The sequence below is a fragment of the Allobrachymonas sp. genome (assembly GCF_041912815.1).
In the GTDB taxonomy this organism is placed as follows: Bacteria; Pseudomonadota; Gammaproteobacteria; order Burkholderiales; family Burkholderiaceae_C; genus Brachymonas.
Genome location: NZ_JAYRLV010000005.1, coordinates 113,391 through 157,166 on the forward strand (window position 1 = coordinate 113,391; position 43,776 = coordinate 157,166).

The window sequence follows — 43,776 nt, forward strand, 5'->3', positions numbered from 1 at the left end:
CGACATCCGGGATAGGCGGAAAGCGCCTGGTCGATGCGTGCTGCTCCGGCTTCGGTCGTGGCAGTGCCGACGACCTGATAGCCAGCCTGTGCCAGCTCCAGCGCAATGGCGGCACCAATGCCACGGGAGGCGCCCGTGACGAGCGCCACCTGACGCGGCTTGTCGGAAGAAGAGAGATCAGAGGTCATAGAGAAAATCCTGTTCAGGCCAATGCAGCCATCGTCTCGGACAGAGTGGCCGGATCGAAGACCATGCCACTCACGATGGAGGCATCGATGCGCTTGTGGAGTCCGGCCAGGACCTTGCCGGGGCCACACTCTACCACGTGGGTCACGCCACGTGCCTGAATGGCCTGTACGCATTCGACCCAGCGCACCGGCCCGAATGCCTGGCGATAGAGGGCATCCCGGATACGCGCGGGATCGCTCTCGACCATCACATCGATGTTGTTGATCACGGGAATGCGAGGAGCTGCCAGCTCCACAGTCGCCAGCTTTTCACGCAGCTTTTCAGCTGCAGGCTTCATGAGGCTGGAATGGAACGGGGCAGAGACCGGCAGGGGCAAGGCTCGCTTGGCTCCCCTCGCCTTGAGGAGTGCACAGGCCTGCTCGACACCTGCCTTGGTGCCAGCGATGACAGTCTGGGCCTTGTCGTTGAAATTCACGGCTTCTGCGATCTCGCCTGGAGCTGCCTGCTCGGCTTCGGCACACCCGTCGATGACGGCCTGCGCATCCAGACCGAGGATGGCCGCCATGGCACCAGCGCCCACCGGCACGGCATCCTGCATCGCTTGGGCACGGAAGCGCACCAGCGGTGCCGCCTGCGCCAGCGTGAGCACTCCTGCCGCAACAAGTGCCGAATACTCTCCCAGCGAATGGCCCGCGACGATCTCGGGCTCGGCTCCGCCTTCTGCGCGCCATGCACGATAGGCTGCCACACCCGCAACGAGCATCACGGGCTGGGTGTTGGTGGTCAGTGCCAGGGCCTCCTTGGGACCTTCGTGTACCAGTCGGGCAACATCTTCACCCAGTGCATCAGAAGCTTCCTGGAGTGTGGCGCGCACGGCAGGATGATCGCCCCAGGCATCGAGCATGCCCACCGACTGGGAGCCCTGACCGGGGAAGACAAAAGCGAATTTTTTCATGGTATGCAGAAATCGAACACGAACACAGATGGATGCAGAGGAGAGGCCCTCTCGCAGAACAACAACGAAGGCGCTGCCGCCTCAGAAGCGGATGAGCGCGGAGCCCCATGTGAAGCCGCCGCCGACGCCTTCGAGCAGCAGATGCTGTCCGCGCTGGATCTTGCCGCTGCGCACCCCGGAATCCAGCGCCAGCGGAATGGAGGCTGCCGACGTGTTGCCCTGATCCTGCAGGGTGACAATGACCTTTTCTGGCGGCAGGCCGAGCTTGTGTGCAGTGCTCATCATGATGCGCAGGTTGGCCTGATGGGGAATGAGCCAGTCCAGGCGTTCCTGCGGAAAGTCGGCCTTGGCCAGCGTGGTGCGGGCAGTTTTTTCGAGGACATTGACGGCCAGCTTGAACACGGCTCGCCCATCCATGACCAGCAGGGGGCTGCCCTGCACCTGACCATGGCTCACATGACCGGGCACGCACAGGATGTCGCGGTACTTGCCATCCGCATGGATATCGGTGGCCAGAATACCGGGCTCGCTGCCGGACTCCAGCACCACAGCACCGGCGCCGTCACCGAACAGGACGCAGGTGGTGCGATCGTCGTAGTTCAGGATGCGCGAGAACACCTCGGACCCGATGACGAGCGCTCTGGTCGCAGTTCCACTGCGCAGCATGGCATCGGCCACCGTGAGCGCATAGATGAACCCGGAGCACACAGCCTGCACGTCGAAGGCAGGACAGCCCGCCACTCCGAGCTTGTGCTGAACCATGGAGGCCGTGGAAGGAAAGACCATGTCGGGCGTGGAGGTGGCCACGATGATCAGATCGATGTCCTCCGCCTGCCGGCCGGCACTCTGCAGCGCCTGCTGGGCAGCCCAAGTGGCCATGTCGCTGCTGTTCATGCCCTCGTCGGCAAAATGGCGTGCCTCGATGCCGGTGCGCTCCACGATCCAGTCGTGAGAGGTTTCGATGCCTCGTTCCGCCAGTTCGGCAGCCAGCTGCTCGTTGGTCACGCGACGGGGCGGCAGGAAACTGCCTGTGCCAGTGATGCGGGAGTGGAGGGTCATAGGATCGATCTCGTACAGTGCGTGAGCCGGAAGAAGAGGAGACGCCATGAGGCTTTCCTCGAAGGGGGAAAAATTCCGCCCGAAAAGCGCCGGACATTGTAGCTTTATGCTACATGGCGCCCCAGAAGGTGAGAAGCGGAGTGGAGCCGGAAGCGCACAGCTCGTCGAGAGGGAGTCGGTGCATCAGGACACGACCTCGGGAAGACGCGCAGGCACTGCTTCCTGCTCACGCTGATGCAGTGCAGCCGCGTGCCCGCTGCTCAGCAGAGGCGCCGCATGGCGGATACGCTCTTCGACCCGCTGCAGCAGCTGATGACGAGCGGCATCGCATGCACTGTCGAGCGCATAGCCAAAGGCAAGCGCATCGGCAGAACCGTGGCTCTTGAACACCAGCCCCCGCAATCCGAGCAGCGCTGCTCCATTGTAGCGACGGTGGTCCACGCGTTTCTTGAAGGCAGAAAGCACCGGCAGCGCGACGATCGCAGCCATGCGGGTGAGCAGATTGCGGGAAAACTCCTGCTTCAGGAAGCTGGCGACCATGGAAGCCAGCCCTTCGCTGGCCTTGAGTGCCACATTGCCCACGAACCCGTCACAGACCACGATGTCTGTGGTGCCCTTGAAGATATCGTTGCCCTCGACATTCCCCTGGAAGTTCAGGTCTCCACTGCGGCCTGCCATGGCCAGCAGCTCCCCTGCCTTCTTGATCATGTCGCTGCCCTTGATGGCCTCTTCCCCGATGTTGAGCAGCCCCACGGTAGGACGTGCGCTGTGCTGCCGGACCGACACCAGCGCAGATCCCATGACGGCAAACTGCAGCAGGTGCTCGGGCGTGCAGTCGACATTGGCCCCCAGATCGAGCACGGTGGTGGCGTCCCCTTTGGCATTGGGCAACTGGGTCGCAATGGCCGGACGGTCGATGCCTTCCATGGTCTTGAGCACATAGCGCGCAATAGCCATCAGGGCGCCGGTGTTGCCAGCGGAAATGGCAGCCTGAGCCCGTCCGGCCTTGACCTGCTCGATGGCCACGCGCATGGAGGAATCCTTCTTTTTGCGCAAGGCAATCTCGATGGGATCGTCCATGGTGACCACTTCGGAGGCAGCCACGAATGCGACACGCTCCGGCGCAATGTCGGAGGCTCCCTTGAGCTGTTGCCATGCCGATTGCAGCAGGTCGGTGGGCCCCACCAGCAGCAGCCCGACCTCTGCGGGCTGGCGCTGCAGAAACCGGAGACAGGCGGGCAAGGTGACCGTCGGCCCGTGATCGCCGCCCATGCAATCGACGGCCAGCGTCACCAATGCAGAAGAATCATCGCTCATGGAAGTGCCGCAAGAGGAAGGCGCAGCCTTGGAAGGCCACCCGTTTCCTGGGTGTATCGAGGATCAAAAGAAAAGGCCCGAGGCTTGTGGAAAGCATCGGGCCAGTCATGTCTGGCAGGCGCCTCGGTCATGGATGCCGGGCAGCCATGCCGACCCTGATCAGGCTTCGGACTTGTTCTTCAGAACCTGACGGCCACGGTAGAAGCCGTTGGGGCTGATGTGGTGGCGCAGATGGTTTTCACCCGTGGTGGCTTCGACGACCACGTTGGGGGCGGTCAGTGCGTTGTGCGAACGGTGCATGCCGCGCTTGGAAGGGGACTTTTTGTTTTGCTGAACGGCCATGATCCGCTCCTATGTCAGTAAGGGGTTGAAAAATGTCTTTACGGCAGCCCGACCTGCCAAAGAGCCGGACATGGCGCCAACCGCACCCATGTAAGGCACAGTCGAGAAGCTTGGGAGTATAACCCAACGCCTTGAGAAAACACAAGTTTTTTGATCGTCCAGCAGCCAGCACACGTCTGCAGGACGATCAATGCCGGCGCCGGAGCGACTCCAGGGCGGCAAAGGGATGCGCCTTGTCCTCGGATGCGGCGTCAAAGTCGGCCGTGCGTACTTCCATGGTCGGCGGCTGGGGGCAGACGTCGTGACGAGGAGACACCGGGAGCGCCATGAGGAGCTCGTCCTCGATGAGTTCGTCGAGATTGAAGTCCTTGCCGAGCACCAGCACATCGTCTTCGATTTCGTCATCGAGACGGGCGGCCTGGGCTTCGTCGGCCACGAAGCAGAAGTGCCGGTCGACCTCCAGCGGCAGTTCCATGGACTCCATGCAGCGCTGGCACTCGACCCTGATGTGCGCACGCGCCTTGAGGTGCACCCATGCCTGCAGCCCCGGAACGCTGGGCTGTCGTGCCATGCGCCCCGTAGCCTCCCACACGACTTCGGCCGCATGGGCCCCTGACGGGTCCAGGTCTTCTGCGGCCAATCGCGGGTAGTGCGACAATGGTTCTTTGCCTGCCAGCGAGGCACCCTCCTCGGCAAACGCCTGAATGTCCAGATGGCGAGCCACAAAGGCGCGCGGCATCTTGCGCGGGCTGGGTGTGTTGCGTGATTCCATGGCTGGCAGTGTAAGAGATTCCTGCGCAGACACTCTCTCCATGCCCGACCTTTCCCCCTCTCTTTCCCGCCCTCTCATCCTGGCCTCCACCTCACGCTATCGGCGTGAACTGCTCGAACGCCTGCGACTGCCCTTCACCGCCGTATCTCCCGAAGTGGACGAAACCCCTCACGCTGGCGAAGCTCCGCGCGATCTGGCGCTGCGCCTGGCGCGAGCCAAGGCCCAGGCCGTGGCCGCACGGCACCCCGAGGCCGTGGTGATCGGCTCCGACCAGGTGGCCGACCTGCACGGGGTCCCGCTCGGCAAGCCTCTGACCCATGACCGTGCCGTGCTCCAGCTCAGACAGATGCGGGGGGAGACGGTGGTGTTCCACACCGCTGTGGCAGTCGTCTGTCAGGGTCGCCAGTGGGCACAGTCCGATGTGGCCGAAATCCGCGTGCGGTTCCGGAATGAAGCCGGCGGCATGAGCGATGCCGAAATCGAGGCTTACCTGCAGGCAGAACGTCCCTATGACTGCGCAGGCAGTGCCAAGAGCGAAGGGCTGGGCATCTGCCTGCTCGAAGAAATCGTCAACGACGATCCGACTGCACTCATTGGGCTGCCGCTGATCCGTACATGCCGTCTCCTGCGCGCGGCAGGCGTTCATCTGCTGGGGACCCAGGCATGAAGGGGCGGCTCTTTCTGGCCCCTTCCCCGCTGGACTTCGGCTGTGCGCCCCCTCTGCCCGCCCTGACCGACGTGCTGCCGCTGGGCGCCATCGAGCAGATGGCACACATCCGCCACTGGATCTGCGAGAACGCCAAAACCACCCGCGCCCTGCTCAAGCGGATAGATGCCGTGCATTCGCTGTGTGCCCCCTTGCAGGAACTGCATCTGACCGAGCTTCCCCGCGTCCTGCACAAGAAGGGTGACCATGCGCTCTCTCCCCACGATCCGGTGATGGCAGAACTGCGCGAGCTGCTGGCCCCAGCCCTGGTGCATGGTGAGGACATGGCTCTCAACAGCGAGGCTGGCATGCCGGCCATTGCCGATCCGGGAGCGTCCATCGTGTCTGCGGCACACTCGGCCGGAATGGTCGTGATTCCGCTCACCGGCCCCTCGTCGCTGCTGCTGACGCTGGCCGCGAGTGGACTGAATGGGCAGAATTTTGCGTTTGTCGGATATTTGCCACAGGATGTGGCAGCCAAGACCCGCCGACTGCAGGAGCTGGAGCAGCTGGCCTTGAAGACGGGACAGACCCAGCTCTGGATCGAAACGCCCTACCGCAACCAGAGCATGCTGCAGACTGCACTTCAGGTGCTCAAGCCTTCGACCCGGCTGTGCGTGGCCCATGGGCTTACGCTGCCGCAGATGCATGTGATGAGCGCCCCGGTCGGGGAGCTGCGCCGCCAGTCTCCCTGCCTGCCGGATCGCATTCCTGCCGTATTCGCTCTGGGCCGGTAAAAACACGACGCGGCAGCCCCGCCGCGCTCGATATCTGCAGTCCATACCGCGCCGGAAATGTCTTGTTCATGCCGCAGAAATCTCTGGCCTCGGTGCAATGAACGCCCCGGGCCTCACAAGCGCACGTGAATCGACTGCATACCGGGCTGGGCGGACCCCTCCTTCAGAATGGCAAATGGGCACCACGCAAGGGCACTGCCCTGCGGCCACCAGAGGAACTTCCCAATGGGCGAGCGATATAGGTGTTCATTTTCAGGACACTTTGGAGAAAGGTCTTTCTCTGACAGGGCTGCACCCCATTGTATTGCCCCACCCCATATGTAATGAAATGCTTTTTTTGTGAGATGGTGAAGTGCATGACACGAAGCTCCCACTGGCAGGCATGAAAAAGCGCCCACAAGGGGCGCTTTTTGCTGAAACAGGCAATGGAAATGCGACTTACTGGATCAGGAAATCGTCGCGGTTCTTGCCCTGAATCCACTTGGGCGGCTTGCCACGGCCGGTCCAGGTTTCCCCGGTTTCGGGGTTGCTGTATTTGGGGGCCACTTTGCTGCCGGTGTGCACTGCCTTGCGACGGCCACCGAATACGTCGGCTTCGGTCAGCTCGAATTCGGCAATGAGGCCCTTGATCTTGGCGATGGCTTCTGCCGTTTGTTCCTGACGGGCCTGGCGGATCTGTGCATCCAGGGCCTCACGCTGCTGCAGCAGCTCTTGCAACGAGTTCATATTTGCTCCACGAACACCATAGAAAATAAACTATGTGGCCGATTGTATATCAGGATTCGGAAGATTCGTTTTGATCTTTGGGTAACCGGGATGCCAATACCTTGTCGATGCGTTTTCCATCCATGTCGATAATCTCGAAACGCCAGCCCACGCACTCGATTTTCTGCCCCAGCTGAGGCAGATCTCCGAGCACGAACATGAGCAGACCGGCGAGGGTGTTGTAATGGTCCCGGTCCTCGCTGGGCAATTCCTCGATATCGAGCCGCTTTTTCAATTCGTTGATGGGAATCAGGCCATCGAGCAGCCAGCTGCCATCTTCGCGTTCGAGCGCCCAGGCTTCCTGATAGGTTTCCGGCTTGAGTTCGCCGGTAATGGCTTCCAGCAGATCGCGGGGCGTCATGATGCCCTGCACTTCGCCATATTCGTCCACAATGAATATCAGGCGATTGGCCTGCATGCGGAATTGCTCAAGCAACTCCATGCCACTGAGGGTTTCGGGAATGAAGGTGGCTGGCTGTGCAATATCGGCCAGTGTCTCTGTCGAGCTGCTGCCCAGTCCCAGCATGCAGCCCACGCTCACGATGCCCTCGACCCGGTCGAGTGACCCCTTGCATACGGGATACCAGGAATGGATGTGTCCGTCAGGATCCTTCTGGAGCGCGTCGGAAAGGCGCGACAGGGCTTCTGCCACGGTGGAGTGCGCATCGAACCAGACCACATCGGCACGGGGAATCATCATGGACGACAGGATGCGGTCATCGAGCTGGAACACGTTCTGCACCATCTCGTGCTCGTGCTCCTCGATGAGGCCCGCATCGACGCCTTCCTCCAGGCTGGCGGCGATTTCTTCCTCCGTGACCTGGCGGGAGGCTGTGGTGTCGATGCGCAGCAGCCGAAGCACGCCCTGCGTCACGGCTGCCAGCAGGATGACGAAAGGCTTGGCCAGACGCGCCAGCAGGGCCATGGGACGCGCCACCCAGCTGGCCACCGCCTCGGGAAACAGCTGGCCAATGCGCTTGGGCACCAGCTCCCCGAAGATGATGGTGGTGAAGGTAATGATGGTCACCACCAGGGCGGTGGCCGTGACGCCGGCTGCCTTGCCGGCCACTCCCCACTGCTGGAGCCAGGCGGCCACCACGGGACTGAAGGCGGCCTCCCCGAAGATGCCGTTGAGCACGCCGATGGACGTGATGCCCACCTGCACGGTCGAAAGGAAGTGGGTGGGATTGTCCATGAGCTGCATGGCCACCGAGGCTCCCTGGTTGCCCGCATGGGCCATGGCCTCGAGCCGGGCATGGCGGCTGGCCGCAAGAGCCATCTCGGACATGGCGAAAATGGCGTTGAGTATCGTCAGCAGGACGATGATGAGAAGTTCCATGAAGTCATCGGATAATGCGCAGCATGAGGGAAATGTACTGCATTGGGGATATCCAGGGCTGCGCCGAGGCATTCGACGATCTGCTCGACGTCCTGGGATTTTCTCCCAGCCGACATACGCTGTATGTGCTGGGAGATCTGGTCAATCGCGGCCCGGATTCGGCGGGCGTGCTGCGGACCATGATGCGCCATGAGGGCAGCATCCATTGTCTGCTGGGCAACCACGACATTCATCTGCTGGCGGTCTATTGCGGCGTACGGCAAATGGGACGGCGCGACACGCTCACCGATCTGTTGTGCGCACCCGACGCCGACCGGATGATCGAATGGCTACGGCACCAGCCCCTGGCCCGGTGGTCCCGGGACTGCCTGATGGTCCACGCGGGCGTGCAGCCCGACTGGACAGTGCAGGACACCCTGGCGCATGCTGCCGAAATCAGTGGGGCCCTCTCGGGGCCGGACTGGAAGCGCTTTCTGGCCGGTGTCTTCGGAAACAGCCCTTCCCGCTGGAGCCCGGCGCTGACGGGCATGGACCGACTGCGCGTGATTCTCAACACCCTGACCCGCATCCGATTCCTGGAAGTGGATGGCTCCATGGACTTTGCCCACAACCGCGGTCTGGACGAGGCGCCGCCGGAACTGGTGCCGTGGTTTGCACATCCGCTGCGTCGCACGGCCGATGCCCTGGTGGCCTTTGGCCACTGGTCTGCCCTGGGCCTCGTGGTGCGTCACAACCTGCTCGCCCTCGACACGGGCTGTGTCTGGGGAGGACAGCTCACCGCAGCCAGCATCTTGCCCCGAGGTCGGGTCGGAGAGGTGGTGCAGGTGGACAGCCGCTCTCGCGCTGCCCCCTGAAGCGATCCGCATCGGCACCGACACCCTGAGACACCTGCCGCAGGGCTGATGGTGGCAGAGGCGGACGCCCTGCGCCCTGCAGCTCAGGAGGTCGACCGGGAGGAGGCGGGGGAGGTGCTGCCTGCGGCCGGATCGGCCACGGGCGCGGAGGCGGGCTGAGGGGCCTTGAACAGGGCCGCCATGGGACGGCGGGGACGGATGTTGGCACTCAGGCTCGACCGCATGGGCTTGCGGGGCGCAGCGGCTTCCCATGTGGGAGCCTCTTCGCGCTTCTGGGGCTCGTAGGGCCGGTCAAAGAAGGCATCTGTCACCTTGGGAGCGCGGCGATAGCGGTCTCCCTGCGGATCACGGTCACGCCCGCGGTCGTCCTCGGAGCGCGCATGGCTGCTGCTGCGACGCGAGAACTCGCTGCGCCCCTCATGCCCTCGCTCCGGCAGGTGGCGATGCGAGGCCGACCGCGAGGCGAGTGCCAGACTCTCGGGGTGGATGGTCTGGTGGGTGAGCTTGCCGATCTCGGCCACCAGGCGCGCGTCGGCATCTCCCACGAGGCTGATGGCCAGCCCCTCGGCACCGGCACGGCCCGTGCGGCCGATGCGGTGCACATAGTCTTCGGCGTTGAAGGGAATGTCGTAGTTGAAGACGGCGGGGACGTCCTTGATGTCCAGCCCGCGGGCTGCCACGTCGGTGCAGATGAGGTAGTCGACGTCCCCGGCCTTGAACGCATCGAGCGACTTGAGGCGCTCGTCCTGGCTCTTGTCCCCATGCAGGGCAGCCGTTCTGAAGCCGTCGCGCTCGAGTGCACGTGCGAGCCGCGAGCAGCCGAGCTTGCTGTTGGTGAACACAAAGGCCTGCCGCACGGCATTGTCGCGAATCAGCTGTTCGAGCGCCGCGCGCTTGTCGGCATCCTCGACCCGCACGAAGCGCTGGGTGACCGTGGAAGCCGTTTCGTTGGAACGGGCCACCTCGATGGTGATGGGGTTGTGGAGATAGCTGGAGGCCAGTCGCTTGATCTCGGGCGAGAAGGTGGCCGAGAACAGCAGCGTGGTGCGCTGCTTGGGCAGATAGGCGAGGATGCGTTCGAGATCGGGCAGGAAGCCGATGTCGAGCATGCGGTCGGCCTCGTCGAGCACCACGTATTCCACCTGGTTGAGCACACAGTTGCGCGCCTCGATGTGGTCGAGCAGCCGTCCCGGCGTGGCCACCAGCACCTCGATGCCCGCCTTGAGCTCGGCGGTCTGAGGCTTCATGTCCATGCCACCGAACACCACTGCGCTGCGCAGGTGGGTGTACTGGGCGTACTGACGAATCTGCTGGGCCACCTGGTCGGCCAGCTCGCGCGTCGGCAGCAGCACCAGAGCCCGCACAGGATGGCGTGCCGGGGAGGCAGAATGGTTTTCGTGGCGCATGAGGCGCTGCAGCAGGGGCAGCGCGAAGGCGGCCGTCTTGCCGGTGCCGGTCTGCGCGGCGCCCATGACATCCTGCCCGGCAAGCACGACGGGAATGGCCTGCGCCTGGATGGGGGTGGTTTGCGTATAGCCCATTCCGGCCACTGCGCGCTGCAGCGGCTCTGCCAGGGGCAGGTCTGAGAAATCTGTCATATCGACTGCCTGTTGAATATCGGTCGTGGCCGCTGCCTCATGCCGGTAGCCTGCATGCATGCAGGCACGCAAGTCCGAGAGAACGGTCTGTTCGGTGTATGCGCGGGAAAACTGCGCAGAAAATCATCTGTCCGCCCATGCCGGCCTGCAGCGCTGCATGCAGATGGAGAAAATGGCCATGGCGGAATCTGTACGGGGAATTCCGGAAGTTGCCCACTCGGGCGCACCGCCGGTGCTGCATGGAGGCCATGGGCGCTGCCAGATCAGGGGGCGTCATCCGGTGCCATGCACCGGGATTTTCCGGCAGATAGGCCTGCCCGCTTCCTTCGGGAATGACAGGAACGGAAAAACATATCGCGCCGGGCGAGATTTTGCATCTTTTTCAGGGAGGGTCAAGCACCCGGGCACCCCCAGAGAAAAGAGAATGGGCGACAAGGGTACGGGTTTTGGACGGATTTTCGCCAGAATGGCGCCTCATTTTGTGGGGTGTCCCGGCCGATTCAGCAGGGCATGCCGTGCCCGGCATGCCTCACAGCGTCTGGGCATTGAATGTGTCGCAGGACTGCACCGTACCGCCCTTGAATCCGGTGGTGAACCAGCGCACACGCTGGGCGCTGGAACCATGGGTGAAGCTGTCGGGCACCACATACCCCTGGCTCTGTTTCTGCAGGGTGTCGTCCCCAATGCGGCCTGCGGCATTGACGGCGCTCTCGATATCGCCCTGCTCCAGGATATGCCGCGCCTGATCGGCGTGGTTGGCCCAGACACCTGCAAAGCAGTCGGCCTGCAGTTCGAGTCGCACGCTCAGGGCATTGGCCTGGCGCTCGCTGCCCCGGCTGCGGGCCGCATCGACCTGATCGGAAATGCCCATGAGGTTCTGCACATGGTGCCCGACTTCGTGCGCGATGACATAGGCCTCGGCGAATTCACCCCCCGCTCCGAGCTGGTTCTTGAGGGTATTGAAGAAGTCGAGGTCGAGGTAGACCTTCTGGTCCTGCGGGCAGTAGAACGGCCCCATGGCGGCCTGCCCCGTGCCGCATGCCGTGGGTGTGGAACCGGAATAGAGCACCAGCTTGGGCTTGACATAGGTACTGCCCGCCTGGCGGAAGATGTCGGTCCAGACGTCCTCGGTATCGGCAAGCACCGTGGACACGAATCGGGCCGTGGTGTCGTTGGCTGGAGGTGCCTTAGCCTGGGGCTGGCGCTGCACGACGGCCTGTCCCTGGTTGAGCACGCCGATGGTGGTGAGCGGGTTGACCCCGAATACGGCCCAGCCGAGGATCGCAAGCACGATGGTGCCGATGCCCAGCCCCGTGCCCCCCACCAGGCCTCCGCCGCCCCGGCGGTCCTCGACGTTGTCGGATTCGCGATTGCCTTCCCATTTCATGGCGCATGTCCCCTGGCGTGCAAAGTGGAGCGAACCTCCCGGTCCGCAAGAACGCCACATGCCTGTCGGAGGAGACAGACAGCGGCACCGTGCGCCGCATTATCCGATGGATGGCCTGTGCCGGGGCCGGCGCCGCGCCTGACGGACCAGGGGAAATGTCACAGGGCGTGTCGCCCGGAAGTGCCTCAGGTCTTGGGCAGGGTGACGCCAACCTGGCCCTGGTACTTGCCGCCGCGGTCCTTGTAGCTGGTTTCGCAGATTTCGTCGCTCTCGAAGAACAGGACCTGGGCACAGCCCTCGCCGGCGTAGATCTTGGCCGGGAGCGGCGTGGTGTTGCTGAATTCGAGCGTCACGTAGCCTTCCCATTCCGGCTCGAAGGGGGTGACGTTGACGATGATGCCGCAGCGCGCGTAGGTGGACTTGCCGAGGCAGACGGTGAGCACGTTGCGCGGGATGCGGAAATACTCGACCGTGCGTGCAAGCGCAAAGCTGTTGGGAGGAATGATGCAGACATCGCTCTCGATGTCGACAAAGCTCTTCTCGTCGAAGTTCTTGGGGTCCACCACGGTGCTGTGGATGTTGGTGAAGACCTTGAATTCGGGGGCACAGCGGATGTCGTAGCCATAGCTGCTGGTGCCGTAGCTCACGATCTTCTGGCCGTCGGGAGCGAACCGGACCTGCGAGGGCTCGAAGGGTTCGATCATGCCGTGTTGCTCGGCCATGCGCCGAATCCATTTGTCGCTCTTGATGCTCATAGCAGGTCTATGTGTGTCCGAGGTGGGCCTGGGGAGATTCTATCTCCGGGGCACTGTACTTCCTGTACTTCCTGAATCCCAGAAACCGAATCGCCATACAGGCGTCACATGCGCACCCTAGAGTCGACGCATGGTCCGGCTCTGCCGGGTTCCGTGAATGACCGTGAAAGGAATGTGCCTTGCTCAAGGAAAAAGCCGTGGCCGCACTCGGCCAGAAGCGCCTGCTGCTGCCGGCCTGGATCACTGCCGCCCTGAAGGCCAATGACCGTCTCAAGCTGTATCTGTCGATGCTGCAGGCGGCCAGTGCCCAGGCCGATGCCCACCGCGACGAGGGAGGCGGCGAATGGCATGCGGCATGGGGTGCCGAGCTGCAGCGGGCAGGTCTGCAGGATGCCTCGTGGATTCAGGAGATGGTGCTCCATGCCTACCGCGACGAGGGGCAGCTCATGCTTGCCCACCAGGCGCGCATGATGCAGGCCCTGGCCACGGATGTGCAGACCATGGCGCGCCCGATCATCGAGGCGGCGGTGCCAGAGGCAGCGGGGCTGCAGGCCCGCGTGCACACCTGGCAGGAGACCCTGCAGAAGCTCGGGCATGCGGAAGGGCTCGACCCCGCCGCCCTGCAGGCGCTGACGCGCGGGGACCGCCATGCGGGTGACAGCCTGCACCTGCTGGTGATGGACATGCACCGCACGCTCAATGCGCTGGCCAGTCAGGTGGAGACGGAGAACCTCGACGGGGCGCATGTGTGGAACATCCTGCCGGAGGATCGGCCGCTGGTGCGCGCGTTCATGCGGGGGCTGGCGCGCACGGCGGCGCTGAAGTTCGGCCATCCGGGACTGGATACGGCCGTGACCCGTGACGGGGCGCGGCTGCTGATCCAGAACGACATCGGCACCAATGATGCCCATGTGCTGGTGATCGAGGTGGAGGAGCACGGCATCTCGCTCACCTACTCGGATCTGCATGCACCGCGCTTTGCCTTCTTTCGCCGGATGCTGGAGCAGGTGGGGTACGGCTGGGAGGTCGATGCCCCGGTGGCGACCACAGGCCTCAACGAGGGCAAGCCCTACACCGTGGGGCATGCCAGCCTGCAGGCCCAGGACAGCGCGGAGCTGGTGCGGGCGCTGGAGGCCACGGCCTCGCGCATCGTGTTCGTGATCGACTGGAACCGGGCCCGCAAGAAGCTGCAGGCTTTCGTGCCACGCCGCGAGGCAGTGGCCCTGCTCGATCAGGCCGCCCGGCAGGAGTGGGGGCACATGGGCTGGCTGCTCGCCGGGGGCGAGGCACTGGTGTACCGGACCATGGAATCGGTGGGGGGCGACACCTTCCGGCTGGGAGAACGGCTCGACGGCGTGCTGGGCGAGACGGGGGCACGGCTGTTTCTGTCCGAGCTGATGCGCGAGTGCAGCGAGCTGCTGCGCGCACAGCAGCCCCTTGCACTGGTGGAGGACAAGGCACGGCTGCTGCTGGGGCGTGCACTGCGCCAGCGGCATGTCGAATTCGATCTGCTTGCCGAGCATGCCGCCTACTGCCATGCCCTGGCGCAGGCGCTGTGTGATGCGCTGGCGCGCGACGACACGGCCGGAGCGGCCAGCGACATGGCCACACGTGCCAGGGGCTGGGAACATCGGGCCGACCACCTGCTGGCCGAGGCCCGCGAGCGGGCCGAACGCCAGCCGCGCTGGCAGGGCATTGTGGACCTGCTGCTGCGTGCCGACGACGTGGCCGATGCGCTGGAGGAATCTGCCTTTGTGCACACCCTGGTGCGGCAGCCGGAGCTGGTGCACCCCCCAGAGGCCGTGCAGGCCGTGCTGGCCCGCCTGGCCGACACCACGCTCGCTGCCATTCAGGACCTGGTCAAGGCCATCGAGATCGCACGGGTGCTCGACGGCGGATTCGATCCGCTCGACAGCGATGCCTTCCTGCAGGCGCTCTGGCGCATGATCCGCGCCGAGCGGCTGTGCGACGACCTGCTGCGCGAGGCGCGCGTGCAGATCGTGCGCACGCTGCATGCGCACCCCGCCCAGATGGCGCTGGTCACGGAGCTGGCCGCGACGCTGGAGCGCGCCTCGGACGCACTGGTGGCTACGGGCTACGCCCTGCGCCGGCTGGTTTTTGACAATACCGGAGTTCCGACATGAGTACACGCCATTCCTGGCCTTCTGCGCTGTATCTGATTCCCGATGCGGTGCACGGCACAGCAGCCGATGCCAGCGCCGCCACCATGGGCAACAAGGCCTGGAACCTGCTGCGCATGGCGCAGGCCGGCCTGCCGGTGCCCCCTGCCCTGGTGCTGGGCACGCATTACGCACGGCATCGCAGCGCGGCCCGGCAGGCCCTGTGCGCCCATGGGCTGCCTGCCCTGGAGCAGCTGTGCGGGCAGGTGCTGGGAGATACCCGCAACCCGCTGCTGGTGTCGGTGCGTTCAGGCGCCCCCGTGTCCATGCCGGGCATGATGGAGACGCTTCTCAATGTGGGGCTGTGCGATGCCACGCTGCCCGGCCTCCTGCGGCAGACCGGGCATCCGCGGCTGGTCTGGGATGCCTACCGCCGCCTGATCGCCACCTATGGCGAGGTGGTGGAGGGGCTGCCGCCGGAGCTGTTCGAGCGCGAGCTGCAGCAGGTCTGCGACGGCCGCGACGAGCGCATGCTGGACTTCGTCGAGCTGCGCGCACTGACCCGCCTGTTTCTGATGCGCTATGCCGATGCGGCGGGACAGTCGTTTCCGCAGGACCCGCATGAGCAGCTGCAGCGCGCGGTGGAAGCGGTGTTCCGCTCCTGGGATGCCGACAAGGCCCGCGCCTACCGGGCGCTCAACGCGATTCCGGACGATCTGGGCACGGCCGTGACGATCCAGCGCATGGTGTTTGGCAATGCCGGGGGCCGTTCGGGCGCCGGGGTGGGGTTCACGCGCCACCCGGGCACCGGCGAGGCCACGCCGTGGATCGACTTTCTGAGCAATGCCCAGGGCGAGGACGTGGTGTCGGGCCGCCGCAATGCCCACGGGCACGAAAGCATGGCACAGCTCGTGCCGCAGGCCTGGAGCCAGCTGCAGGGAGCCGCCCATACGCTCGAACACCTGATGGGCGACATGCAGGACTTCGAGTTCACAGTGGAGGATGGCCATTTCTTTCTGCTGCAGGCGCGCAACGGCAAGCGCACGCCGCTGGCAGCGGCCCGCATTGCACTGGATCTGCTCGACGAAGGGCTCATCACCCCCGCAGAGGCCCTGACGCGCACCAAGGCGCTCACGCCGCAGGATCTGGGCACCGTGTGCCTGGCCGGGGCCAACAGCACCCCTGCCCTGCCGCTGGCGGAAGCTGCCAGCGCCTGCCCTGGCGTGGCGAGCGGCGTCATCGCCCTGGATGCGGCCCACGCCACCGCGAGCGCCGCCACTGGAGCCCCCGTGGTGCTGGTGCGTCCGGGCGCAGAGACAGGCGATATTGCCGCGCTGGATGCCTCGACCGGGATGCTGACCGTCACCGGCGCGCGCACCTCCCATGCTGCCGTGGTGGCGCGCCAGCTCGGCAAGGTCTGCCTGGTGGGATGCACAGCCCTGCACATCGATCCCGAGGGACGCAGCCTTCAGCTGGGAGACACGGTGCTCCACGAAGGCGACTGGCTCACGCTCGACGGCAACTGCGGCAAGGTCTATGCCGGCCGGCTCGATGCGGTGCTGGTCCCGGATGCATCGCTGCAGGCCCGGCTCGCGGCCTTGCGGCAGGCGTCAGCGGGCACTGCGGCCACCACCACGGCTCCGCAATCAGGGGCTACTGGGAAAGCGCCGCATACAGTCGCGTGAGCACCTGGGGCAGACGGGTGGCGTCGTGCACCACCACATAGTGGTGGGCTCCAAACAGGTGTGGCAGGTATTCGGCGGCCTCGCGGTCGATGGTGACGCAGAAGGGCACGAGGCCAGCCTCGCGCGCCTCGCGCACGGCCTCCCGGGTGTCCTCCACGCCATAGCGGCCCTCGTAGTGGTCGAGGTCGTTGGGCTTGCCGTCGGTGACGAGCAGAAGCAGGCGCTTGTGCGCGGGCTGCTCGCGCAGGATGCGGGTCGACTGGCGGATGGCCGCCCCCATGCGGGTGTAGTAGCCGGGCCGCAGCGCCGCAATGCGCCCGCGCGCAGCGGCATCGTAGGGTTCGCCAAAGTCCTTGAGCAGCAGGTAGCGCACCTCCTTGCGCTTGAGCGACGAGAAGCCGTACAGCCCGAAGCTGTCGCCCGACGCCTGCAGGGCCTCGGCAAAGAGCATGAGGCTGTCCCGGATCACGCTGATGACCGTGCTGGCATGCTCGCCACGGCCCACCCAGGCTTCGGTCGAGAGGGACACATCGGCCAGCAGCAGACAGGCCAGGCTGCGCTGGCTGCGCGGCATCTCCACATAGAGCCCCTCGCCGCTGTCGGCCTGCCCGGCACGCATGTCGGTGAAGAAGCGCACCACCCGGTCGAGATCCAGATCCTGCCCCTCGGGCCGGGCAAAGCGGCGGCTGCGCTGCGGCGCGAGTGCCTGAAACTGCCTGCGCAGGCGTCGCGCCGTCTCGCGCAGCGGTTCGGGCAGGGGCACGGGACTGGCGTCGCGGGGGCGCATGGGCTTGAGCAGGCAGTGGCCGGGCACGAGGGTGCCGGTCTTGTAGTTCCATTCGGGCAGGGGCATGCCGGGACCGACCGGAATGTCGTCCGCCTCGGCACTGGGCAGGTCGAGGTCGAACTTGACACGGGAGGCACGGCGGCGCGTGTCGCGCGTGACGACCAGATGGTCCATGTCCTCGGCGGCACGCAGGTCGCCCATGTCCTCGTCGTCCTCGTTGCGGTTCATGCGCAGATAGTTGTCCCACGTGAAGATCGACTCGGCCCGAAAGATGAGCAGCGGGCCGTTCTTGCGCTCGTCGGGAGTCACGCGCTGGGCACGGTAGCGGCGCTTGCGCGCCTCCTGGCTGTCCTGCTGATGTTCCTCGGCCTCGCGGTTCGCCGCCTCGTCCCCACCTCTGCCGGCCGGTGCCGCCTGGGCTGGAGGCGCCGGATGCATCCACAGCGGCACGGGTGTAATGCCCTGCAACCGCGACTCCAGCCCCACCACGGCCCGCGCTTCCGGCGCATGGCCCGGATCGCGCAGGGTGTCGCGCAGAATCTGCTCGATGGCCTGCTGGGCGGGCGGCAGGCTCGCCGGATCGCCACGCAGCGGCAGGTAGTCCCGCACCAGTCCCGCGTACAGCAAGGCCATGCCCGGCATGCGGTGCAGGCAGCGCAGCGTCGCCAGTCGGTTGGATTCCAGCCAGCCGGGCGGAGGCATGCATTCCTGCATCAGCTGTGCGTGCTCGGCACTCAGGGCCAGCAGCCAGAGGTAGAGCTGCTGGTTGCGCGTGCGGTCGGGAAACAGGTCGATGCGCCCTGGCAGGTAGAGCGAGCGCTCGTCGCTCCAGGCCAGCTCCACGCTGGTGTTGGTGCCGGCCACGCGCTCCAGCCAGGTGCGGCGTCCTGCGTGCTCCGTGCCCACCGTGCTGCGCAGGTGCAGGCCAGGCTCGCCGCCCATGGCACGGAAGAACACGGGCGCGAGCCGCTCCATCTCCTCGAGCTGCACGGCCGCCGCCGGATATCCCCGGTAGGCCGCCTTGCGGATCAGCACATCCCACCAGCCGCCTACGGTGTCTTCCATGGCCTTGTCCTTGTGTGTGTCGGCCCTGCGCGGTCGTGCCGCCTCAGGCTGGGAACTGGGTGTCGACCACGGCCATCAGGGCGGCAATGGTCTCGGCTTCGTCAGACAGCGGCTCCACCACGGCCGCACGGCAGGCCAGGCGCGGCGCCATGCCTGCTGCCATGAGCTTGGCCGCATAGACCAGCAGCCGGGTACTCACCGCCTCGTCGAGGTCATAGCCGGTCAGGCGGCGGATGCTGGCAGCCAGGCCCACCAGCCGCTGCGCATGGGCAGTGTCGATGCCGCTTTCCTGCATGACGACGGGTACCTCGACCTCGGCCGAGGGAAAGTCGAAGGCCAGTGCCACGAAGCGCTGCCGCGTCGAGGGCTTGAGCGTCTTGAGCACATGCTGGTAGCCGGGGTTGTAGGACACCACCAGCATGAAGCCGGGCGGCGCCTGCAGCACTTCGCCCGTGCGCTCGATGGGCAGCATGCGGCGGTCATCGGTCAGCGGGTGCAGCACCACCGTAGTGTCCTTGCGGGCTTCGACCACCTCATCGAGGTAGCAGATGCCGCCAGCGCGCACAGCCTGCGTCAGCGGCCCGTCGCACCACACGGTGCTGCCAGAGGTGATGAGATGCCGGCCCACCAGATCGGCGGCCGTCAGGTCGTCATGGCAGCTCACCGTGAACAGCGGCACGCCCAGCCGGGCGGCCATGTGGGCCACAAAGCGCGTCTTGCCACAGCCGGTCGGCCCCTTGATGAGCACGGGAAGCTGCTGCTGCCACGCCTGCGTGAACAGCTCGCACTCCTGCCCCGTGGGCTGGTAATAGGGCATTCCGGCAGGGGCTGCCCGGCTGGGCGCTCCGGACGGAACTTCGGGGGAAAGATGCAGACTCACCGACATGACATACCACGCTTGATTGCAGAACAGAGAAAAAACAGGAGCCCCGCGCTTCCACGGCCTACAGCGCCCACATGAGCCCCACGCACACCACGGTCAGCCAGCCGAGCACCACCCCACGCAACAGCCAGGGTGCCTCGCGCAGCTCCATGAAATGGTCCGCGATCAGCCAGCCCTTGATCCAGGCAAAGCCCAGCGCCGCAGTGCCCACGCTCACCGGCAGATGCACCTGCCCGGTGGCGAACCAAGTCGACAGGCTCGTGAGCACGAGCAGCAGCACCGCCACCAGGGCGACGCTGCGAAAGGAGGTGTCGGGGGTCTTCATGCAGCCAGTATCGTGACCCGGGCCGGACACGGCATTGACCGCAGCCAAGACTCGGCGCCCTGCCCTTCCCCACTGCTGCGGCGCAGGACCGCAGGACCGCGTTCCTCAACGCGCCACGTACACCAGCGCAAAGAGCACGATCCACACCAGATCCACCATGTGCCAGTAGGCGGTGCCCGATTCGATCCAGTTGAGCGAATCGTCGGTGAAGATGCGCAGGGGACGCAGCTTGTGCCACACCAGCATCAGGATCACCAGCCCCAGCACCACGTGCAGGAAATGGAAGAACGTGAGAGAGAAGTAGAACAGCCAGAAGTCGTCTGTCGACATGCTCAGGCCCTGATGGAACTTGTCGACAAAGTCCATCGACTTGCTCACCAGAAACCCCAGCGCCAGCCCGCTCGCCACCAGCAGCCCCCGCCGCGCACGCTGCACCATGCCGGCCTGCCCTGCACGGGCCACCCGCACGGCCCAGGCCGCTGCCGCACTGGCCAGAATCAGCAGGGCCGTATCCAGAAAGCCCTGCTCCAGCCCCACCCGCGCCTGATCGGCCGCGAACAGCGCCCGCTCGTCATGCCGGAACCAGGCATAGGCCGAAAAGAACAGGGCGAACACCAGCAGCTCGGCCAGAATGAAGGCCCACATGGCCACATCGCCCGGCACCCGCCGCTCGTCGGAGCGCACACACTCCCCGGTGCTGCGCGGGTCCCTGCCGTGGTCGTGCGGTGCCATCGACACCATGCGGTCTGCCGGTTGCATCTGTCCTGTCCTCCCTCATGCACACAGGCTGCCGGGGATATGGCATCCCGCGGCAGCCTGCGTGCGCATGTCTTGAAGAAGCCGGAACGGAAAGGCTCCCTGCCCTGCCCGTTCCGGCACCCCACTCACCCCAGACTCAGCGCACCGCCTTGCGGTTGCCGACGAAGAAGCTCGCCACATAGAGCAGCAGACCGGTGAAGAACACCAGACCCGCGCCCTCGCGCAGCCAGAAGAAGAACGAAATCTTCTCCTGCACCTGCATGAAGGGCATGGGGTTGTCGCTGTAGCGCTGCAGCCAGGTCTGCAGAATGCCTGCCGCGGTCAGGAACAGGGTGATGAACACCATGGCCACGGTCATGAGCCAGAACGACCACATCTCGATCACCTGCGACTTGTTGCTGTTGGCCTCGCGCCCGTTGATGATGGGCATGGAGTAGGAGATCATGGTCAGCACCACCATGGCATAGGCGCCATAGAAGGCCATGTGCCCGTGACTCGCGGTGATGTGGGTGCCGTGCGTCCAGTAGTTGACGAAGGACAGCGTGTGCAGGAAACCCCACACCCCGGCTCCCAGGAAGCCCATCACCGAGCAGCCCAGCGCCCACAGCACGGCGGCCCGGTTGGGGTGTTCGCGGCGGCGCTTGTTGACCACGTTGAAGGCGGCCACGGTCATCATGAAGAAGGGAATCGGCTCCAGAGCAGAGAAGATCGAGCCCCACACCTTCCAGAAGGGCGGCATGCCGGTCCAGTAGTAGTGGTGGCCGGTTCCGATCAGGCCGGAGATCAGCGTCATGGCCACGATCAGGTAGAGCCACTTCTCGATCACTTCACGGTCCACGCCCGTGACCTTGACCAGCACAAAGGCCAGCATCGCGCCCATGATGAGCTCCCACACGCCCTCGACCCAGAGGTGCACGACCCACCACCAGTAGAACTTCTCGCGCGGCACGCTGTCCGGGTTGTAGAACGCGAACAGGAACATCAGCGCCAGCCCCCACAGACCGATCATCATCACCATGCTGATGGCCGTCTTGCGGCCCTTGAGCATGGTCATGCTCAGGTTGAACAGAAAGGCGAGCGCCACCACCACAATGCCCACCTTGGTGATGAGCGGCTGCTCGATGTAGCCCCGGCCCATGGTCGGCAGCAGGTCGTTGCCCGTCAGGCGCGCCAGCTCGGCATAGGGCACGGTCAGATAGCCCACGATGGTGAGCGCACCGGCCACCAGGAAAATCCAGAACATGATCAGCGCAAGCCGGGGGCTGTAGAGCTCGTGCTCGCACTCCTCGGGGATCAGGTAGTAGCCCGCCCCCATGAAGCCGAACAGCAGCCACACGATGAGCAGGTTGGTGTGCACCATGCGTGCCACGTTGAACGGGATGTACGGGAACAGGAAGTCGCCGATCACGTACTGCAGGCCAATCGTGAGGCCGAAGCAGATCTGCCCCACGAACAGGGCAATGGCGGCGATGAAATAGGGCTTGGCCACCGCTTGCGACGCATAGCGCAGCTTGGCCGGCTCCGGTGCCAGATCGGCCGGCGCCACGGGCGCCAGCCCCTCTGCATCCACCGGCAGGGCAATGTGAGTCATGAAATTCTCCTTGGAATGTGAACGTTGCGGTGCATGCGGGGGCAATCAGCCTTCCTTGTTCGGCGGCCAGTTGTTGGTGCGGATGCCCGAGGTGTACTTGAAGAACGCCACGAGATCGTCGAGCTGCTGGTCGGTGAAGTGGAAGTTGGGCATCTGGCGGCGGCCCGGCGCGTGCGTGGGCTGTGCCTTGATCCAGACCTTGATGAAATCCGGGCCGCGGCGCGTGTAGACATTGCCCAGCTCCGGCGCGAAATACGCCCCTTCACCCAGCAGGGTGTGGCAGCCGGCGCAGTCGTTCACCTCCCAGAGCTTCTTGCCCCGGATGGCCTGCACGGTGAGGTTTTCGTGGTTGTCGTACTTGGGAAAATCCTGTTCCGTCTGGAACGTGAGCGCCAGAAAGAGCAGGATGAAGAACAATGAACCGCCGTAGAAAATATTACGGGCGGTCGACTTGGTAAAACTTGCTGCCATGTCGCCATCCTTTGATGAGTAATGAGGAAACAAACCGGGTGTAACTGTATGTTTGGCCCGGGCAGTCCGGCATTGACGGCAGTCAACCAAAAAAAGCCGCCGCAATTTGTACACTGTCACCCTCGGAAACCCCCACATGCCCCACATGCCCCACGTTCCCCGCAGGGCTCCGGGAATGCCCTCCTCTCGACCCATCCTGTGACCAGCCCGATGACCTCCGTTCCGCACGCCCCCGCACCCTCCGCCCCCTCTGCGGCACAGCCCCCTGCCGTGCCGGCCGTCTCGCTCGTGGGAGCCGGCCCCGGCGATCCGGAGCTGCTCACGCTGCGCGCGCTGCGCCGCATCGAGACGGCCGACGTGGTGCTGTACGACCTGCTGGTCTCGCAGGCCATCCTCGACCTGATTCCGCCCCGCGCCGAACGCATCTGCGTGGGCAAGCGCGCCAGCCGCCACACCCTGCCGCAGGAGGACACCAACCGGCTGATCGTGCAGAAGGCCCAGGACGGGCTGCGGGTGGTGCGCCTCAAGGGGGGCGATCCCTTCATGTTCGGCCGTGGGGGCGAGGAAATGCAGGAACTGGCCCGCGCGGGCATCGCCTGCGAAGTCGTGCCCGGCATCACGGCCGCCATGGGCGCTGCCGCCTGCACCGGCATTCCGCTCACCCACCGCGACCACACGCAAATGGTGAGCTTCGTCACCGGCCACCGCAAACAGGACAGCTCCACGCTCGACTGGGTGGAACACCTCGATCCCGCCTCGACCCTGGTGGTCTACATGGGGCTGGGCGAATCCCCCCGCATCGTGCAGGACCTGATGGCCCACGGCTTCTCCGGCGACACGCCGCTCGCCGTGGTGGCCAGCGCCACCCTGCCGCAGCAGCAGGTGGGACTCGCCACGCTCGCCACCCTGGAAGCCATGCTGGCCAAAAGCACCCTGACCTCCCCCGCGCTGCTCATCATCGGCAGCGTGGTCACCCTGCACACCACGCTGTACCCCCTCATCCGCCAGGCCCGGACCCAGCTGGACCTGCCGACGACGTAAGCGCAAAGCCACTTTCCTGCAGTACGCTGAGTTCTGAAAGCTCGTTCCTTGGAGTACCTCGGCCGAGTCATCGGAATTGGCGATCCTAAATCAGTCGCCCAACGTTGCGGCTCAAGATGTTTGGAGAAATAGACCATGCAAAAAGGGAAAAAGGGCAGCAGGGTACGGCACGCCACCAAAACCGAGTGGGGTGTTGGTCAACTGCTTGAAGATGCCAACAGCCAAGACTTTCATATCTTTTTTGAAGGGGCAGGAGAGAAGCACTTGGACCCCACCGCCGCAGACAAGCTAATCTGGGTGAGCGGAGCAGAAGCAGAAAGTGCACTGCTAGATAACATGCATCTACCAGCGGACGGCCAATCCTACCCAATATGCACCATCGCCGAAGCCAAGGAGAGGTTGTTGGAAATTTATCCGGGGGGGCTTCATGGTCAAAAGATGAAGGACCATGAACGGGACTACAAGGATCGATTGTCTGCACTGGCTCGCCAATGGTATTCGCCTGACTGCTTGCGGTCTGCGCTGACCGAGGGTCGCTATACCGACGTGGTGCAACTGGCTTATCAGTTGGTCAAATGCAGCGAAAATAACCTGCCCGCTTCCTTTGAGAAGATGGCCTTTGCCAATGCCGTCAAAAACCACTCAAGACCGAAGGCATTCGCGGAAGCCTTTTGTGCATGGGTGTTGCCAGAACGACCGAGTCAAGCCGCATTTGATGCCTTTGCCAAAGAGCTGGATCACATGGAGTGCGCCAAATGGCCGCTGCTGACAATCTACCGGTTTTTGCTACACCCCGAGGTAGACGTACTAATCAAGCCGACCAATCTAGCAAATGCAGCCAAAGTAGCCCGGTTTGAAATCAACTACCGGCCAAAGCTCAATTGGCTGACGTACAGCACCGTGATGGCGTTCTATGGGTACGTGAAGCAACAGATCGCCGATCTGCAGCCGAAGGACATGATCGATGTACAGAACTTCATCTGGTGCATCGACCCCAATTACGGAGGCATGGTCTGATGCGCGCCTTCACGCAGGGGAAAGTTCTGCCACGGGCCAGCAAAGGTGCCATCAATTGATGCCGCGCTGGGATGCGCCCTCCTCGACCACGCCCGCCCCCCACTCAAACGGAACAGCGGTCCCAGGGCGACACTGCGGGCGAAAACAGAAGAGCGTCAGCCCTGCTCGCCGCCTGGCATGATGAGCATCAGCACGCCCCGGTAATCAGGGGCAGGCTCGGCGCGAAAGGCCAGGCCCATGGCCTCGATGCGAGTGACGAGCGGCTCTGGAAAGCGCGGCAGCAGAAAGGCCCAGTACCCGCAGGCCGGCAGGGGAGCGTCGAGCGCGTCCATGACGGCCACCATGGGTTCCGGGGGTGGCAAGTCCCGCAGATCCACTGCCTCCACTGTCTGTTCGTCGTCGATGCCGTGCGTGGGCTGCGTGGGGGTGGTCATGGGAAATGCCCTTTCTCTGTCTGGATGGGAGGGGAAAACGGCCGCGCCGGAAGGCTGGGGGCTTATCCCCGGCCCCGGGTGCTGGTCTGCGCGAACATGAGCATGCCCGAAGGATTGCTCACGGTGATGTCCTTGCCGTCGACCGACAGGAAGCCTGCATCCATGAGCTGGTGCAGCACGCGCGAGAAGGTCTCAGGGGCGAGGCTGAGGCGCGAGGCGATGAGGTTCTTGTTGACGGGCAGCGTCACGGTGAAGTGCTCGGCCTGCGGGTCGTTGGTGAGTTCGAGCAGGTAGCCTGCCACGCGCTGGAGTGGGTTCTCGATGGAATAGCGTTCCACGTCCTGCACGAAGGTGTGCAGCCGCAGCGACAGCCCCGCGAGCAGATGCCGTGCAAAGGCAGGGTCCTGCTCGATGGCGTCGGAGATGACTTTCTCGCTCACGTGCAGCACCATGCTGTCTTCGAGCAGCTGCGCGCTCAGGGGGTAGGGGCGGCGCAGGAACATGACGGCTTCGCCGAAGCTCTGGCCCGCATGGACGATCTCGATGACTTTCTCGCTGCCCTGCGCGGAGGTGACAAAGAGCTTGCAGCGCCCGAACACCATCACGTACATGCCGTCGCAGGCGTCGCCGCGACGGAACAGGTCGGTGCCCTTCTCGGCACGGATTTCGCGCACGCCCAACATGAGGCGCGCGATCTGGGAATCGTCGAGCTCCTGGAACAGGGGCTGATGACGGACGAGCTGACGGATATCTATTTCTTTTCTCATGACCTGCACACGGGGAAACGGGGGCACACACCACAGGGTGCCGCGCCGGAGCCAGCCAGCCCCCTTCCCTGGCCTGCACAGGGTCAGTGGCTGGTTCCTTCAGAGCGCGTCACTTTGTTGAACACATTGTATTTACCAATGGGCTTGGACATGGGGAGACTTTTGACCTCCCGCAAGGTGCGCGCATCGACCACGACCAGCTCGCCGGGATTTTCCATGATGCTCACCAGGGCATAGCGGCCGTCGCGGGTGAATTCGACGTGCGCATTGGTCTTGCCGGGGCGCAGCCGGAGCTCGCGCACCACCTGCAGCGTGCGCTTGTCGATGATGGAGAGGGTGTCCCGCGCCGTGGGCGACATCATGGAGTCGGCCCACATGTAGGGGGTGTCCTCGTGGCTGCGCAGGAAGAAGCCGGGGCCCGGCAGGGGAATGTCCTTCACCACCTTCCAGGTGCCCATGTCGATGACGGTCACGCTCGATGTCTGGAGGTTGGTCGAGGCCATGTACAGATGCCCGTCGTGCCGGAACGTGATGCCCGAGCCCAGGTGCGGCATGCCCCGGAGCGGCAGATCGGCCACCTTGGCCCCGGAAAGCAGCGAGATGACCTCCCCCTTGCCGGCACGCGAGGCGCCCATGACGTAGCGGTAGTCGGGATCGAAGTAGAAGTCGTCGAGCACCACGTCGAGCGGGATCACCCGGGGTTCGAGGTAGGCCGGCGTGGGCATGGCTTCCTTGAGGCGGTAGTCATGCACCAGCCCTTTGTAGAGCGGCTCGGCGTGCGGATCGCAGGAGATTTCCCACAGCTCGGGCGCGTCCTTGAGCGCCACCACAAAGCTCTTGCGGGGAGCCGCGTCGTACACGGCCGACACCCGCGAGGGATGGCCCTGCCGATCCACCACCGGATAGGTCCGCACGGGCGCGAGGCCGTGGGCGTCGAGCAGGACCAGCGTGTTGGGCAGCGTGTTGCCGGCCATGACCCACTTGCCGTCGTCCGAGACGGCCACGTTGCGGGTGTTGATGCCCACGCGGATCTCGGCCACTTTCTGCAGGCGGTACAGGTCGTACTGGCTCACCCACCCGTCGCGGCTGCCGAAGTACACGAAGCGGCCATCGGGGCTGAACTTGGGCCCCCCGTGCAGGGCATAGTGCGAGGCAAAGCGCGTGAGGGGGGTGAAGGTGTCGCCATCCAGGATGCTGACATGGTGGTCTCCTGCCTCCACGACCACGAACAGGTTGCGCGGATCGGCCCGGAACACGGGCGCCACGGGCCCGTAGTCGGGCTGCACAAAGGTGTGATGCGAGGCCCGCATGTCGGCCTCGGTCCAGCTGGGCGCCTGCTCGGGAGCCTGCTGCAGCCAGCGGGCGATGCCCCGGATCTGGGCCTCGGTCAGCGTGCGTCCGTATGCCTGCATCTGGGTGGCCGGACGCCCGTCGCGGATGGTCTGCACGATGGTGCCATGGCGCAGCCGCTCCAGGCTCTCGGGCAGCAGGGCAGGCCCCATGGCCCCCATGCGCGTGGCCCCGTGGCAGCTCGCGCAATGCTGGGCATACAGGGCGGCGGCCTCGCGGGCGGGTACCCCGGGGGCCTCGGCGCCAGCGGCTGCCACGGTCCCTAACTCTGGCGCAGGCGCGGAGGCGGCACGGTGGCGGGAGGATGCCGTGGTTGCGACATGGGCCGCAGCAGGTGCACCCTGCACTGCAGCGGCAGAAGCCGGCTGGTGGGCACGCATCATCCATTCCAGCGGACCGGCATCGCGCTGGGCCACGGCAGCGCCGGAGGCTGACGGCATGGCTGCGGCAGCCGACTGCCCGGCGGCATTCGCTCCCGCCGCTCCAGCGGCTGCCAGCCCGGTCAGGGTACAGAGGGCAAGGCTGCCCATGCCGGCACGCAGGACGCTGCCCTGCCGGGACATGACAGACAGGCGCCGCACAGGTCGGGAAAACAGGGAAGGCTTCAGGAATGGGCGCATGGCGCGGTCTCCAGTTCATCGTCAGGGGCGGACGTGATGGGTATGCTGCGCAGGCGGCGCGCCAGCGCATGATCGGGCACGGCGTAGCTGCCGGGCTCAACGCCGATCTCGGCATCGCTCAGGTAGCAGGCCGGATCGGCCGCCCAGTAGTCGCCCGTCAGCTCCCAGGCACGGACCCGGGTGTTGCCGTTGCACAGTGGCAGCCAGGAACAGGCCGCGCACCGCCCCTGCACGGGACGGGGCGACTGCTTGAGCCCGGCCATGAGCGGGTGCGTGGTGTCGGCCCAGATGGCACCGAAGCTGCGCTCGCGCACATTGCCGAGCCGCACCTTCCACCACATGGTGTCGGGGTGCACATAACCTCGGTTGTCGATGTTGGCCACGTTGACGCCGCTGCTGTTGCCTCCCCAGCGCAGGAGCAGGCGCTCCATGCGGGCCAGCGCTTCCTGCCGCTCGGGGTGGTGGCGCCGTGCCCACTGCAGCAAGTACACGCCGTCGGCATCGTTGTTGCCGGTGACGAACTCGCGGGCACGCCCCTGCTGGATGCTGCGCACGCAGGCATCGACGAGCAGATCCATCGCCCAGCGGGTGCGCTGGTGGTAGGCGTCGGTCTCGCGGTTGGCGTTGCCCCGGCCGGCGTAGTTGAGGTGGCTGAAATAGAACTTGTCGAGGTTCTCGTCCTCCATGAGCTGCAGCAGCGCGGGCAGGTCATGGGCGTTGCCCTCGGTCATGGTGAAGCGGATGCCGACCTTGAGCCCCCGCTCCACGCACAGGCGGATGCCCTGCAGCGACTGCGCATAGCTGCCCTCCACGCCCCGGAAGGCGTCGTGCGTGGCCCCGATGCCATCGAGGCTCACCCCGATGTAGTCGAACCCCACGGCGGCAACGGCGTCGATGGTGCGCGCATCGATCAGGGTGCCGTTGCTCGACAGGCCCACGTACATGCCCAGGCTCTTGGCCCGGCGTGCGATCTCGAAGATGTCCGGTCGCATGAGCGGCTCGCCGCCCGACAGAATCAGCACCCGCACCCCGCTCGCATGCAGGTCGTCCAGGACGCGGAACACCTCGGCGGTGTCGAGCTCGCCGGCAAACTGCTTGTTGGCGGCGCTGGCATAGCAATGCTGGCACAGCAGGTTGCACTGCCGGATCAGGTTCCAGATCACCACCGGCCCGCTTCCCGGGCCACGCGCGGAACGCTCCGGCGCCATCGGCTGATCGGCCAGCAGGGCCTTGAGATAGGTGGTCATGCGCAGCATGGGCAACTCCAGGGAATCGGAAACTTTCGGCTGCCTAGTACACCACAGCCCACGGGGGCCCTCCTTGCCTCCGATCAACCGCACTCAAGATGCCCCTGCCGACAGAAGGGTTGAGCCTGCACTGCACGGCCTGGCCCGTGCCTGCCCGCTTCACACGCGCAGGCCGGTCTTCTTGAGAATGGCGGTGGAGAACAGCGCATCGTGCGCACGGCAGGCCGGGCCGAGCAGGGCCCGAATCTGCTCCACCTGCTCGAGCACGGCCTCGCGGCTGGCGCCGTGGCACATGGCAAAAAGGCTGTACGGCCACAGCGGAAGATGCCGGGGGCGGCGGTAGCAGTGGGTCACGAAGTCCAGCGCCCCCACGCGCGGCCCAAGGGATTCGATCTGGGCATCCTCCACGTCAAACACGGCCATGGCGTTGTGCCGGTAGCCGATGGCGTAGTGGTTGGGCACCACTCCGATGCGCCGAATGACGCCGGCGGCCAGCAGCCGCCCCAGCTCCGCACGCACCTGGGTCTCATCCCAGCCCTCCCCCAGGGCCTCGGCCACGGCGGCGTAAGGCTCGGGCACGAGCGGCAGGCCGGCCTGCGTGGCACGCACCAGCGCCTGCACACGGGCGTCCTGCAGCAGGGCGACCCCACCCGCCTTTCCTGCCGAAGCTGCCGCTGCCGGCTGGGCATGCACAGGGGGCGCTGCGCGGCCGACGGGCTGGTGCCCGCCCACCGTGAAGCGCATGCCCACGAAATATTCCTGCAGCTTGGGAAAGACGTGCACCTCCAGCCCCGTGTCGGCCTCGATGCGCGCCACCGCCGCCTGCATGGCAGCCGGCGACTCGGTGGCCAGCACGAACCACATGTTCAGGGCATGGTCGCGGCGGTAGTTGTGCGCCACGGCTTCCAGGGCGTTGACCTGGCGCGTCACGGCCTCGTAGCGGTCCTCGGGCACGGCCAGCGCCGCCAGCACGAAGCGCCCGCCCAGCCGCTCGATCTGGTAGAGCGGGCCGAAGCGTGTCAGCACCCGGCGCGCCAGCAGCTGCTGCAGGCGGGTGCGCAGGGCAGCCCCATCGAGCCCGAGCGTCCGTCCGGCTTCGTCATAGGGCGATGCACACAGGGGAAAGCCTTCCTGCAGGCCATTGACGAGGGCCACGTCCACGGCATCGAGCGCCAGAGACGCGTCACTGCCGTGGGAAAAGGAGGATGCGGAAGCAGCTGTCATGGCAGACGGGAAAAAGGCATCATGAAGGCGCGCCATCCGGCTGCCGGGGCTCCGGGTGCCAGGAGGACGACACGGGCAACGGCGCACGCTGTGCCTCAGGGGCCGCCTGCCAGCCGTACATGGCTCCGGTCTGCTTAAAGCGGCGCCGCGAAAACAGGCAGGCATGCGGATAGCCGGCCAGTCCGGCCGCTCCCGCAAGGCGGGTGACCTGGGCACGCACCGCCTCGCGGTCCTTGCCATGCACCATGCAGAACAGGTTGTAGGGCCAGGCCTCGCCGCGCGGGGGGCGCCCGTAGCACAGGTTGACGCCGGGCTGCGCCGCGAGCCGCTCACCCAGCGCGTCCCGCGCATCGGGCGGCACCTGCCACACGCACATGGCATTGGCGGTGTAGCCGAGTTCGTGGTGCCGCACGATGCAGCCGAATCGGCGCAGCACGCCGGTGGTCTGCCAGTGCCGCAGCTGGGCCAGCACGCCGGCCTCGGTCCAGCCCAGCCGGTGCGCCCAGTCGGCATACGGGTGTTCCACCAGCGCAAGCCCCTGCCCCAGCAGCGTCATGAGGCGGCGCTGGTCGGTGGACAGCGCCCCGCGCGGCTGCGGACGGATGCGGTGGGGAGCCCGGCTGCCGTCCTGCAGCGAAAAGCCCAGATCGATGTGGTATTCGGCTTCGAGCGGAAAGTCATGCACCGGCACCCCCAGCTCCTCGCCAATGGTGTCGAGCACTTCCCGCAGGCGCGCCGCATGGTCGGCAGCCGCCACGAACCACAGGTTGAACGCATGCTCGCGCTCGTAGTTGTGATTGACCTCGGGGTGCCGGTTCACGATGGCGGCCGCCCGGGCGATGTCCTCCGGCGGCACCGCCACAGCAGCCAGCGTGCTCGCTCCTACCGTATTGGGCGCGAACACGCCCCCTATGCGCCCCAGCACCCGGTGGGTCTGTGCCTCGTGCAGGTCGTGCAGGAGCGCCTCCACCTCGTAGCCGTGGTGCCGCGCCAGCACGGCAAACGGTTCCGGCACGCACGGAAAGTCGCGCTGCCAGGCATCCATCACCGAGACGATGCGCGGATGCTGCCATGTGGCCGGTGCAGGGCCTGCGCCGAGTTCCATGGCCTCACATCCCCATGCGGGTGGCGCGGGTGGTAAAGAAGATGCCGGAGGGGCTGCGCGCCGGCAGCTCCTTGCGCACGGCAAAGGTGGCGGTGTCGATCACCATGAGCCGGTCGTCGTCGCGGCTGGAAATCCACACCTCGTCCCCCTTGGGCGTGAATTCCATGTGCAGAATCGCCCGCCCGGGCTTGAGGGTGCGCACCACCTTCATGGTCGGCACGTCGATGACCTGGACCGTATCGTTGTGCGGAAAGGCAAAGTTCACCCACACCCGCCGTCCGGACGGCTCTGCCATCACGAACACCGGCTGGCCATGCACGGCAATGGCGGCCTCCTGCTGCCAGCTGCGGCTGTCGGCCACCAGCACCTCGGGGTGTCCGATGGCGGGGAAGAAGGCATGGTCGCCCGCGATGCTCCAGCCACGCAGGTGCGGCATCTTGTAGACCGGCATCGGCGTCTGGCCATGGCCATAGTGCGGCAGGATGCGGCGCACGCCACGCTCGGGATGCCAGGTGTCCAGGAGCGCCAGTCCGTCCTCGCCGTACAGGCCGGCAATGTAGTAGTGGCCATCCGTGCTCACCAGCCCGTCATAGGGCTGGCGCCCCACATGGGGAAAGCGCGTCACCGTGGGCTTGCGGGGGTCGGCGGCATCCACCACCCAGATTTCTCCCGCATCGAACAGGCTGAAGGCAAAGCGCTCGCCCGGCAGATCGGCCAGCCCCACCACCTTGGAGGCCTTGCCGTCCTCGCCGCGCGCGGGAATGTCGGCCAGCAGCTCCAGCGTGTCGGCATCGAAGAGCTTGATGCCGCCCGGCTCGTAGTTCTGGGCAGCCACCACCCGGCCGTTGGTGGAAATGGCTCCGCCGATGCTGTTGCCTGCCTGCATCACGCGGCGCTCGATGCGCTGGGTGAGCAGATCCACCTTGGTCAGGCCACCGTCGCGCCCGAACACGTAGGCGTGACGACCATCGCGCGAAAACACCACCGACGCATGCGACAGATCGCCCAGCCCCTCGATGCGGGCCAGGCTGGTGCGCGCGTCGTTGTCCACCACCTGCACGCTGCCGGTGGCCCGCTCGATCACCACGCCCAGATCTCCCGTGCCGCGCAGCACGGGGGCCCCGGAGGCACCTGGACCGCCTGCGCAGCCGGCCACTCCGCCCGCAAGCAGGACACCCGCTGCCAGCGTGGCCAGCCGGGTACGCAGCCGCCCGCCCTGCGAGCGTGCCGGCGTCGCCGCCAGACCCGTGGGAGGCAATGTGTGCTTGGTGTCGTTCATGGCAATCCCTTTCCGTTCTTGAGTACCCAGACCAGCCAGCGTGCTTCGGCTGGTGTCATGAAGGGCTGCCAGGGCGGCATGGCCGTGCCCGGGCGCCCCTGGAGAATGGTGGCTACCAGACTGTCTTCCGGCCGGTCAGCGAGCGCCTGGGCCGTGATGGGGCTGCCGAGCCCGCCCTGCCGCGTCATGCCGTGGCAGGCCCCGCAGTCCTGCCGCAGCAGATGCATCAGCTCGGCCTGCCGGGCTGGGACGGGCGCAGGAGGCTCGGCCGTGCCCATGGCCCCCGTTGCCCCCTGACTCTGCGCGACGGTGCTGTGCGCCTGCGGTGCGGCAGGCTCTGCCACGGGGGCGGCCCAGATGCCGGCAGCCGCCAGCAGCCCGGCCCCCAGGGCCGATGCGCGCCACAGGCATCGGTGAAATGTGCTTGCACCCCGGTCGGGCGCACCCTGCAATCGGTGATTCACGATGTCGTTCTCCTGCCCTGCCCCTCCCTTGCCCCGGTGCGCCCCGCGCCCCGCCGACAGAGGAAGATGTGCAACCCTTTCGCGACCGATGGCCCCTGCGATCGGTCGCGAAAGGCCTGCCCCCGCCGGGACGACAAAGGCCGGCGTCGGATGGCGCCGGCCTTTGCTGTGCCAGACGGGCCAGGCTCCGGCATCAGTGCGACAGCACCCACTTCACGAGGGTATGGGCATCTGCCTGGGACAGGCCGGCGTTGGGCGGCATGGGCACGGAACCCCACACGCCGGAGCCGCCCTTCATGACCTTCTGCACCAGCTGGCCCTCGGCATTCTTGCCACGGTACTTGGCTGCCACGCTCTTGAAGGCAGGGCCCACGACCTTGTGGTCCACGCTGTGGCAGGACATGCAGTTGTGCGACTGCGCCAGCGATTCGGGAGAAGCAGCCTGGGCCGCACCGGCAGCCAGGAGGCCAGCGGCCACGCAGACGGCGGAAAGGAAGGAAACTTTCATGGATATCTCCAGGGAAATGGCCTGCTCGCGCAGGCGGGAAGAGGAGGAAGGGATGGCGGCGTTTCCGGGGTCGCCATCCACGGGTGCATGGTAGCTCAGTACACGTCGTGCTGCGTGTTGTGCACGTTGAACTTGCCGGTCGGGGTGATGATGCGCGGATCCTTGATCACGGCCTTGCAGCTCAGGGTCTTGTCATCCATCACGACGATGGCCGATTCCTTGTTCTTGGCGCTCCACACGGAGAACCACACTTCGTCGCCCTTCTGGTTGTACTCGGGCTGCACGACACGCTTGGCGCCGTCGTCGCTGAGCTTGGCGCAGGCGGCCACATCCACGATCCGGGGTGCCTTGCTCAGGTCGCGGGTGTCGAACACGGCCACGCTCTGGCTGAGCTTGGGATCGGGGTTGAGTGCGGTATCGACCCACAGGTTGTGCGAATGCGGATTGGTCTTGATGAACAGCGAACCGCCACCCTGGCCCTTGAGCGTCTCGACCACCTTCCAGGCAAAGGCCTTGTGCTTGACGGGGTCGGTTCCGATCAGGGAGATGGAGTCGTCACCCAGCCCCGAGGTGGCCCACACCGGCCCGAACTTGGGATGGACGAAGTTGGCGCCACGGCCGGGGTGCGGGGTCTTGCCCACGTCGATCAGGGCGGCCAGCTTGTCTTCCTTGGTGTCGACCACGGCGATCTTGTTGGAGGCATTGGCCGCCGTCAGGAAGTAGCGGCCGGTGCTGTCGAAGCCGCCGTCATGCAGGAACTTGGCCGAGTCGATCACGGTCATCTTGAGGTTCTTGAGGTCGGTGTAGTCGACCATGTAGACCTTGCCGGTTTCCTTGGCATTGACCAGGAACTCGGGCTTGTAGTGGCTCGCCACGATGGCCGCCACGCGGGGCTCGGGGTGGTAGACATTGTCGACCGTCATGCCGCGGGTGGAGACGATCTTCTCGGGCTTGAGCGTGTCGCCTTCCATGATGACGAACTGGGGCGGCCAGTAGGTGCCGGCAATCGCGCGCTTGTCTTCCCAGCCCTTGAACTTGCTGGTCTCGACCGAGCGGGCTTCGAGGCCGACCTTCATCTCGGCGACGTTGTCGGGCACGGGCATCCACAGGTCGATCAGGTTGACGCGCGCATCGCGGCCGATCACGTACAGGTAGCGGCCCGAGGCGGACAGGCGGGAGATGTGCACCGCATAGCCGGTCTTGATCACGTTGACGATCTTCTTGGTGTCGCCGTCGATGAGCGCCACCTTGCCCGCATCGCGCAGCGTCACGGAGAACAGGTTCTGCAGGTTGTAGTTGTTCATCTTGTGCTTGGGACGCTGGGCGACCGGCACATATTCCTTGCGGCTCTTTTCCATGTCCGCGAGCGAGAACTCGGGCGGCGTGGGAGGCGTCTGCTGCACGTAGCGCGCCATCAGGTCCACTTCCTGCGGGCTCAGCTCGCCGGAAGTCTGCCAGTTCGGCATGCCGGCCGGGCTGCCGTAGGCGATGAACACCTTGAGGTAGTCGGTTCCCTTGGCGAGCGTGATGTCCGGCGTGAGCGGCTTGCCGGTGGCACCCTTGCGCAGCACCCCGTGGCAGCCTGCGCAGCGCTGGAAGTAGATGTCCTTGGCGCGCTCGAACTCGGCCTTGGTCATGGGCGGCGCCTTGGGATTGATGTCCTGGTGCATCTCCACATTGCCCACCGGCGACCCGCCCGCCTCGGCATAGGCGGCAGTCGCCTCATTGGTGATGTGCCCCTTGCCTGCCGCTTCTGCGGTGGCCTTGGTGCCACTGCCCTGCGCCAGCAGGCTGGCGGACAGGCCCGCCAGCACGACGCTGGCTGCCAGGGTTTTCAGCTTGTATTGCCCCATGATGCATGCTCTCCATTGGTTGAACGAGGACGTGCAGGGATTGTGGGGCCAGTTGGTAACAAAGTGCTTTGATTGCAATCAACTGCTGCTTGCGGGGTTTTTGTCGATATGCTAAAGAGTAAATTGTTTTCGGGAGGTGGAGAGGGACTGTTCCAGCCTCTGGCACCCCACCATGCCCCTGCTCACCGCCCCCACGGCGGAGCCTGCACGCCCTGCACCAGCCAGTTCATCTGCTGCACCTGGGGCTCGGTGAGGCGCTGCCCCGCCGCCAGCACCCGCCTGCCGGTCGAGCTCACCAGCGGGCCTGCGAAGGGCTGCAGCCTGCCCGCTGCCAGCTCCGCCTGCCGCCGCAGCACCTCCTGCTGCACGGACACCGGCACGCGGCGCCCGAAATCGCCTACCCGCACCGCGCCTTCGTGCACACCGAGCGAGCTGTCCTGGCTGCGCCAGATGCCGCCCCGCAGCGCGCGCACCCGTGCCACCTCATAGCGTCCCCACCAGTGGGTCACGGCCACGATCTGCGCATCGGGCGCCACGCGGCGCATGTCGGAGTGGTAGGCCACCACCAGACGGCCGCGCTGCTGGGCCGCCACCGCCACGGCATCGGAGCCGGTATGAAAGGCCAGCACATCGGCCCCCTGGTTCATGAGCGTGGTGGCCGCCTCGCGCTCGCGGGCAGGATCGAACCAGCCGTTGAGCCACACCACCTGCACCCGCGCGTGGGGGTGCACCGAGCGCATGCCCAGGGCAAAGGCATTGATGCCCTGCAGCACCTCGGGAATGGGAAAACCTGCCACATACCCGGCCAGCCCCGTGCGGCTCATGCGCGCGGCCGCGATGCCGGCCAGATAGCGCCCCTCGTAGTAGCGCACATTGGCCGTGGCCACGTTGGGTGCACGGCGCAGGCCGGTCAGCGCCTCGAAGCGCACCTGCGGAAACTCCCGCGCCACCCGCAGCACCGGCTCCATATAGCCAAAGCTGGTGGTGAAGATCATCTGGTTGCCTTGGCGTGCCAGATCACGCAGCACGCGCTCGGCATCAGGCCCTTCGGGCACGCTGGCCACCGCCGTGGTGTGCACGGCCGCCCCCAGGGTGCGGGCCACCTCCTGCCGGGCCAGCTCGTGCTGGTGCGTCCAGCCGGCATCGGTGACGGGAGAGACATAGACCCACGCCACCCGCGTGGGACGCAGGGCCGTCGCTGCGGCCCAGACGGGCCCGCAGCCCGAAGCGACGGCCGCACCCAGAAGGGTGCGACGGGTCACGAGGTTTTTGTACATGGTGTGCCTCCACATGGCTCCAGTGATGCGAATGTGCCGCTGGCGCGGCGGAGCATCCGCGCCAGTGGCTTTCCCGGGAGCGGGGCTGTCCCTCGCGGACCCGGAACCGGAGCAGGCAGCCCCACGCCCGGGGGGGCATGGCATGACGGCCCGCTGGTGTTCTGCTTACTTGCCGGCAGGCACCTGTCCCTCGACGCCCTTGACGTAGAAGTTGATGCCATGCAGGAACTTGTCGTCCGCCACCTGCCCCTTGGGCACGACTTCCTTGCCGCTCTGGTCGACGATGGGGCCCTGCCAGATGTGGAAAGTGCCGGCCTTGAGCCCGCTGCGGATCTCGTCGAGGCGGGACTTGACCTCGGCCGGCACGTCGGCGGCGAGGGAAACAAGGTCGATGGCCCCCTCCTTCACGCCCCACCAGCTCTGGCCGCTGTGCCACTTGCTGTCGAGCACGTCACGCACGGTCTTGATGTAGTACGGCGCCCAGTTGATGACGGCCGAGCCCAGGTGCGCCTTGGGGCCGTAGCTCGTCATGTCAGAGTCCCACCCGAAGCCGCGCTTGCCGAGCTTTTCGGCAGTCTGCAGCACGGCCTGCGAATCGGTGTTCTGCATCAGGATGTCGGCTCCGCCGTTGATGAGCGCGGTGGCGGCTTCCGTTTCCTTGGGCGGATTGAACCACTCGTTGACCCACACCACCTTGGTCTGGATGGCCGGATTCACACTCTGCGCCCCCAGCGTGAAGCTGTTGATGTTGCGCAGCACCTCCGGAATCGGCACCGAGGCCACCACACCGAGCACATTGGTTCTGGTCATCTTGCCGGCCACCACGCCAGCCAGGTAGGCACCCTCGTAGGTGCGGCTGTCGTAGGTAGAGAGATTGGGGGCCGTCTTGTAGCCGGTGGCATGCTCGAACTTCACGTCCGGGAAATCGCGCGCCACCTTGAGCATGGGTTCCATGTACCCGAAGGTGGTGCCAAAGACCAGCCGGTTGCCCTGGCCGGCCAGATCGCGCAGCACGCGCTCGGCGTCGGCGCCCTCGGGCACCTTTTCCACAAAGGTGGTCTGCACACGGTCGCCGAATTCCTTCTCCACGGCCTTGCGTGCCGTGTCGTGCGCAAAGGTCCATCCCCCATCGCCCACCGGGCCGATGTAGACGAACGCCACCTTGAGCGGACCCTTGGCCGCCGTGGCAGCCCCCGAGGCAGCGGCACTGGCGGCGCCGGCTGCCCCTTCCCTGCGGCCACAGGCGGCAAGCGCCACGGCCCCGGCAGCTCCGGCAGCCAGGCGGAAAAGGCTGCGCTTGTACAGATCAGTCATGGAAAGAACCTCGCAGAAATGCAAATCGAAAAAGGAAGCAGGCGCACGCCGCCGTGCAGGCCCTGCGGGCCCTCACGGCTCAGCGGTCCGGATGGAAGGGCCGCCCCAGGGCAGCAGGCATGTTGACACGGATCCAGGCCGGATTGCGCGAAATGAGCGCCAGCACCACCACCGTGGCCACATAGGGCAGCATGGTCAGCAGCTGGCTCGGCACCTGCACCCCCCGGCTCTGCAGGTAGAACTGCAGCATGGTCACGCCCCCGAACAGCCAGGCCCCCAGCAGCACGCGCAGCGGCCGCCAGGTGGCAAAGGTGGTCAGCGCCAGGGCGATCCAGCCCTTGCCCGCCACCATGCCCTCGACCCACAGCGGCGTGTACACCACCGACAGAAAGGCCCCCGCCAGCCCGCACAGCGCCCCGCCCGCCACCACGGCCAGCAGCCGGATGCGCCGCACCGGATAGCCCAGCGCATGGGCCGACTCGGGCGACTCCCCCACGCTGCGCACCACCAGCCCGGCACGGGTGCGATAGAAGAACCACACCAGCCCGAAGGCCAGCGCCATCGAAACATAGACCAGAGGATGCTGCGTGAAGAGCGCCTTGCCCACGAACGGTAGCTCGCCCAGCACCGGCACGGCGTAGGCATGGCGCGCCGGCAGGCTGGCCTGCACATAGCCGATGCCCACAAAGGCCGAGAACCCCGCCCCGAAGAGCGACAGCGCCAGCCCCGTGGCGAACTGGTTGGTATTGAGCCAGATCACCATGACGCCGAGCGCCGCCGCAAGCAGGGCGCCCACCGCCATGCCGGCCGCAAACCCCAGCCAGTCGCTGCCGCTGTGCACCACCGTGGCAAACCCGGCCAGTGCCGCGCACAGCATGATGCCCTCGGCCCCGAGATTGATGACTCCGGCCTTTTCGTTGATGAGCAGCCCCAGCGAGGCCAGCGCCAGCACGGTGCCGGCACTGAGCATGGAGGCTATGAGCAGGGCGTAGGCGTCCATCATGCCTCCCCTGCGCCGGCCGCAGCGCCTGCGGATTCGGCATTCGATGCGTCAGCACCAGCATCGGCGGCGGCAGCCACCGCTCCCAGCCCCTGCAGCCGGTACTGGATGAAAGTATCACAGGCCAGCAGCATGAACAGCAGCAGCCCCTGGAACACCCCGGTGATCGACTTGGGCAGCCCCAGCCGGGACTGCGCCAGCTCGCCCCCAATGTAGAACATGCTCATGAGCAGGCTCGACAGCACCATGCCCACCGGATGCAGCCGCCCCACAAAAGCCACAATGATGGCCGCGAACCCATAGCCTGCCGGCACATGCGGCGTGAGCTGCCCCACGGGCCCCGCCACTTCCAGCGCCCCCGCCAGACCTGCCGCCCCGCCCGAAACCAGCATCGCCACCCACAGCGCCCGGCGCGAGGAGAACCCCGCATAGCGTGCCGCCGCCGGCGCCAGCCCGCCCACCTGCTGTGCAAACCCCGCCCGGGTGCGGAACAGATACGCCCACAGCACCAGCGCCCCCACGAGCGCAATCGGCAGACCTATGGACACACGCGATCCCTGCATCAGCAGCGGCACCTGCGTGGCCGGCTCGAACAGGCGCGTCTGCGGATAGTTGTAGCCCATCGGGTCCTTCCACGGCCCGAAGACCAGATAGCCCAGCACCTGCTCGGCCACATACACCAGCATCAGGCTCACCAGAATCTCGTTGGCATGGAATCGGTCGCGCAGCAGCGCCGTCACCCCGGCCCAGGCCATGCCGCCGGCCACCCCGGCCAGCAGAACCGGCAGCACGATCCACCGGCTGCTCTCGGGCGTGGCCGTGAGCGCCACCCCCGAGGCCGCCACCGCCCCCAGAATGAACTGCCCCTCCGCCCCGATGTTCCACACGTTGGAGCGGAAGCTCACCGCCAGCCCCAGCGCGATCAGCAGCAGCGGCGTGGCCTTGAGCAGCAGCTCGCCCACGGCATAGGCATCGCGCACCGGCTGCACAAAGAACATGTCGAGCCCCTGCACCGGGTCCTTGCCCAGCGCCACAAACAGCAGCACGCCTCCCGCCACCGTCAGCGCCAGGGCCAGCAGCGGGGACGCCACGCTCCACAGCCGCGAAGGTTCCGTACGCGGCACCAGCCGCCACCCAAGTCTCATGCGCTTGCTCCCTCCATCCGTGTCCGTGACTGTGCCCGTGTTTCGGCAGCCTCGGGGGCCAGGCCGCCATCGGCTGCCTCGTCCCACAGGCCACTCATCCAGGCCCCGATGCGCTCCACCGTGGCCTCGGCCACCGGCACGCTGGGCGACAGGCGCCCCCGTGCCATGACCACCAGCCGGTCGCTCAGGGCAAACAGCTCCTCCAGCTCCTCGCTCACCACCAGAATCGCGCACCCGGCATCGCGCAGCGCCAGCAGCTCGGCATGGATACGCGCCTGTGCGCCCACATCCACTCCCCAGGTCGGCTGCGCCACCAGCAGCACCCGCGGCGCCGCATCGATCTCCCGGCCCACGATGTACTTCTGCAGATTGCCCCCCGACAGCGACTGCGCCGTAGTCTCCACGCCCGCCGCCTTGACCCCGAACCGCTCCACGATCCGCCGGGCCTGCGCGCGCAGCGCCGCCACGCGCACCCAGCCCAGTCGCGACACCGACTCGGTGCGCGTGAGCAGCAGATTGCGATCGAGCCCCAGGCCAGGCACCGCCGCCCGCCCGAGGCGCTCTTCCGGCACAAAATGCATCCCCGCCCGGCGCCTGCGCCCCGGCGGCCAGCGCCCCACGGGCGCTCCCTCCAGCACAATGGCCTGCGCAGGCGCGCGCCGGTCCTCGCCGGACAGCGCATACAGCAGCTCGCGCTGCCCGTTGCCCGACACCCCAGCCACCCCCACGATCTCGCCCGCGCGCACCGTCAGCGACAGCGCATGCAAATCCGTCCCGAACTGCTCCTGCGCCGGCAGCGTCAGCCCCTGCACCGCCAGCCGCACCTTGCCGGGCTCGCCCGTGCGCGGCGGCAGCGCCGGTGGTTCCGCGCCGATCATCATCCGCGACAGCGAGGCATTGCTCTCCCCGCGCGGATCGCAGGTGCCCGTCACCCGGCCTGCGCGCAGCACCGTGCACGCCGTGCACAGCGCACGAATCTCGTGGAGCTTGTGGCTGATGTAGAGAATGCTGCAGCCCTCGGCCGCCAGCTTGCGCAGCACACCGAACAGCGCCTGCACCGCCTGCGGCGTCAGCACCGACGTCGGCTCGTCCAGAATCAGCAGCCGCGGATGCGTGAGCAGCGCCCGGATGATCTCCACCCGCTGCATCTCCCCCACCCCCAGCGTGCACACCAGCCGGTGCGGGTCGATCTCCAGCCCATAGGCCCGGGCCTGCTCCCCGATGCGGCGCGTCACCTCATCAAGCGTCAGGGCGCGATCCAGCCCCAGCCACACGTTCTCGGCCACCGTGAGCGAACCGAACAGGCTGAAATGCTGAAACACCATCGCAATGCCCAGCGCCCGGGCCGTCTGCGGACTGTCGATGCGCACCTCCTGCCCGTCGAAGCGCACGCCCCCCGCATCCGGCTGCACAGCGCCGTAGATGATCTTCATCAGGGTGGACTTGCCCGCGCCGTTCTCGCCCAGCACCGCATGAATCTCGCCCGGCTGCACCACCAGATCGACATCGGCATTGGCCACCACGCCCGGATAGCGCCTGGTGATGCGGGAAAGCTGAAGACGGGGAACAGTCATGTCGAAAAACCCATGATGCGGATGCGGATGGCAGGCCACGGGAAGGGAAAAAATCCACGCGCCACCCCGCCGCCCCATGGATCGCACAGGCTCGGCGCCAGTGGCGCAAGACTGCATTTTCGCAGCAATCGCGCCCCCGTGCACCCCACCCTCACCCCCCGATCCATGACTGGCGTCATGCCCACGCCCCGTGCAGCCGGCGCACAATCGCAGACCTGTCCCCCTTCTGCCGAAAAGAGCTCCCCCATGGCCACCGTCTCCCTTTCCGAACCCGGCCGCCGCGCCAACGCCACCTTCGAAGACCCGCAGGCCATGCTGGAAGCCTGCCACGACCGCGTGCAGCGCATGTGCACCCTGCTCGAACGCCTCACCGAGCACGCCGGCCTCCACGGCGCCGACACCCAGGCCCGGCAGGCTGCCACCGACGTCATGCGCTACTTCGACCTGGCAGGCCCCCACCACCATCAGGACGAGGAACTCCACATCTTCCCCGTCCTCCTCGCCAGCGGTGACACCGCCCTCATCGACACCGCCCGCACCCTGCACCAGCAGCATGTGGACATGGCCGCCCTGTGGCAGACCGTGCGTGCCCAGCTCGCCGCCCTGCAGGCCGGCGACCCCGCCCCCCTGCTCGCCGACAGCGCCCCCGCCACGCAGTTCGTCACCATGTACACCGCCCACATCCCGCTCGAAGAAGACGTCGCCTACCCCGCCGCCTTCGCCCGCATCGCGGACGGCCAGCGCACCACCATCGGCGAGGAAATGGCCCACCGTCGCCAGTCCCCCACCGCTGCCGCCCCCTCCACGCCCCCAGCTCCATAAGCGCTTGACGCAGGCGAAAGCCACCCCCGCTCTCCGCTCCCCGCCCTTCCATCCACTCCTCTCTGCACCCCTGCACACCGAGAGACGGACTGGGAGGCGTGCGCGGACTGCGGACTGCGGACTGCGGACTGCGGACTGCGGACTGCGGACTGCGGACTGCGGACTGCGGACTGCGGACTGCAACATACAGCGTGCACCCGCCCTTCTCACAGGGACGCCGTGCACGGCAAACTTCCCGCATCCCCATTCCTCCTGCCTCACCCCCTGCCCGCAGGCTGTCAGAAGTGGTACGGTAACGCCATCGGGCCACGGCAGCCCCTGCCCATGGCTGGCCCATGGGCTTGCGCATGCCGTAATGGCCCATCCCTGCATCAGGAGCCCTGCCATGCCCCCATCCACTGCCCTACGGCGCCCCCGCCGTGCCGCAACTGCCCGGCCCGCCACCCGCCGCACCCTCCTCGCAGGAGCGGGCGCCATCGCCGCCACCCTGCTCGCCGGCTGCTTCGGGGGTGGCCAGCGCGTCATCACCAGCCGCCGCGACGGCTACCGCGAACGCGCCGCACGCCACCTCTACAGCCGCTACGCCTCCCGCGTCTACCCCGGCAAGATGGTGCCCATGCTCTACGCCGTCGGCACCGTCGAAGTCACCCTCAGCCCCTCCGGCCGCGTCCTCGGCACCCACTGGCTGCGCCGCCCCACCCACGCCCCCGAAGTCGTCGCCACCATCGACCAGCTCATCGCCAGCGCCTCCCCCTTTCCCGCCCCCGGCGGCACCGGCACCACCCGCTACGTCGACACCTGGCTCTGGGACGAAAGCGGCCGCTTCCAGCTCGACACCCTCACCGAAGGCCAGCGCGACACCTACTGACCCCGCAGCCCCGGGCCGCTACGCTACAATCCCCGCTTCACCTCTCCATCGCAGGGAGGCGACAGCGGGCGCACAGCCCCAGCCACCGACACCGCGAGGACGCCCGACCACACCCAGCCCGTCCCCGCCCGCGCACCCCGCGCCCCAGGTCGGTCCACGCGACAAACAACACCCCGGAGGTGTGGCAGAGTGGTCGATTGCACCGGTCTTGAAAACCGGCAACGGGCAACCGTTCGTGAGTTCGAATCTCACCGCCTCCGCCAAGATTAACCCTAAGAGCGTGTTCACGATCCGATAGCAGATTCAGAGAGAATCGATGGATGCGCACCAAGACCTACCCCAGCGACATCAGTCGCGCCCAGTTTGCCCACATCCTGCCCTTGCTGGAGACAGCCCGTCGCAAGAC

Annotated in this window: 41 protein-coding genes, 1 tRNA gene and 1 pseudogene (1 of these 43 cut by a window edge); 10 read left to right on the forward strand and 33 right to left on the reverse strand. The window is 66.2% G+C overall.

Features of this window, described 5'->3' with window-relative positions:
• From fabG to ACE3P9_RS06145, 6 genes are all read right to left on the reverse strand, one after another.
• On the reverse strand, positions 1 to 188 hold the 5' portion of the coding sequence (gene fabG, locus ACE3P9_RS06120) for a 3-oxoacyl-ACP reductase FabG (protein ID WP_374492492.1). It extends 574 nt beyond the left edge of the window; only the first 188 of its 762 coding nucleotides appear in the window; it begins with the start codon at positions 186 to 188; its stop codon lies off the left edge, out of view.
• 14 nt (positions 189 to 202) lie between these two features.
• Entirely contained in the window at positions 203 to 1,144 is a 942-nt protein-coding gene (gene fabD / locus ACE3P9_RS06125; RefSeq protein WP_374492494.1) for an ACP S-malonyltransferase, read from the reverse strand.
• A gap of 81 nt (positions 1,145 to 1,225) precedes the next feature.
• Complete coding sequence (locus tag ACE3P9_RS06130; RefSeq protein ID WP_374492496.1) at positions 1,226 to 2,203, reverse strand: beta-ketoacyl-ACP synthase III; 978 nt, start codon at positions 2,201 to 2,203, stop codon at positions 1,226 to 1,228.
• Between the two features lie 183 nt (positions 2,204 to 2,386).
• Entirely contained in the window at positions 2,387 to 3,499 is a 1,113-nt protein-coding gene (gene plsX, locus ACE3P9_RS06135) for a phosphate acyltransferase PlsX (protein WP_374492566.1), read from the reverse strand.
• A gap of 180 nt (positions 3,500 to 3,679) precedes the next feature.
• Positions 3,680 to 3,862, reverse strand: coding sequence for a 50S ribosomal protein L32 (gene rpmF, locus ACE3P9_RS06140; RefSeq protein ID WP_374492498.1), 183 nt, complete (start codon positions 3,860 to 3,862; stop codon positions 3,680 to 3,682).
• Positions 3,863 to 4,049: 187 nt separating this feature from the next.
• Positions 4,050 to 4,634: a DUF177 domain-containing protein gene (locus ACE3P9_RS06145; protein ID WP_374492500.1), complete on the reverse strand. Its 585-nt coding sequence runs from the start codon at positions 4,632 to 4,634 to the stop codon at positions 4,050 to 4,052.
• 40 nt (positions 4,635 to 4,674) lie between these two features.
• On the opposite strand from ACE3P9_RS06145, the gene ACE3P9_RS06150 reads away from it, so the two are divergent.
• Positions 4,675 to 5,301, forward strand: coding sequence for a Maf family nucleotide pyrophosphatase (locus ACE3P9_RS06150; RefSeq protein WP_374492502.1), 627 nt, complete (start codon positions 4,675 to 4,677; stop codon positions 5,299 to 5,301).
• Positions 5,298 to 6,077, forward strand: a complete 780-nt coding sequence (locus ACE3P9_RS06155) for an SAM-dependent methyltransferase (RefSeq protein WP_374492505.1) — start codon at positions 5,298 to 5,300, stop codon at positions 6,075 to 6,077. Before ACE3P9_RS06150 ends, ACE3P9_RS06155 begins: the two co-directional genes overlap by 4 nt.
• A 438-nt stretch (positions 6,078 to 6,515) precedes the next feature.
• On the opposite strand, the gene ACE3P9_RS06160 is transcribed toward ACE3P9_RS06155, so the two are convergent.
• Entirely contained in the window at positions 6,516 to 6,803 is a 288-nt protein-coding gene (locus tag ACE3P9_RS06160; protein WP_374492507.1) for an H-NS family nucleoid-associated regulatory protein, read from the reverse strand.
• Between the two features lie 49 nt (positions 6,804 to 6,852).
• Positions 6,853 to 8,181: a hemolysin family protein gene (locus tag ACE3P9_RS06165; RefSeq protein ID WP_374492508.1), complete on the reverse strand. Its 1,329-nt coding sequence runs from the start codon at positions 8,179 to 8,181 to the stop codon at positions 6,853 to 6,855.
• A 32-nt stretch (positions 8,182 to 8,213) separates the two neighbouring features.
• Here ACE3P9_RS06165 and ACE3P9_RS06170 point away from each other — a divergent pair, with 32 nt between their 5' ends.
• Positions 8,214 to 9,035: a symmetrical bis(5'-nucleosyl)-tetraphosphatase gene (locus ACE3P9_RS06170; protein WP_374492510.1), complete on the forward strand. Its 822-nt coding sequence runs from the start codon at positions 8,214 to 8,216 to the stop codon at positions 9,033 to 9,035.
• 83 nt (positions 9,036 to 9,118) lie between these two features.
• On the opposite strand, the gene ACE3P9_RS06175 is transcribed toward ACE3P9_RS06170, so the two are convergent.
• The 3 genes from ACE3P9_RS06175 to dcd form a co-directional block, all read right to left on the reverse strand.
• A complete protein-coding gene (locus ACE3P9_RS06175; RefSeq protein ID WP_374492512.1) occupies positions 9,119 to 10,633 on the reverse strand; it encodes a DEAD/DEAH box helicase in 1,515 nt (504 codons plus the stop codon).
• A gap of 529 nt (positions 10,634 to 11,162) precedes the next feature.
• A complete protein-coding gene (locus tag ACE3P9_RS06180) occupies positions 11,163 to 12,020 on the reverse strand; it encodes a neutral zinc metallopeptidase (protein WP_374492513.1) in 858 nt (285 codons plus the stop codon).
• 185 nt (positions 12,021 to 12,205) lie between these two features.
• Entirely contained in the window at positions 12,206 to 12,775 is a 570-nt protein-coding gene (gene dcd, locus ACE3P9_RS06185) for a dCTP deaminase (protein ID WP_374492515.1), read from the reverse strand.
• Between the two features lie 179 nt (positions 12,776 to 12,954).
• Between dcd and ACE3P9_RS06190 the strand changes: the two genes are divergently transcribed.
• On the forward strand, positions 12,955 to 14,919 hold the full coding sequence (locus ACE3P9_RS06190) for a phosphate transport regulator (RefSeq protein ID WP_374492517.1): 1,965 nt from the start codon (positions 12,955 to 12,957) through the stop codon (positions 14,917 to 14,919).
• Complete coding sequence (locus ACE3P9_RS06195) at positions 14,916 to 16,580, forward strand: PEP/pyruvate-binding domain-containing protein (protein ID WP_374492518.1); 1,665 nt, start codon at positions 14,916 to 14,918, stop codon at positions 16,578 to 16,580. The genes ACE3P9_RS06190 and ACE3P9_RS06195 overlap by 4 nt, the downstream gene beginning before the upstream one ends.
• Here the strand turns inward: ACE3P9_RS06195 and ACE3P9_RS06200 are convergent.
• From ACE3P9_RS06200 to ACE3P9_RS06225, 6 genes are all read right to left on the reverse strand, one after another.
• Positions 16,549 to 18,432 carry a nitric oxide reductase activation protein NorD gene (locus tag ACE3P9_RS06200; RefSeq protein ID WP_374492519.1) on the reverse strand — a complete coding sequence of 628 codons (1,884 nt, stop codon included), beginning with the start codon at positions 18,430 to 18,432 and terminating at the stop codon, positions 16,549 to 16,551. The genes ACE3P9_RS06195 and ACE3P9_RS06200 overlap by 32 nt on opposite strands.
• A gap of 43 nt (positions 18,433 to 18,475) precedes the next feature.
• Entirely contained in the window at positions 18,476 to 19,249 is a 774-nt protein-coding gene (locus ACE3P9_RS06205; protein ID WP_374492520.1) for a CbbQ/NirQ/NorQ/GpvN family protein, read from the reverse strand.
• 127 nt (positions 19,250 to 19,376) lie between these two features.
• Positions 19,377 to 19,640, reverse strand: a complete 264-nt coding sequence (locus tag ACE3P9_RS06210; RefSeq protein ID WP_374492522.1) for a cytochrome C oxidase subunit IV family protein — start codon at positions 19,638 to 19,640, stop codon at positions 19,377 to 19,379.
• 105 nt (positions 19,641 to 19,745) lie between these two features.
• Positions 19,746 to 20,399, reverse strand: coding sequence for a cytochrome c oxidase subunit 3 (locus ACE3P9_RS06215; RefSeq protein WP_374492524.1), 654 nt, complete (start codon positions 20,397 to 20,399; stop codon positions 19,746 to 19,748).
• Between the two features lie 136 nt (positions 20,400 to 20,535).
• Complete coding sequence (locus tag ACE3P9_RS06220; RefSeq protein ID WP_374492526.1) at positions 20,536 to 21,990, reverse strand: cbb3-type cytochrome c oxidase subunit I; 1,455 nt, start codon at positions 21,988 to 21,990, stop codon at positions 20,536 to 20,538.
• Positions 21,991 to 22,035: 45 nt separating this feature from the next.
• Positions 22,036 to 22,461 (reverse strand): cytochrome c, encoded by a 426-nt coding sequence (locus tag ACE3P9_RS06225; protein WP_374492528.1) that lies wholly within the window; start codon positions 22,459 to 22,461, stop codon positions 22,036 to 22,038.
• A gap of 210 nt (positions 22,462 to 22,671) precedes the next feature.
• On the opposite strand from ACE3P9_RS06225, the gene cobA reads away from it, so the two are divergent.
• Entirely contained in the window at positions 22,672 to 23,502 is an 831-nt protein-coding gene (gene cobA, locus ACE3P9_RS06230; RefSeq protein WP_374492530.1) for a uroporphyrinogen-III C-methyltransferase, read from the forward strand.
• A gap of 135 nt (positions 23,503 to 23,637) precedes the next feature.
• Positions 23,638 to 24,519: a DUF3553 domain-containing protein gene (locus ACE3P9_RS06235; protein WP_374492533.1), complete on the forward strand. Its 882-nt coding sequence runs from the start codon at positions 23,638 to 23,640 to the stop codon at positions 24,517 to 24,519.
• A 155-nt stretch (positions 24,520 to 24,674) separates the two neighbouring features.
• Here the strand turns inward: ACE3P9_RS06235 and ACE3P9_RS06240 are convergent, their stop codons facing one another.
• The 16 genes and pseudogenes from ACE3P9_RS06240 to ACE3P9_RS06315 form a co-directional block, all read right to left on the reverse strand.
• Positions 24,675 to 24,953, reverse strand: a complete 279-nt coding sequence (locus tag ACE3P9_RS06240) for a hypothetical protein (protein WP_374492535.1) — start codon at positions 24,951 to 24,953, stop codon at positions 24,675 to 24,677.
• Between the two features lie 62 nt (positions 24,954 to 25,015).
• Positions 25,016 to 25,720, reverse strand: a complete 705-nt coding sequence (locus ACE3P9_RS06245; protein WP_374492537.1) for a Crp/Fnr family transcriptional regulator — start codon at positions 25,718 to 25,720, stop codon at positions 25,016 to 25,018.
• An 83-nt stretch (positions 25,721 to 25,803) separates the two neighbouring features.
• Positions 25,804 to 27,690, reverse strand: a complete 1,887-nt coding sequence (locus tag ACE3P9_RS06250) for a cytochrome D1 domain-containing protein (RefSeq protein WP_374492539.1) — start codon at positions 27,688 to 27,690, stop codon at positions 25,804 to 25,806.
• Positions 27,675 to 28,946 (reverse strand): heme d1 biosynthesis radical SAM protein NirJ, encoded by a 1,272-nt coding sequence (nirJ, locus tag ACE3P9_RS06255; protein WP_374492542.1) that lies wholly within the window; start codon positions 28,944 to 28,946, stop codon positions 27,675 to 27,677. The genes ACE3P9_RS06250 and nirJ overlap by 16 nt, the downstream gene beginning before the upstream one ends.
• A 150-nt stretch (positions 28,947 to 29,096) precedes the next feature.
• Positions 29,097 to 29,576: an Lrp/AsnC family transcriptional regulator gene (locus ACE3P9_RS06260; protein WP_374492568.1), complete on the reverse strand. Its 480-nt coding sequence runs from the start codon at positions 29,574 to 29,576 to the stop codon at positions 29,097 to 29,099.
• A 126-nt stretch (positions 29,577 to 29,702) separates the two neighbouring features.
• Positions 29,703 to 30,197: pseudogene (locus ACE3P9_RS06265) on the reverse strand (Lrp/AsnC family transcriptional regulator); the annotation flags it as partial.
• Positions 30,181 to 31,266 carry an Lrp/AsnC family transcriptional regulator gene (locus ACE3P9_RS06270; RefSeq protein ID WP_374492544.1) on the reverse strand — a complete coding sequence of 362 codons (1,086 nt, stop codon included), beginning with the start codon at positions 31,264 to 31,266 and terminating at the stop codon, positions 30,181 to 30,183. The gene ACE3P9_RS06270 and the pseudogene ACE3P9_RS06265, both read right to left, overlap by 17 nt.
• Before the next feature lie 4 nt (positions 31,267 to 31,270).
• Positions 31,271 to 32,545: a cytochrome D1 domain-containing protein gene (locus tag ACE3P9_RS06275; RefSeq protein ID WP_374492546.1), complete on the reverse strand. Its 1,275-nt coding sequence runs from the start codon at positions 32,543 to 32,545 to the stop codon at positions 31,271 to 31,273.
• On the reverse strand, positions 32,542 to 32,823 hold the full coding sequence (locus tag ACE3P9_RS06280; RefSeq protein WP_374492570.1) for a cytochrome c: 282 nt from the start codon (positions 32,821 to 32,823) through the stop codon (positions 32,542 to 32,544). Before ACE3P9_RS06280 ends, ACE3P9_RS06275 begins: the two co-directional genes overlap by 4 nt.
• Before the next feature lie 379 nt (positions 32,824 to 33,202).
• Positions 33,203 to 33,517: a c-type cytochrome gene (locus ACE3P9_RS06285; RefSeq protein ID WP_374492548.1), complete on the reverse strand. Its 315-nt coding sequence runs from the start codon at positions 33,515 to 33,517 to the stop codon at positions 33,203 to 33,205.
• Positions 33,518 to 33,612: 95 nt separating this feature from the next.
• Positions 33,613 to 35,187 carry a cytochrome D1 domain-containing protein gene (locus tag ACE3P9_RS06290; protein WP_374492572.1) on the reverse strand — a complete coding sequence of 525 codons (1,575 nt, stop codon included), beginning with the start codon at positions 35,185 to 35,187 and terminating at the stop codon, positions 33,613 to 33,615.
• A 365-nt stretch (positions 35,188 to 35,552) separates the two neighbouring features.
• Positions 35,553 to 36,647, reverse strand: a complete 1,095-nt coding sequence (locus ACE3P9_RS06295) for a BMP family ABC transporter substrate-binding protein (protein WP_374492550.1) — start codon at positions 36,645 to 36,647, stop codon at positions 35,553 to 35,555.
• A 165-nt stretch (positions 36,648 to 36,812) separates the two neighbouring features.
• Complete coding sequence (locus tag ACE3P9_RS06300) at positions 36,813 to 37,961, reverse strand: BMP family ABC transporter substrate-binding protein (protein WP_374492552.1); 1,149 nt, start codon at positions 37,959 to 37,961, stop codon at positions 36,813 to 36,815.
• 79 nt (positions 37,962 to 38,040) lie between these two features.
• On the reverse strand, positions 38,041 to 38,961 hold the full coding sequence (locus ACE3P9_RS06305; protein WP_374492574.1) for an ABC transporter permease: 921 nt from the start codon (positions 38,959 to 38,961) through the stop codon (positions 38,041 to 38,043).
• Positions 38,961 to 40,106 carry an ABC transporter permease gene (locus tag ACE3P9_RS06310; RefSeq protein ID WP_374492553.1) on the reverse strand — a complete coding sequence of 382 codons (1,146 nt, stop codon included), beginning with the start codon at positions 40,104 to 40,106 and terminating at the stop codon, positions 38,961 to 38,963. Before ACE3P9_RS06310 ends, ACE3P9_RS06305 begins: the two co-directional genes overlap by 1 nt.
• Positions 40,103 to 41,680, reverse strand: coding sequence for an ABC transporter ATP-binding protein (locus tag ACE3P9_RS06315; protein WP_374492555.1), 1,578 nt, complete (start codon positions 41,678 to 41,680; stop codon positions 40,103 to 40,105). Before ACE3P9_RS06315 ends, ACE3P9_RS06310 begins: the two co-directional genes overlap by 4 nt.
• Before the next feature lie 246 nt (positions 41,681 to 41,926).
• Between ACE3P9_RS06315 and ACE3P9_RS06320 the strand changes: the two genes are divergently transcribed.
• The 3 genes from ACE3P9_RS06320 (at position 41,927) to ACE3P9_RS06330 (ending at position 43,633) form a co-directional block, all read left to right on the forward strand.
• Positions 41,927 to 42,502 carry a hemerythrin domain-containing protein gene (locus ACE3P9_RS06320; RefSeq protein ID WP_374492558.1) on the forward strand — a complete coding sequence of 192 codons (576 nt, stop codon included), beginning with the start codon at positions 41,927 to 41,929 and terminating at the stop codon, positions 42,500 to 42,502.
• 385 nt (positions 42,503 to 42,887) lie between these two features.
• On the forward strand, positions 42,888 to 43,370 hold the full coding sequence (locus tag ACE3P9_RS06325) for a hypothetical protein (RefSeq protein ID WP_374492560.1): 483 nt from the start codon (positions 42,888 to 42,890) through the stop codon (positions 43,368 to 43,370).
• A 175-nt stretch (positions 43,371 to 43,545) separates the two neighbouring features.
• Positions 43,546 to 43,633 (forward strand) — tRNA-Ser (locus tag ACE3P9_RS06330).
• Positions 43,634 to 43,776 lie beyond the last annotated feature (143 nt).

Excerpts from the sequence above, each read along its gene's own strand:
- ACE3P9_RS06240 (WP_374492535.1), bottom strand. The coding sequence starts at position 24,953 with ATGACCACCCCCACGCAGCCCACGCACGGCATCGACGACGAACAGACA.
- fabD (WP_374492494.1), bottom strand. The coding sequence starts at position 1,144 with ATGAAAAAATTCGCTTTTGTCTTCCCCGGTCAGGGCTCCCAGTCGGTG.
- ACE3P9_RS06285 (WP_374492548.1), bottom strand. The coding sequence starts at position 33,517 with ATGAAAGTTTCCTTCCTTTCCGCCGTCTGCGTGGCCGCTGGCCTCCTG.
- ACE3P9_RS06225 (WP_374492528.1), bottom strand. The coding sequence starts at position 22,461 with ATGGCAGCAAGTTTTACCAAGTCGACCGCCCGTAATATTTTCTACGGC.
- ACE3P9_RS06165 (WP_374492508.1), bottom strand. The coding sequence starts at position 8,181 with ATGGAACTTCTCATCATCGTCCTGCTGACGATACTCAACGCCATTTTC.
- rpmF (WP_374492498.1), bottom strand. The coding sequence starts at position 3,862 with ATGGCCGTTCAGCAAAACAAAAAGTCCCCTTCCAAGCGCGGCATGCAC.
- cobA (WP_374492530.1), top strand. The coding sequence starts at position 22,672 with ATGACCTCCGTTCCGCACGCCCCCGCACCCTCCGCCCCCTCTGCGGCA.
- ACE3P9_RS06180 (WP_374492513.1), bottom strand. The coding sequence starts at position 12,020 with ATGAAATGGGAAGGCAATCGCGAATCCGACAACGTCGAGGACCGCCGG.
- ACE3P9_RS06275 (WP_374492546.1), bottom strand. The coding sequence starts at position 32,545 with ATGAACGACACCAAGCACACATTGCCTCCCACGGGTCTGGCGGCGACG.
- ACE3P9_RS06305 (WP_374492574.1), bottom strand. The coding sequence starts at position 38,961 with ATGGACGCCTACGCCCTGCTCATAGCCTCCATGCTCAGTGCCGGCACC.
- ACE3P9_RS06315 (WP_374492555.1), bottom strand. The coding sequence starts at position 41,680 with ATGACTGTTCCCCGTCTTCAGCTTTCCCGCATCACCAGGCGCTATCCG.
- ACE3P9_RS06130 (WP_374492496.1), bottom strand. The coding sequence starts at position 2,203 with ATGACCCTCCACTCCCGCATCACTGGCACAGGCAGTTTCCTGCCGCCC.
- ACE3P9_RS06270 (WP_374492544.1), bottom strand. The coding sequence starts at position 31,266 with ATGGAACTCGGCGCAGGCCCTGCACCGGCCACATGGCAGCATCCGCGC.
- ACE3P9_RS06325 (WP_374492560.1), top strand. The coding sequence starts at position 42,888 with ATGCCCCCATCCACTGCCCTACGGCGCCCCCGCCGTGCCGCAACTGCC.
- ACE3P9_RS06280 (WP_374492570.1), bottom strand. The coding sequence starts at position 32,823 with ATGGGCACGGCCGAGCCTCCTGCGCCCGTCCCAGCCCGGCAGGCCGAG.
- ACE3P9_RS06210 (WP_374492522.1), bottom strand. The coding sequence starts at position 19,640 with ATGAAGACCCCCGACACCTCCTTTCGCAGCGTCGCCCTGGTGGCGGTG.
- ACE3P9_RS06170 (WP_374492510.1), top strand. The coding sequence starts at position 8,214 with ATGTACTGCATTGGGGATATCCAGGGCTGCGCCGAGGCATTCGACGAT.
- ACE3P9_RS06295 (WP_374492550.1), bottom strand. The coding sequence starts at position 36,647 with ATGTACAAAAACCTCGTGACCCGTCGCACCCTTCTGGGTGCGGCCGTC.
- ACE3P9_RS06150 (WP_374492502.1), top strand. The coding sequence starts at position 4,675 with ATGCCCGACCTTTCCCCCTCTCTTTCCCGCCCTCTCATCCTGGCCTCC.
- ACE3P9_RS06290 (WP_374492572.1), bottom strand. The coding sequence starts at position 35,187 with ATGCACCAGGACATCAATCCCAAGGCGCCGCCCATGACCAAGGCCGAG.
- ACE3P9_RS06195 (WP_374492518.1), top strand. The coding sequence starts at position 14,916 with ATGAGTACACGCCATTCCTGGCCTTCTGCGCTGTATCTGATTCCCGAT.
- ACE3P9_RS06215 (WP_374492524.1), bottom strand. The coding sequence starts at position 20,399 with ATGCAACCGGCAGACCGCATGGTGTCGATGGCACCGCACGACCACGGC.
- ACE3P9_RS06310 (WP_374492553.1), bottom strand. The coding sequence starts at position 40,106 with ATGAGACTTGGGTGGCGGCTGGTGCCGCGTACGGAACCTTCGCGGCTG.
- ACE3P9_RS06205 (WP_374492520.1), bottom strand. The coding sequence starts at position 19,249 with ATGCCCTATTACCAGCCCACGGGGCAGGAGTGCGAGCTGTTCACGCAG.
- dcd (WP_374492515.1), bottom strand. The coding sequence starts at position 12,775 with ATGAGCATCAAGAGCGACAAATGGATTCGGCGCATGGCCGAGCAACAC.
- ACE3P9_RS06145 (WP_374492500.1), bottom strand. The coding sequence starts at position 4,634 with ATGGAATCACGCAACACACCCAGCCCGCGCAAGATGCCGCGCGCCTTT.
- ACE3P9_RS06235 (WP_374492533.1), top strand. The coding sequence starts at position 23,638 with ATGCAAAAAGGGAAAAAGGGCAGCAGGGTACGGCACGCCACCAAAACC.
- ACE3P9_RS06320 (WP_374492558.1), top strand. The coding sequence starts at position 41,927 with ATGGCCACCGTCTCCCTTTCCGAACCCGGCCGCCGCGCCAACGCCACC.
- ACE3P9_RS06200 (WP_374492519.1), bottom strand. The coding sequence starts at position 18,432 with ATGGAAGACACCGTAGGCGGCTGGTGGGATGTGCTGATCCGCAAGGCG.
- ACE3P9_RS06160 (WP_374492507.1), bottom strand. The coding sequence starts at position 6,803 with ATGAACTCGTTGCAAGAGCTGCTGCAGCAGCGTGAGGCCCTGGATGCA.
- nirJ (WP_374492542.1), bottom strand. The coding sequence starts at position 28,946 with ATGCTGCGCATGACCACCTATCTCAAGGCCCTGCTGGCCGATCAGCCG.
- ACE3P9_RS06155 (WP_374492505.1), top strand. The coding sequence starts at position 5,298 with ATGAAGGGGCGGCTCTTTCTGGCCCCTTCCCCGCTGGACTTCGGCTGT.
- ACE3P9_RS06250 (WP_374492539.1), bottom strand. The coding sequence starts at position 27,690 with ATGCGCCCATTCCTGAAGCCTTCCCTGTTTTCCCGACCTGTGCGGCGC.
- ACE3P9_RS06175 (WP_374492512.1), bottom strand. The coding sequence starts at position 10,633 with ATGACAGATTTCTCAGACCTGCCCCTGGCAGAGCCGCTGCAGCGCGCA.
- ACE3P9_RS06245 (WP_374492537.1), bottom strand. The coding sequence starts at position 25,720 with ATGAGAAAAGAAATAGATATCCGTCAGCTCGTCCGTCATCAGCCCCTG.
- ACE3P9_RS06220 (WP_374492526.1), bottom strand. The coding sequence starts at position 21,990 with ATGACTCACATTGCCCTGCCGGTGGATGCAGAGGGGCTGGCGCCCGTG.
- ACE3P9_RS06300 (WP_374492552.1), bottom strand. The coding sequence starts at position 37,961 with ATGACTGATCTGTACAAGCGCAGCCTTTTCCGCCTGGCTGCCGGAGCT.